The sequence below is a fragment of the Intestinimonas timonensis genome, from assembly GCF_900626145.1.
Lineage (GTDB): Bacteria > Bacillota > Clostridia > Oscillospirales > Oscillospiraceae > Intestinimonas > Intestinimonas aquisgranensis.
Map to the genome: position 1 here is coordinate 1,805,231 of NZ_LR130817.1, position 55,993 is coordinate 1,861,223.

Here is a 55,993-nt window from a genome sequence, read left to right on the forward strand (position 1 = left end):
CTCACGCTGTTGGTCATCATCTTTGCCAAAGTCATCACGGCTCAGTCGTTCGTACAGAGCTGTGATTTTCTCGTTTTTTCTCATAACTTGCGCTCCTTTCTTCGGTTTTAGGTTGTGTGTTCTAAGAGACTTCCCAACCGCTTGATTAAGAAGTCTTTTAGAGCATACAACACCGCTGGCTAACTTATATTTGGCATACTGGCGCACAGCGAAATGCTGGGGGTTGCGCTTGGCGAGGCCGTCAAACATATAGTCCACGGCGTTCTTGAAACTTTCATCATCCTCCCGTACTTCCATGCTGTTTATCATTTCAACCAGCGTATTCATGTTGCGTTCTTCCTCCGGCCCCTCAAAGACGATATAGGCCACAAGGGCACAGTACAGAAGCGTTTCCGCTTTCGTCCAGAACTCGTCCCCCTCTTTACCGTCCCCCTTGGTGTTGGCAATCAGGGCATTGACGAATTTCAGCACATCGCTTTCTGTCTTGATGTAGGCCATCGGGTTATAGTGCATAGACTTGGAAAAATCTATGCTGTTGAACACCTTGACCTTATAGCCCTTCTTTTTTTGCAGGAAGTAACCGCATTGGGCGAGGGTGCCGCCCTTGGGGTCTACCACCACATAGGACGAATGGGCTTGAAGGAGCTGGGGCGTGAGCCAGAACCTCGTCTTGCCCGAGCCGGACGAACCGATGACACAGGCGTTTAAGTTTCTGGCGTTGGCCGGATTTTTGGGACGGGTGTTCATGGTGAGAAATTCCGTCCCGGTCAAGATGATATTGTTTTCAAACTTGGGGTCTACAAACGGCTTTATGTCCGCCTCCGTACCCCATCGGGCGGAGCCGTATTCCATATCCCTGCGAAACTTCCGGGCCTTTTTGATTTTGGACTGTACCACAAAGTACAATATCACGGCTCCGGCCACGCCCACGGCGAGGTCGAAAAGCCCCAGCCCCGGCGCATAGGACTGAAACACCGAGCCGATGGTCTTGACCATGCCGAACAGCTTTTCCCCGAGGTTGGCCCCAGACGCCATACGGTAGGCGGTGCCGCACTTGGAGAAAAACCAAAAGGCTATGAGATACGGGAAATATGGAAGTACATATTTCTTGATTTTCTTGCTTACCGTTCTTCCTTCACCGCCTCTCTGGCCCGTTCCTTCTGCTTGGGCCTTGCCGCAATCTGTTCCACGAACTGCCGGAGCTGGCCGAGGATAGACGGCTTTTCCTGACTGCGGCCCATGACCTTTTCCGTGTATTTGGAGAAGGCCGCTGTGATAGCGTCCGCCTGATCTGCCTTGAAGAACAGCAGATAGTGGCCGGAGCTGGTCTTGTGAAAGGCGTAGTCCACATGGAACTCCTTGGCGATACGGTCAAAGTCCTTGGGGGCTCCCACCAGCGTCATGGCACTTTTGGTGCCGTAGTGGTTCATCAGCTTTTTTACGCTCTGCCTGCCGTGGGGCCGTTTTGCCGCCTCATGGTGCTTTTTCATTTCTGCCAGGACTTTTTTGCAGGCCGCCGCCAGCGCCCGCCCCGAGAGTTTGCCCGCTTTGACGGATATGGCAACTGTCCGTTCTTCTACATATTCCTGCATACTGCCTCCTTTCCTCCGGGCAATTTAGGGAAACCGGGAGGGCCCCGGGGAGCCACCCGGATAATGGAACCTCGGGCCAACTTGGCCCGAGGTCTACCGTTCCTCATGGGAAGGCCCCGTCTTGTCCTTGTGGGGAACAGGCGGAGCCTCCTTGAACTGCTTGATTATCTCCAAGATGGAGCGGGTTTCCTCCTTCTCGTCCCGGGTGTGGACACGGGAAATACGATATTCCTCGGGAATATCGTCCAGCCCGGTATAGTGTTCGATAAATTTGCTCTGATTGTCGAACACATAGCCGCCGGGGGCAAAATGCCCACCTTCGTTGATACGCACATCCCGCCCGTATGCCTCGTAGTCGATGTAGTCGATCAGATGCTCCGGCACCGTGAGAGCTTCAAACTCCAAGATATACATACGGCCCAGTTCTTCCTCGTCCTTCACTCCGGGATAAAACTCGAAGCAGTCAAGGTTTTGGGTCAGGTTGATTAAATCCTTGACGCTGCCTGTGTACTCCCCGGCGTCCATGACTGCTTCCAGCTTTTCCAGCTCGTCCGGGGTCATTTCTTCCAGAAGGTGCGCCAAGAAATTTAACTCGTCAAGGCTTTCGTATTCTCCGAGGTGGTCATACAGCCCCAGCACATCGCTCTGATAATCGGTTATGAAGTATTCCTCATAGCGTTTTCCGTCTATGCCAATCCGGGAGAACAGGGCCTGCACTTCCTCAATGGTAGTGGGAAATTTCAGGTATTCCCCGACTTCAACGCCCCGTTCCGGGTACATCCCCAGATTGGTCACATAGGCTTCAAACATCATGGCGGCCCTGCTGGTTGACGGTCAGGATACCGTCAAGGGTGGTGGCCGTGATATTAAGCCGCTTGGCAACGGCAATATCATTTTTCACATCCTCGTCCACCTCGCCGCCGCAGACCACAAGCACATGGGAGCGGCGCAGCATATCCCGGCGCATATCAATCCCGTTCTTGTGTTCCTCCGGGATAGCGTCGTTGATGAACAGCGGCAGATAGAGAATGGGGCAGATAGGAGAAAAGCCCGCTTCGTATGCCATCCGGCAGTAGCGGGCCGCAAGCTCCATATCCGTGTCGGGGTCGCCGCACCATGCGGCGGTAATGTATGCCAAAGGTCGTTTCAAGGTTTTTCCCTCCGTTCTTACTTATTTAATATGGTCAGGCGAAAGGAGCCCAACCCCTCCGCCCCTTCCCGTGGGAAGGGGGACGGCTCAAAGGAATATATATCCCCGTCGCTTGCCGCCTGAAAGCATCTCCGGGAGAAATCCGTCAAGGGTGCCTTTGGCACCGCCTGCGGCGGCTGTGGCCCTTGACTGATTTTCCCGGCTATGCTACCTGAAAACCCGGCGACGGGGAATATTTAATATCCTTTGAGCTTCGGGGCGCGGGGCAGAGCCCCGCATATCTCCTCGGGCCAACTTGTCCCGAAGTGGGTTTTACTTCTCTGCCTCGGGAGACTTCTTTTCCGGCTTGGCAACTTCCTTCTGCTGGCCCTTCCAGTCGTCCAGAAGTTTGATGATCTGGTCTTTCATTTCCCTCGGGGTGGTTTCCTTCCCGAAGTATTTGCTCAATTCCGCACCTGTCAAAATCACTTTGTCTACCTCCTTCTTATCCTCCATCATAATACCGTCGATCACATCACCATTCAGGACGCCCTTCTGGTCAAGCTCCCTCATGCGCTGGGCCTGCGAGAGAGAAGGGGCCGACTGCTGGCTTTCGATGGCAACGGCGATATACCGCTGGTTCTTGGGTTTGATGTAGGCCAGCTCCACCGCCGGAGTGAATTTGATCTGTCCAGCATCCATCATTTTCTGCAAATCCGGCACAAGGTCATTGAGTTTGATATACCGCTGTACCTGTTTGACGGTCATCTTGTTGCGCTCGGCCACGATCTCATTGGAGCGCCGCCCGGCGTCCTTCGGGTCAAGTTGGCCCGAAGTGGCCTCCCTGGCTCCTTGGTGCTTGATGGCCTCCAACTGCATTTTCAGAGCCTTGGCCCGCTCACTCGGCAGGATATTTTCACGCTGGTTTGTGTTGTCCTCCACCATCTGCGTGATGGCCTGCTCGTCCGTCAGGTTGCGGATGATACAGGGCATATCTGTAAAGCCCGCAAGCTCGCTGGCCTTCTGGCGGCGGTGGCCTGACACAATTTCATAGCCGCCGTCCTCACGAGGCCGGACAATAGCGGGCTGGGTCACGCCCTTGTCCCGGACGCTGGACACCATAGCCTTCATTTCCTCGTCGTTGCGGACTTGGAAAGGGTGGTTCTTGAAGGCATGGAGCTCGGACAGCTTGATATAGACGATCTGCTCGTCCTTGGCCGGACGGGGAGCCTCGGCGGGAGCCGCAGGCGTTTCAGCCTGAACGGGAGCCTTTTCCTCGGGCGCACTCTTGGCGGGCTTGGGCGCCTTGGGGGCTTTCTCTGTCTTGCCGGAGGGAGCGGCCTTTTCCGTTTTTCCCGGCTGTGTAGGTTTCTGTGCCGCCTTATCCTTCTTTCCGAGAGCTTCCTTCTGTGCGGAAGCGGCGGCCTTGTCCTTGTCGGCCTTGGGCGGTCGGCCCCGGCGCTTCGGTGCCTGTTCCTGCTCTTTGGGCTTTTCTTGCTTCGGCCCGTCCTCCTTGGTCGGCGTAGGAGGTGTCCCTTTGTCCGGGGCCTTTGCCTCCTGCTTGGCGGCGGCTTTTTCCGCCGCTTTCTTCTCGGCCATGATTTCAGAGAAGTTAAAGACGGACACGCTGGCCGCCTTCTGCTCCTTGGGAGCGTCAGCGCCTTTCTCCGGCTGGGCGGGTGTCGCCTGCTCGGGAGCCGTGGCCTTATCCAGGGAAACCGCTTCGGGAGCGGGCTGTTTCTGCTTGGGTGCCGGAGTGCCGCCACCCGCCTCGGGCTGTACCGGGGCAGGGCCAGCGTCCGGCCCGGTTGCGTCAGTCACAATTTGCGATTTTTCATCGGCCATTCGCATTACCTCCTTCTTATTTGATGGCATGAAAAAAGGGCCTGACCGTTTCCGGTCAAGCCCCACAGATAGGGATACCTCCTTTCCCTGCCCATGAAAAAACCGCCCTGTGTCTCGGTAGGGCGGTAAATTCAGTAGGTTGGCAGTCCATTTTTAGTTGTTTTTATATGTATCCCTTTGTAAACCGACGCAAAATATGTTTTCTTATCCTGCGGGATGTACTCTTCACAGCTAAAAATCCATGGCCTGGCGGCAGCTTTTCTCGCAGTTTCTTCTTTTTTGTTCTGATCTTTGATGGTAAGCCACACTCCTAAAAGAGTAAGTCCGCCCCCGAGTAGTGCAGAACATAATGGAACTACAATACCGGTTATAACAGATGTACAATTCATTGTTACACCTCCTTCTTTCCGGTCACAACCTCATAAATTAGAGATTTTTTGTAGGAACTTAGGGCTTGTTTGAAAAAAGGCGGAGATTGTGCTAAAGCAACAAAATAGCGATGGAGGCAAGATACACAAAGGCTAGGAAGGAAGCATCCGACTTGTCATATCTGGTGGCGATTCTGCGAAACCACTTGATTTTCTGGAAAAAACACTCCACCAGATGGCGTTCTTTATACAGATGCCAGTCAACCGGCCAGGGATCGGAAACGTTGCTTTGCGGCGGGATCACATAGCTGGCCCCGTGCGCTGAGATATATTCCCGAATCGTCCGGGCACCATAGGCCCGGTCTGCCAGCACGGCANTCTGTCAATGAGTTCTTGCTTTTTGTTTATAGAAAGTTCGACAGCTTCACATTTTCTGTCAAGATACTCTGCAATAGCTTTCTGCTCTGAAATCGGGGGAAACTGCACCATCAGATGCTCAAACGCCTTTCTTGACAGGTTGGCTTGAATTGTTCCTGTAGACAGATGGTTTAGCCGTTCTGCATTCGAGAGCATGAGGTAATACAAATAGTCCGAGTTGGTATTTGAATCTGGAATAATATTGATGAATCTCTGGTTGGAAACAAGCTCTCTGGTTACTATTGCACATTTACCCAAATCGCAACTTGAAGTACACAGAATAGAACCTACAGGATAAATCTTTAGATTCATCTCTTTTACAGTTTCCGTAGATACCCCCAAGCCTTCTTTTGATGCAGAAATATACTTTCCATCATAGTCTTCTATCCTCACCCACGGAATGTCGCCATCCAATTTTTCCGGTCTGTCACGCATAGGAGTGAGCATACGGGTATGAGCTTGTAGTTTCAAAATATCCCAATGCTCCGGTACCGCCCCAATCCACTCCACCCCGCTATCCTTCATGGGCACATCGGGATTCAGCCCTTTTGTGACGGCTTCGGTGATGACGGACAGCTTATAAGCTCTCAGCTTCTCGATCACTTCCTGCTGCCGAGCAATGATGGTGTCAATCTGGCTGCACTTGCGGTCGAGGTAGTCGGCAATGCGGCGCTGCGTTTCTTGATCCGGGCGCAAAATTCGCAAGCGCTTGAGATCTTCATAATTCATTCCCTGCCGCACACCGTCTCCCATTCCATAAAAAACTTTACACAAGTCATATGTGTGAAAAAGATAGTGCATATAGCGTGGAGAATCATTGCTTCGGATTTGAAGGGTCACATATGCCGATGTAATGATTCCCCGTTCTTGACAAAGGCCTGTTCTAAGACTTCTTTTGTCATTCTGTAAATCGGTAAGTCTGAAAACAATGTTTCCTGGTTCAATGATGTTGTATGTTTCAAATGAAGCAGGCAAAAGTCCCTCATTAGATTCAATATTTTTTCGCACAATATTTCCATAGCTGAGTGACAGAAGGTTATTCTCGGTCAGTCCACTATTTTTACATTTGCGTTCAGAAAAAAGGGCCGAAAGAATCGTAATAGTCCATGACTTTGGAATCTCCCCGATCCATTCAATCCCGCTGTCTTTCATCTTCCTCATGCTCCAAACACCTCCGCCAGAGCACCGTCCAACTCCGCTTCAATGGCCAGGATCTCCTGCATGATCTCCGCCGAGGGCTTTGGGGCTTCGTATTTGTAGAAATACCGGGTGAAGGGGATCTCGTAGCCCACCTTGGACTTTTTCTCATCGATCCAGGCGTCCGGCGCAAAGGGCAGCACTTCCCGCTCAAAGTAGGTCGGGATGTCCTCTTTCAGCGGCACATTCTCCGTATCCCGCAGGGCGGTATCCGGCTGGGGCTTACCCTTCTTGAGCACCGGCTGGCCGTTCTCATCCTTCAGCGGGCGCTCCACCGTGATTTTGGTGTAGCCAAAGTCGGCAGTATCAAAAATCTTGCTGATCTCGCTCTCCACAAAGTCGCCGTACAGCCGGGTGATCTCCTGGATGGCACTCTCCGGGATGTCGTTGCGCTTGTTGCCCAAAGCCTTGCGGCGCTTTTCATACAGGCCATTGGCATTGATGAGCTGCACCTTGCCCTCCCGGCGGGTTCCAGCCTTCTTGTTGGACAGCACCCAAATATAGGTGGCAATACCGGTGTTGTAGAAAATATCGTTGGGCAGAGCGATGATGGCCTCCAGCAGGTCATTCTCCAGAATGTACCTGCGAATTTCGGAGGGGCCGCTGCCGGCATCGCCGGTAAAGAGGGGCGAACCGTTGTGGATGATAGCAATGCGGCTGCCGCCGTCCTTGGGCTCCTTCATTTTGGAAATAGCGGTGAGTAGGAACAACATCTGTCCGTCGCTGGCCGCAGGCAGGCCGGGGCCGAACCGTCCGGCAAAGCCCCGCTTGGCCTCGGACTCCACCGCTGCTTTCTCGTTCTTCCACTCCCGGCCGAAGGGCGGATTGGACAGCACATAGTCGAAGGTCTGACTCTCAAACTGATCGTCGGACAGGGTGTTGCCGTCCTTGATGAAGTCGGCATTGTTGCCCTTGATGAGCATGTCCGCCTTGCAGATAGCAAAGGTCTGGTCGTTCAGCTCCTGGCCAAAGGCCATCAACTCGGTGGAGGCGTTCAGTTTGTGCAGGTACTCCTCTGCCACCGACAGCATACCGCCGGTACCGCAGGCCGGGTCATAGATGGTCTTGACCACATTGTTGCCAGACAGAATGTCGTTGTCATCGTAGAACAGGATGTTGACCATCAGCTGGATCACTTCTCTGGGGGTATAGTGCTGCCCGGCGTCCTCATTATGAGACTCAGAGAACCGGCGGATGATCTCCTCAAAGATGTAGCCCATCTCCAGATTGGAAATCACATCCGGATGCAGGTTGGCCTTAGGGGTGGTGAACTCCTTGATGACGATGTAGAGGATGCCCTTATTGGCCATAGTGGTGATCTGGCCGTCAAACTTGAAGTTTTCCAGGATGTCCTGGACATTCTCCGAGAAGCCGTTCAGATAGTCTCGGAAATTTGCCTCGATGTTGTCCGGGTCATCCAGTAGCCGCTCAAAGGTGAACTTGCTGGTGTTATAAAACGCCTTGCCGGAGGCTTTGCGCAGCAGCACATCCCGCATGGGCAGATTTTTCACAGATTCGAACTTCTCCAGCACCGCATCCTTGGTATCAGCCAGAATACAGTCGAAGCGGCGGATCACCGTGAGAGGCAGGATCACCTCACCGTATTCATGGGGCTTATACACACCGGTCAATTTATCTGCAATCGCCCAGATCAGGGCGGCTTTTTCACTTACATTGGTACTTAGGCTCATGATTGTAACCTCCGGGACCTTATTGTCAAAAATCATAAGAATATTATACCGGGATATGGAAGGTCCTGCAATGTAAATCTGTGCGTGATGTTGGTGTATGTATTTTGAAGCCAACAAAAAAGCGATGGCATAATTGGTTCCACACTTTTGTGTGCCGGCTTGGAAGGATCAACAGAACATTATAATAAGGTAGGGCAAGAAGAAGGAGAGTGCCGCGTGCGGCACTCTCCTTCCTTATTATATAAGTGTAAAAGAAAACAGTTGTTATCGTTTCCATTGAATGGTGGCAGTGCCTCCCCAAGAAAACGCCCAATCTGAAGGGTAAATCTGTAAATGATACGCACACTACCCTTTTGTTTACACGAAGAAAAAATTTTTAAATTCCGTGATAGTTTTTTTATGGTGTGCATATAATAATATGTGAGCATTAGAAGGTGCCGAAGAATTATCCTCCTTCAGACGATATGTGCAAATAATTTTTAGAGGATGTGCATATAATATAATAGAGGCTTTTAAGGAAGGGAGGAAAAGCGCAAAAAAGTGAATCTCATTTGCAATTTTGTCGAATAATTTTTTATAGATTTGCATATAATAATATATCAACGAAGAAAGGAGCAAACAATATGAACAATAACCCTCTGTCTTACAATCCCCAGGCCCCACTCCCTGGCCGTTATGTGGCAACTATCATGATGACATATCGTGATGATAGGGGTATCTACATCATCTATGACATTGCCACGGGTGAACACGCCGGGTGGGCCACAGTTACTTACATTAATACTGGTAGCTATCTCCTGCAGCAGCGTATCGACATCGCCCGTGGCCGCCAGGTGCAGGAGTGCCTGTGCCATGCTGCTGGTGCTAGATCTGTCAACGACTTAGCCGGCAAGCAAGTAGTGATCGATCTGCGATATGATGATCGACAGCCAGGCAATCCGGACAAGCATCACTATCATATCTACCGCACCTACCCAGTTACCACCGACCAGATCCATCCCGATAATACCCGAGTGGGAACCGAGCGATGGTCATCTGGATCTGCCGATGTGATCCGGGCTGCCATGATTGCGTACCGTTCTGGCCTACCAGTGCTGTTAGCGGACAAGCAGGAGCGCCGGTCTCCTATGGTTGATTGGTGTGCCGAGCATAATATCGCTGTCTTACCGGTGTCTTTTCCAGCCGGTGACTATACCATCCCATCAAGCAGCAGTATCGTCGATCGGAAGCAGGACATCAACGAATTATATAACAACTTTGCGGCCTCCGCCAACATGGCCTCCTACCATACAGCGGCGGCAATTGCAGGAGCAATGAGTAAACGCCTGATCTATGTAGTCGGGACAACGCCCGAGGATCGGGTGCAGTGTATCGATGATCTGGCAACCTGGCACGGCACTATTCCTGGCGTCGGCTCAGTGGACGGCAAGGCTATGCACCGGCATGTGGCTGCTTACCGGCAGATGTACCCTCACACTGCTTTTGTGTTTGTTGACAAAAATCAACAATGTGAAAAAATCTGGGAAATTCTGAACGAGAGGAGCGCTTAATATGAACATTAATGAAAAGAAGGCCTTGCTCGATCTGTATGTCCTGCAGCGTGCTCGGGCATCTACCTCGGATGCCGTGGCCATGCTTACCCCTGATCAGATGGCTCGGGTAGAGGAAAGCATCAGAACCGCCAGCCCCAACATGACCACCCTGGAACGAGCTGCCCTGCAGGGTAAGCTGGACGGTATGACCGTGGAGGCCATCGCCGAGCAGCTGGGTCGTGGTCGGGGGTATGTATACCAGGCAATCACTTCGGCGATCAAACAGATTCATCTGTAAGCACAAAGAATAAAGGAATCTTTACTAAGGAGGAAAATACTATGGCTAATAATAACACTACCACTAACATTGGCATCGGCGCTTTTCGACCCCAGACTCGTCCCGGTCGCCATCTCGTCGATCTTACCAACATCCCCGCTGAAAAGCGTGAGGGGTACGCTAATCAGGTGATCCACGACCTGGTTGAGCAGCATAAACTGGACAGGCCTGTTTGGTTTACAGTCATCACCGAGGACGCAAACGGCAAAAAGCAGTACAAAGTGCCTGCGGGTTTTGAGTTTGAGCGCACTGGTCTCCCCGTGCCTGGCTTTCGTGGCATTAATCCATATCATTTAAAAAAGTATCCCTGGGATGATTACGGCCTGGCTCAACTTTTTTACGATGTTGTGCTTCAGGGCAAGATTTTGTATAACCAGGAATCCGGAGTCACCTATTATTACGACGGTACCAAATGGGTACCTGACGACCAGGCTAGCACCCATTTTATGGCTTGTCTCCGGGCGTTCAAAAACCTTTTGTCGGACGCCATGCAGTACATCGATAACGAAAAATTTAGGGAGTCGTTCAAAAAAAGCCGCTACAATCGAGCCATCAGTGAGGGCGGTGGAAGGGTCCTTTTGAAGCTGGTCAAAACTCTCTGTGGTGTCAAGCAGTCTGATTTTGATGCAGATCCTTATAAGATTAATCTGCTGAACGGTGTCTATGACTTCCGCCTCCAGAGCTTCCAGCCCGGTCACCGCCCCGAAGACATGATGACCTGTGTAGCCGGCGTTGAGTACGATCCTGAGGCCCACTGCCCTCGTTTCAAACAGTTTTTGAATGAGATCTTTGAGGGAGATAAGAGCAAGATCGGCTTCCTGCTGCGCTGGTTGGCTTATTCGATGACTGGCTGCACCCATGAGGAAAATTTTGTCATGTGCTGGGGACCCAAAAGCCGCAATGGTAAAGGTACACTTGCTACTATCATGCGTGCCATCCTCGGCGACTACGGCACCGAGAGCAACCAAAATCTGATCCGCAAAGGTCACAATAGCGGAGGCAACAATGAGCTCTTGGCTATGCTGATTGGCAAGCGGAGCGTCTCCATCCCGGAAATCGAAAATGGAATGGAAGTAGACACCTCACTCGTTAAATCAATTACAGGTGAAGACGTTATTAATGTCGCTCGCAAATATGAGCATGCCGTTAGTATCCGTATGTGCGCCAAATTGACCATCTATCAAAACACCCGCCCCCGCATGAGGGACCACACCATTTTTACCTCTAATCGTATTTTGATTCTTGTATTCCCACATCACTTTGCTGAAAACGAACAGGACAAGCATTTGAAGCAGCAGCTCACCCAGCCTGAAGCCCTGTCTGGCATCCTGAACATGCTCCTGGCTGGATATAGCGACTATCTTGCCCACGGTTTGGCTATCCCCGATGTGGTGCGGCAGGACACCGCCGATTATCAGTCGATCGATGATGATCTTGGTGGCTTTATCGATGAGGTTTTGAATAAGACGGAAAATAAGAATGATGTGGTTACCAGTGGTGAAGCCTACGACGTCTATCATGATTGGTGTGACAGGGTTGGTATGAGCCCCCTGAGCCGCAACAACTTTTTGTCCCGGATGGATGACCGGGGAATGTGGAGTCGTCATGCCACTCGTGGCCGCCGCTGCCTGATTGGATACACGATCAAACAAGATGACGATTTTCCTTATCCGGATCCAGAGTTCAGCAATCAGGATAATACCATCAGTTACACCCAGGCCACTATCGTTGGCATGGACCATGCATCTTGAGACCCCTGTACTTATGACCCACAACGATTTTGAGACCTACCGCCTGGCCAAGCGCCGCACCTGGCGTTTGGCCCAGGCCATCCAGATGGGTGACAACTCTTCCCGCTTCTGGAGAACAAGTAAAATCGGAAATATATTACAGTTAAGGGATCTCATTAATAATTAAAGGAGGATACTTATGAACAATTTCATGTGTTTCAGCGTAGGAGAGCAGATTACGTCTCCCTCTGTGGATTCTGTACGGTTTGATTTGACATCCAGCGGTGCTGAGCTGGTCTTACAGCTGGGGAAGCCCACTGCAAAAGAAAAGAACGATTTTAAGAACGGCGTTCCCCAGTTCGCATTAAAAGTGGTGAATGATATTATTTTTATTCTGAGCCGATTTGGAACAGGCCCCTGGATGGACGCACCATACTACCGGTATCGCAGTAAACCATATGAGTTATCTATGCCAACCAGCCCCAATGAGGGTATCAATATGCATGCTATGCTGGTCGATGCAAGAACTGGCGTATTGGTGGCACAGAGGTTTATCGGACTGGAGCATGATTTATCGGTAAAGTTGATGGAAGCTGTGGCATCACAGCCGCAGATTCCAGACTATGATAAGAGATTAAAGCAAGTTTTTAACACTATGTCTACGCTGCAGCTCCTGGAGTTGCCAGACGATAATCAGGTAGACCTGTAAGACGCAGTTACTCTCAAAGAGACACTGGTAGGTCATATTAGACATACCAGTGTCCTTTTTTTAAGAAAATATATGGCAATTGACTCGTTACAACTCGACACAAAACATAAGACAATATACTTAACTACGAAAGGAATCTTAGTCTCCATGAAGTACAACAATCAAAAGAAAACAGTCGATGGGATCACATTTGACTCCATTTTAGAGGCCCGTCGTTATATCATTTTGAAGGCTCGCCTGGAAGCCGGCACGATCAGTGATTTGCGTCTCCAGCCCCACTACACCATCATGGAGGGATATAAGGATCTCTCCGGCACCTACATCCGCCCCGTACAATACATCGCAGATTTTTCATATATTATTAATGAAGATGGAAGGAGGATCGTGGAGGACGCCAAAGGAGTGCGGACCGAGGCGTACGCCATTAAACGCAAACTGGTCCGGGATCGTTTTGGGGTTGATGTCGTAGAGATTACGGCCAAAAATGTGGCGCAGTAACAGGAGATGGCTCAGTTACTGCTCTTTTTGCTCAGCGCAAGGAGCTGAAAATATTCTAGCAGCGCAGTTCTTTTTGCCGGCTTTTTTGGAGTTCGTCGAAGTAAACAAATTTATGGCATAAAAAAGACCGCCGAGAACAAGTCTCGGCGGTCGGTTGTGTTTAGGGTTTAGGCGGGATAGCGAGTGGTTACGAAAAAGTCGTTAGCCTCCAAAAAGTCTCTTGTGATCTCTCGACCCCAGTGAACCCTACCGGCATAGTTGCCCTCGGCTACAATAATGGAGTCACCTTTCTTTTCAAGGACAATAACCTCATGTCCGCCAGAAGAATTATCATAACGGACAATGTCGCCCACACGAATGTCATCAAAGACCTCGTGAGATCTGGACTTAAACTTCGTGCCATTTACCCAATCCGTGGGTCCAAAAGCGGCATCCTGACACATCAGTGTAAAGGCTGCACAGCCTCGACTGATGGTGTAGTGCAACTCTCCAGTGGAGAGCAGGCCAGGAATCTTGTAGACATTGTCGTTAGTCCATGTCATGCCCTCAGGGTAGTCAGCCTTGAGGGCGATAATAGCGTTGTAGACCTCATCCTCGGTAGGCACATCAGAGGGAGTAGCGGGCTTAGTGGGCTTAGTGGGCTCACTAGGCTGCTCAGGCTCGGTAGGCTTAGTGGGCTCGGTAGGCTGCTCGGGCGCATCGGGGATCTTACCACCGTTGTCAACCAGGTCAGCCATACGGCCAAGTACCACAGCGGCCTGGGCACGGTTCATCAGGCCATCGCCGTTGAACGTACCAGCCTTGTCCACTCCACCGATAATGCCCATAGCGTAGCAGCGCACAACCGCAGTATAGGCACTGGACGTAACGGGAATCTTATCCAGGTCCGGAATGGTATCGGCAACCGCATAGAACGTATCCTGTGGAACCTCAACCCCCATTTGATCCATGACTTCAGTTACAACGCAGGCCATCTCGGTACGGGTCATAGGACGCTCGGCAACAGCTGCGTCGATATCAGCCGCAAAGTAGGCATCGAACATGTTGTCCACACCCACCTGCATGTAGGGGCCATACCACTTGTCGCTGTACCACTTGCCGGCATCCGCCTTGTCAGGGATCTGATCGCCGTAGAATGCACGGGCCACCATCGTGTACCACTGAGCGCCAGTCACCTGGCCGTCGGGATTGAACTTCCCGCCGCCAACGCCAGCTACCCAGTCTTCGTCTGCTGCACGCTCCACATACTGATAGGCCCAGTGGCTCTGGGAGACGTCAAGAAAAGAGGGGCCGGCGGCAAAGGCCGGTACAGACAGGGACATGATCACAGTTAGCGATAGTAATAGCGATAGCAGTTTCTTCATTTTCCTTTTCCTCCTCCAGCGGATTAATGTGGCTACAGTATAGCACAAAGTTGGTGTATAGTACATATTAATTTGCGGTTAACACCCATGTAAAATTAAAAGTAACCCCGGGATAATAGTACCAAGTACATATTATCAGGGGGGATTACACCATGCCGAGATCGACACCAACCAACGAGTCCACTGCAATCGGAGTCCGAGTGCAGCAGGAGCGCACCCGTATGGGATTGACCCGAGAACAGCTGGCCGAAATGATGGATATGTCGGTATGGTATATTACGGACATCGAGCGTGGACGCTCCGGCCTGTCTGTCCCTGGACTAATCCAGCTCTGCGAGATTTTTGGGTGCTCGGCTGATTATCTGCTATTTGGCCGGCTGGATTCTGTCAGCATGGCCGCCCGGGTGGACCAGTTACCGCCCGAGCTGAAGAAGCTGGTAGACGATATGCTGGCCAAGCAGATAGAGATCATCGAGGCGGCAAGGGCTCTGGAGAAAGAGTAAGACTAACCAAAGCCGACACAGCAAATGGTGCGGGGCAAGGAATCATATGATTGGGCAAAAATATTTGGCACCCTGAAAAAATCTGCATATGATAAGATAGCCATAGTTGAGGATATCTATCCTATCTCCTTTTTGTGATTCCCAATTCCCCCTGCTGAACCCCCGGAGCGAGAAAGTCGCCCGGGGGATTTTTTTGTACCCATGTTTAGGGCTATGTTTAGCCCATTGTTTTATGCTGTGTTATATCTTTGGTTTTACCTGATGTTTCACCCCTTGTTTTGTGCTGTGTTATACCCACCACAACAATATGGGATTATATAGCTCCAGGTCGTTTAAAGCTCCCCAAATCCCGAACTATCCGTCTTTCTTGCCTTGATTTTTAAATCCCCAATATTGTATAGAGGTGGGCAAAAAACGGATATCAAACATACAAGATACGGTCTATTTTCCCTCCATTCACCCCTTTTTTCTCTTCCCCAAAAGCGTGCAGATGAAAAAATGTACATCGTCACATATCCAGATCCCGAACGTGGGGGCGGAAGAGCAGGGCCAGAGCCGGTACCAGGTCAGGAGGATTGTCGTAATCGATATCATGATCCCGAGTCTTATCATCCTCGTACCACTTGTCAATCACATACCGCCACCAGGACTGCCCATCGTCTACAGTTAGTGTTCCCCGGATTACATTGTCCGGGATCAGAAAGATGGGGTAACGGTTGTCGGCGTATTCCATGGCTCGCATGTCATTAATGGAGATGATCCGAAACGCTCTGAAGCACTGACCATACTCGGTCTCGCCATGCACGATCTCTATAGTGCAGCTTCCAATCCGGATATTCAATTCGTCGTAATTAATCTCGGTATCTATAAGCTCTCGGCGCTCAACCTCCCGGATGTAGACCTCCGGGGGATAGGGGTACTCCTCAGGTTGCCGCTCCACCGTCGTCAGGATCATAGCCGGTGGAAGGATACGATAGATGATGTCTCGCTCGGTCATATGGGCTCGCCCCCTCTGACGGCTTTCAGGCCCATAACCTGGGTGACCCAGTGTAGGTGCAGCGCCGCTACAATATCCGGCGGATCATTGCGAGTCGAGTCCTCAGTGGCCTCAAAGATGTCTTTATACCAGCGGTCGACTATATAACGGTACCGGCCAGCAATGGTATCTACGATCACACAGCCCATTAAGCTGGTGGCCGGAGGAACCAGCGGAGGAATGGGGACAGGGCCGATTTCAGCGGACAAGCCCTCAATTTTTGAAATGTGGTATGCCCGAATATAAGCGTCATCCTCCGTGGTAGCCCAAAGAGTATCAAGGTCACAAGAATCGATGGAGATGTTAGCTCCAAGGACAATGGAGCGGATATCATATATTTTATGGCTTTTAAATTCCAAATCATGAATCTGAATCTCTTCTCGTTCCCCTTGTTCCCCCCGGTAAAGGGTGGTGCGGAGAGCTGCAGGCGGGATCAGATGGGCCCGATAGGTCTCAATCATTTCTCTTGCCTCCTTTGCTGATCATTAATGAGATGAATGTACTTATAGGCTGTGGGACGGCTGACGCTGGCCAACCGAGCCAATTCGGTGAGAGAGAGGTGACCGCCCTGAAATAGAGTATGGTAGCGTAGAAATTGATCAGGAATCCGGTCAAATGTGGTTGCCGGTCGGCCAATCTGCTTGCCCTTGGCTTTGGCATTGGCCATGCCGGATTTGACTCTCTGCCGAATCATGGAGAGCTCCAATTGAGAAAAGACACCGGCAATTTGCAAAAATGCCTCCGTCATAGGATCAGGTGTATCCATCCGGCAATCCATGGTGATGGAGCCTAAGATGACCAAACGCAGATGCTTATCTCGGATGCAATCGATGATGGTGCACAATTGCTTAACTGATCTGGCCAAACGGGAGACTTCTGAAACAATGATGCTATCGCCAGAATTAGCAGCTTCCAGCATGGCCCCCTGCTGATTTTTAATGGCAGCGTCGCCATGCTCATACTCCAGCCAAATCCGTGTGGCACCTGCGGCCTTCAGCTCCCGGACCTGACGATCAATGTCCTGTTTGCTGTCGGAGGTGCTGCATCGAGCGTAGCCATGTATGGTCGCAAAAGTTTCATTATTCTCTGAAATAGGAGTAGATTTGACTTGATTTTCAAAGTGTTTCCCCATGTCTCAGCTCCACCTGCATGTTAAAAAACTCATGTATTATGGGTATTTTGTCTCCTTGATCTGCCTCTCGATTGCTCTCTGAATCTTTGCGCCTATCGTCCGACATGCCCATCTATAGCAAGGGCTGACACCCAGAGGCGAAGGGGTAGAGGTTAGAGCCATGAGCGCAGACATTGCCCACAGCATGGGTTCAAGATCAAGGTGCTCCTTCAAAGGCTCAATGACCTCGTCTACCCAATCAATCATATCGCTGTCCCGGCTTACCCAGCTGAGCGTGAGGGCATGGACCCGATAGTGGCTATCCATCCAGGTCATGGCCGATCCTCCTTAGCGGATATAGCCCTTAGGCGCTCCAGTGCATCGGCAATATCCCGCTCTGACTTACCCTCTGATGCAGCTTGAGCGGGTACCGGGTATATCTCCCGCATCTTGTCATACATATCATCCAGCAGATTATCGAGTCTCCCCCTGATTTCAAGATACGCCCCAATCGTATTGATCCCATCATCCAGGCACAACGTGTACAGAGCGGCCAGCATGGCTGCCCCATCTTCCATGGCAATCATGTGTGGGCTGTCATCGACGGACAGACACATCACCTCGACGATGGCCGCCGCCTCTTTTTCCTGCGCCTTTTTGTTACCCTTTGATCTGACTTGCTCCAAAATTCTTTTGTACTTGTCCATATTTAGCCCTCTTTCTTTTGGCAGAAATTCAGAACAATGGATCTGGCAAACACAGCCAGTTGCCCGCCCCCACTATTCTTATTGGATTCCCATACAGTTGCATACTCTTCAGCTGTTAATAACAACCGAATACACCGATTACGTTCCTGCTGGATCTGTCGCCAAAAGGGTTGTATATTATACTTTTGAGCAAGGGAGTCCAACTGTCCAGGCTGTATACCCATCTTTGCGGCCAGATCGGTTTTGCCGTATATCACACCTGCCTTCTTGTAGGACAAGAGCTTCTCCAGCAGTGGGTCGATTGGCTCAATAGCCGGACCAAACAGAGTTTCTGAATCCATTCCAACCATCACAGCAATCAGCGCATACCGCTCCGGCGAGGATAGATGCCAACTTATGAGCCGTGATAGTACGGCGGAAGACAAGCTGGCAAAGTACTGCTCATAGATTTGATTGCCATAATACGCCCTTGCCGCCTCCTGGATTTTTTCAACGCTCAGGGTTTGATACTTGCTGATCTTGTCCACCCCATATCCTGCGTTGATCAATGCGGCATGCAGATTGTTGTATCCAACCGTTGGGGCATAGTCTCTGCATAGCAACGCCGTCAGCATATCAGTCAGCGACTCCATCCACGGGGCTTTCTCCCGGGAAATAGACTTCTGGCAGTGAATAGATGTGAGCGGCAGAAAAACCTCGGACAACCGTGCGAATTTGATGGGCACAGCAATGAGTGGAGTTCTGTGCATCGGGCAAAGGGGGATAAGGGGGATCTGATGTACCCGGTGCCAAAATGGCTCCCCATATTTTTCTGTATCCAAGAGATAGCAGGTAGGGCAATACTTGAGTCCCTCGGTGCCGTCTGGCATCTGTGTTCGCACACTGGTGATCCCTGATCCACGGCCTACCCGTAATGCCTCCCATACCTGCCGTTTTTTGTCCGTTAGAAAAAATCTTGTATAGTACGGCAGTAGAGTATGGTTTTGAAGTACATCATCGATTGACAGCACCCCAGGCGGCAAGTTGGACAAGATGGCTGCGCAATCGCCTCCAGGGATAAGCCTGCCATGCACCATTTTCCGGCCGCTATATAACTCATTGATGGTAGTGGCGTACTTGTTATAGCCAGATCGTATATGATACCGACACAGGACCGAGTACCACCACTCACCCGGATATGGCGTTGGGAAATACGTCAGCATATCAGTACGGCAGCACTGCCTGATAATCAGCCTGCGGATCGCCGCACAGGTGCCGGATATCTGTCTCCACGCCGGCTTTTGCACTTTCCAGGGAATCATAGACACGAAGGAACAAGCCGGCATCAGAAGGATCGTGCATCAATGAGTCTTCGTCAGGAAGGTATTGCCGATCAAACGTGATGTAATACTGAATCTGCTGATCCTGCTGGGAACGCTGATAGACAATGGTGTACTTGTGCGTCTCCACTGCACCCCCAGGTCGCCGGAGCTGAACCAGTGCACAGTAGCCATCTTCTCTATTCAGAGGTGTTTCAGCGGCAAAAAATATAGGCAGCCAAATGAGGGGAGATTCTTCGAGGGAGGCAAAGATGTTAGTCTCGGCCAGGTTAATGATCTTCGGATCTTTATTCATTCGTTTCCCATCCTTTCGAGCATGTTGTGTATCTCCAAAAACTTGATCATCTCTTGTGCTCCACGGCTCTCTCTAAAAGCCACCAGCAAGTCAGCATCGTCCCGCTGCGTTGCCCGCCGTCCCCGCTTGTTGGCATATTGGCGAGGCACTTCCTGTGGCTCTGGTGGTACCTCTGGCAGTTCTTTCCCAATTTCAAAATCCGAAATATGAGTGCCGCCAGAGTAGGTCTTAGGGACCTTGATAGCCAGAATATCGATTGCCCGCTGCATGATTTTTTCATCAATCGAACTTCGGCCCTGGATCAGAGCCTGGGCCTGACTCTCCTGAAAAATTTTGATAATGTACGCTGGGATGCCGCCAGAAAAATCGTATAGCTTATTGGCGAGCTTATCCGTTAGCGCAGCGGACTGTGGTGTGTATTGGTAAGGCCAGATGGACTGTAAGAACTCACGGTAGGTTCCGTCCGGCCTGAGAGGGAGAAGGCGGATGCCACGGGTTCGGCGCTTTAGGTGCTCCTGAGAAGTGAAAAGCTCTTCAGCAAGTGGTGTACCGATAAAATAAACGGCAGTAGATGTGTCGTTGGTGAGTTCAACAAGAAACTTAATCAAAGGCTTGACCTGACGATTTTTTCTTGCTGTAACGACAGCATTTTGAATTTCGTCAACAACTATGAGTCCTACATGATGGGTCATGCATAAGATCTTGACCTGAGTGGCAATGGCGCTGGCCGAAGACGAGCGCAGTGCGCTGAGGGAGTCCATATAGCCTGATCCGATTGCCCGATCCAGGGCGGTGATGATGTTATAGCCCAGAGTTTTTACTGAACAATCCGAAGGACATTCCGCAAGAAGATAGAGCACCTGTTTGCAATAAAACGGCTGTCCTTGGTACTCCGTGTGTTCGATGGTCTGCGGCATCACCGATAGACACCGCCGAATAGTAGATGTCTTTCCGATACCAGGAACGCCTAAAATTGATCCGCTATCTGCCTGCGTGGCGTAACTTTGCAGTTCCCGGCCGGCAAATATGGCGTTGATCTGCCGGATACCATCTATCATGGTGCGTGTGGTGTAGGTGGTTGCGATAGCCCGGTACAGCGTGTCGTAGATGGCGTACATATAATCCAGGGGCACAAAGAGGGATGATAGCGTCGGGAGCAGCCGCCGGCGCTCCTCCAGGGTCATTACCGGCAACTCCTGCGGCAGTGGTGGTGAGCTGCCGATCTGCTGCAGGAAGCGGGCCGGCGGCAGCAGGTCTGGCATCGCCGCCAGGAACGGATTTCCCGCCGGTGCATTATCGTAGACGGCACCTACTGTCTGGTCTTTTACGTACTTGTCCACTGGTGTGTTCCTCCTTCCTTCTTTATATTCTTAAGCAAAAAGTGCTCAATTTTCAAAAACTCCTGTATTACTTTTTCCTTCAAACTTTTTCAAACACTTTTGCAGATTGAGCACAATCTGCTCAATCCTATCTTTTTAAGCCGACACAAAAAGTCATTGCCTTGGTTGGTCTTGGATTAGGGCACAAAGGTAAAATCTTAAGTAAAAAGTATTTCTTATTTATGAGTTCATATATCTATTTACTTTCCATATAATCTTACCTTTTTGCCCCATACAGAAAATAGATTATAAAAAGCAAGAAAATATAGGGTATACAAAACGATTTTGGCGATATAAGTTGCGTTTACACCAAGAGTCTTAATCCCCCAAATCTACCTTGATCATACCTTTCTACCCTGCAACTTTCTTGTGCTGGCTTAAAATGTCAGGCTTGACCCAAAGACTCCAAGATGTTTTCCTGTTGTAGGTGCCGGTGTCAAAGAAAAGAGGAGGGGGCGGCCCTCACTGGGTCAGGTGGGACATCTCGGCATCTCGGTTTTTCTGGATTTCCTGCCCATCTTGTTCCTTCGGTGCCGCCCCCAAAGCCTGTGCTGCAATGTCCCGGATGGCCTGCGTAGCAGCAATGCTGGCAGCCTGTGATGCCCGTCGGCGATGCCCAATCTGCTGTCGTAGTGCCTGCTGAGCCATCGCTGCTTCCACCGCACCTGCACCCTGGTAGTGCTGGTCAGCAGGGCCCAGGCGACACGGGTAATACTGACCATCCAGCACCACATAGATGCAGCTCACGTTGCTGGGGTCGTAGGCGATGGTGTAGGTCTCCCCGGGGTGCAGCAGGTCTCGGTCCGACGGCACATACCACATTTTCCTGTGTCGGATTCCTTTGCGTCCCATTTTCACCGTGGTGCGGGGGAGTCCCATGCAGGATAGTTCATGCTCATTCGCTTGAAGCAGCTCGTCATCGGATTCCAGCCACTGTTGTGCGGGGGTCAAACCATTGGAAAGCAGTCGACCAGAATTCAAAAACAGAATCGAATGAATTACAATCGCCGTGAATTCATCCAGCGTCAAAGATGCCTGTGCCCGGTAGTCCACTGCCCATCGCTCCTGCGCATCTTCCTCAATCACTCCCTTTCCTCGAAGCAATGGCTTGTATCGTTCCTGGATCAAATCAAAGGCCTTTTCCACCAGACCTTTACGATCCGGGCGATAGGGCGGCAGATTTTGAATGACTACGCCATATCGTAGGGATAGTTCTTCCACCCGATTTCCACAAAATTCCCGCCCCTTGTCCGTGATGATCTCCCGGGGGATCCCTGTGTTGGGCCACTGCGCTTCTGCGATATGAATGCCATAGCGTCGACAGAAATCTACCTTATTGCCCGCTGCCTGTGCAATACAGGCCATAACAGCGGTTTCTCCGGCATCCAGTCCCACATAGACGCCTGTAATCAGCTGTGTCATAGTGTCCACTGCCAGATAGATGTTAGGCCGCCCGATCACGGTGCTGCGGTCCAGGCGGGAGACCAAGTAGATATCGGCCAAAGTAGCGTCCATCTGGTAGCAGCCCAGTCGATCACGCCACCCTGGTCCGCTACCAAGGGTCAGCCGGTGGTCCCGCTGATAGGCCGATAGGCCTTCACGGGCAATGATCTTTTGGGGCAGCTGATGGAGTCGATGGTCATAGAAGTAGTGGCGGAACGTGTGGTAGCTCGGCGCATCCTCTTTGATTTGTCCTGTATCATCCGTATAGCGTTCCAAAATCATCATTTCATAGGCAGCTCTCAAGGAAAACTGACGAGAGGAATAGTAGTATTTCTGAATTGCTTGTTCAAACTCCGGATTCCGACGGCGTTCTCTTGGTTTATCAGCCAAGATTACTCCTGATGCAAGGTAGCGGAAATAGATCCGCAGCACCGTGCGCACTGTCACGCCATGCGCATTGGCAATCTCCTGTGCCCGCCTGCGTCGGGATCCAGGGTCGTAGATGTATTGATTGTCCGCAACCAACGGTTCAATCATTTGCAGACGTCTGATTTGCGCCTCGCTCATGGACTCATGGGCCGTACATGCCTTTACGAACCCATCAGGGGCCTGTATAGGTGTATAAGCTACAAAGTTGGCTGCTGAAACAAAGAAGGGGGGCTTTATCTGTGCATAGGCAATCAGCCATGCCCCGTCTGCCGTTTCCAGAAGCACCCGGTAGATATCGCCAGCGTACTCAACAAAGCGACTGATCATGGGTCTCCACCAGCTTTCCCTCGCCTCCATACACATACACCCGCCAGTCCGTCACCCCAGTAGCCAGCCAGTAACGGCGGGAGAATTCCAGCTTTTCAATAAAAGCTCTCTTTTGGAACTGCTCCAGAGTACAAATTTCCCGGATGCCCATGCTGCCGTCTGCCAAATGGAGCACAAAATCGCTGGCCCATTGGACGGTAAAATACTCCGCCCGGATGTCCACAGGGGACACATGGGGGTAGTGCTCCATCTGCAGTGGCACACAGGTGTCATAGGACGCCACCCAGGGCTGCTCCTCCAAGTACCGGGCGAACTCCTGAGCCACAGGCGTATGGACAGTCATCATAGCGTTGTTTTTGGGACTAAAAAACTTGATGTCCCTGGTTTTTGTGCCGGCTTTCTCCATGGGGATTAAAGACCTCCTTCATTCATTTTTAAGTTTTGTAGCAAACAGAGGCACAAATGGCCGAATCTCCTTGGCCACGTCAGAGCACCAACCGCCCCCAGATCGTATCCCCATCGATGGGGCCAAATGAACGGGAGTCCCGGGAATTGCCCCGGTTGTCCCCCAGCACATAGTACTCTCCGGGTCCCAAGGTAAGAGGAGTGCCCCAATGGTCTACTGTGTCCCCAGGCCCAGCCACGATCCGTTTGATATAGGAATTCTTCTGACTAGGCCGCCGGAATGCCACGATGTCTCCGATTTCCGGATCCTGAATAGGCACAAGGATATGGATACTGTACTCTGACAGCGTTGGCTGCATGGACGGACCGATCACCATAGCTACTCGCACACCACTAATTATGATGATGTAGGCGAAGGCAAGAGTGATGGCCAACTCCACATAATCACGTACTGTGCATCGATCATCGCCGATTCGCTTCATTTGATTTCACCTCCTCTTCATAAATTGCAGCCTCGCAGAAGGCTATCAACCAGGCAATCCAGCAAGCTACCGTCAGTATCCCGGCAACAGCCAGACCCCGCAGATCATAGCGGATGATGACATACAGCAGCGTCGTCATCCAAATTACGGCCATGGTTGGCTGCATCTCATATCCTGTCACATAGCGCATCAGCCACACAGGGCAGGGGACATAGGTCTCGTGGATAGGCAAGGGAAAAAAGAAATCTGCCAGTAAAGTAATCCCAAGGGCAAGAATAAGCGCCACAAGGTCATTAGAAGATATCGTTAGCATCCAAAACACCTCCAGGGAGACCCAAGAATTAATCCGAGAATTTGCGGAAAGACAAGGAAATTAATCCGAGTTTTTGCTGAGGACAAAGAATTAATCTGAATTTCTGTGGAGAGCCAAGGAATTAATCCGAGATTTTGCTGAAATTTCCCGCAAAAACTCCGATTAATTCAAAAACTCCCTGCAAAAACTCCGAATAATTCGATTTATCTTGAGTCTCCCTGATATTGTCCCCCTCAATCCTCGCCCACTTGTCCGCCCAATCCTGACCATCTGAGCGCTGCCTGAGAGGGGGTATCCTGAAGCTCCAAAGAACCCAAAAAATAAAAAAATGGAGACCAAAAGGGTTTTCTTGGTCCCTTTGTCTCCAAAAAAATAAGGAGCCCAGGGCAATCATTACGATTACCTTGGACTCCTTGCGAGTCATTATTGAGTGGACAATGAGGCTATGATGCGGGGGGATGGCCTCAACAATTACTTGCCGAGCTGCTTGGCGATCTCCTCAGCGAAGTTCTCCTGCTTCTTCTCGATGCCCTCGCCCTTCTCAAAGCGCACAGCATTCTTGAAGGTGATGGTGCCGCCCAGAGCCTTGGCGGAGGAAGCGATATACTGCTCCACGCTCATGCTGTTGTCCTTGACGAACTCCTGCTGCAGCAGGCAGTTCTCAGCGTAGAACTTGTTGAGCTTACCCATGACGATCTTCTCACGGACCTGCTCGGGCTTGGAAGCCATCTTGGGATCGTTGGACATCTGGACCATCATGATCTTCTTCTCCTCGTCCAGCACGTCCTGGGTGACCTGGGTCTTGTCCCAGAAACGGGGGTTCAGAGCGGCGATCTGCATGGCCACGTCCTTACCAACGGTCTCCACCTGCTCGGCGGAGAGGCTGGTCTCCAGGTTCACCAGCACGCCGATCTTGCCGCCGGCGTGGATGTAGGGCACGCACACGCCCTCGGTGAAGAAGGCAAAACGGCGGACCTTGATATTCTCGCCGATGACCAGGACCATCTCCTGCTGCTGCTGGGTGACGGTGAGGTCGGTGCCGGCGTACTTGCACTCCATGAGAGCGTCCAGGTCGGCGGGCTTGTTGGCCACGACGGTGGCAGCCACGCCCTTGACGAAGTCCACGAACTTCTCGTTCTTGGCCACGAAGTCGGTCTCGGCGTTGACCTCGACCACCACGCCCACGCCGTCGATGACGCCGGCGTAAGCCATACCCTCGGCGGCGATACGGCCAGCCTTCTTCTGGGAAGCAGCCAGGCCCTTCTCACGCAGCAGCTCCACAGCCTTGTCCATGTTGCCGTCGGCCTCGGTGAGGGCCTTCTTGCAGTCCATCATACCCACGCCGGTCATCTCGCGCAGAGCCTGCACGTCTTTTGCGGTAAAAGCCATATCAATAACCTCCATATATTCTTTTCTTCTGTAAAAAAGCGCCCGCCGCGCGCCGGCGGGCGCTAAAAGCCCAATGTCAGGGTCTCAAATCAGGCGTTGGTGGTCTCCTCAGCCTTGGCGGCCTCCTCGGCGGCATTGTCCTCGCCCTGCTTGCCCTCCATGATGGCGTTGGCCATGACGGAAGAGATCAGGCGGATGGCGCGGATGGCGTCGTCGTTGCCGGGAATCACGTAGTCGATCTCATCGGGATCGCAGTTGGTGTCGACGATGGCCACGATGGGAATGTTCAGCTTGCGGGCCTCGTTGATGGCGTTGCGCTCCTTGCGGGGGTCAACGACGAACAGGGCGCCGGGGAGCTTCTTCATCTCAGTGACGCCGCCCAGGTACTTCTCCAGCTTGGCGATCTCGCCCAGGTGCTTCATGACCTCCTTCTTGGGGAGCATGTCGAAGGTGCCGTCCTCCTGCATCTTCTTGAGCTGGTTCAGACGGTCCACACGGCCACGCATGGTCTTGAAGTTGGTGAGCATGCCGCCCAGCCAGCGGGCGTTCACATAGTAACCGCCGCAGCGGGCAGCCTCTTCCTTAATGGCCTCCTGAGCCTGCTTCTTGGTGCCCACGAAGAGCAGGGTCTGACCGCCAGCGGCCAGATCGCGGACGAAGTTGTAGGCCTCCTCCAGCTTCTTCACGGTCTTCTGCAGGTCGATGATGTAGATGCCGTTACGCTCGGTGTAGATATAGGTGGCCATCTTGGGGTTCCAGCGGCGGGTCTGGTGACCGAAGTGGACACCGGCCTCCAGGAGCTGCTTCATAGATACGACTGCCATAGTTTTGTTTCCTCCTTTAATTGTTATTACCTCCACCCCGTTCATCTGCGGCACGTCCACCCAAACGGGCACCGGACGCCGTATCCCGGACGGTGTGTGTAATACTGTGCTTTTCGCATAGCTAGGGTATTTTATCACAGTCGCGGTGGAAATGCAACTGTTTTTTCCTGTTTTTTACCATCTCTCTCAGTTCTCCGCCTTCTCTCCCAGCATAGCCGGTCCTTCGCCCTCCACCAGGATGATATCCTCCCCAAACCGGCGCACCGACGACCAGGGAAAGACGTGGTCCTTCTCCCGGCCCAGCAGGCCGAAAAACCGCAGGCGCCCCGGCACCACCAGGGCCTTTACCTGCCCGGTCTCCAGGTCCACCTCCACATCTCCCACATAGCCGAAGCGGCTGCCGCCGCTGATGTCGATGACCTCCTTGTCCCTCAGCTCTGAGATGGTGCTCTCCATCTCCGGCGCCCCCTTTCCTGTGGTGTGTTCCGCTCTCTGCCACCCTATGCGAAAAAAGACGCCGGTATGCCCTCCTTTACAGGTCCCGGCGGATCTGCTTGAGGGCACTCTTCTCCAGCCGGGAGACCTGTGCCTGGGAGATGCCTACCTCAGCGGAGACCTCCATCTGGGTCTTACCCTGAAAAAAGCGCAGGTCCAAAATGTGCCGTTCTCGTTCTGACAGTCTGGCAATGGCCTCCTTGAGGGCGATGTGCTCCAGCCAGCTCTCGTCGGTGTTCTTGGCGTCCTTCACCTGGTCCATGACGCAGATGGTATCTCCCTCGTGGTCATACACCGGCTCATAGAGGCTCACCGGGTCCACGATGGCATCCAGGGCAGCCACCACCTCCTCCCGCTTCACCCCCATGGCAGAGGCAATCTCCTCCACACTGGGTTCCCGCTGGTGCTCGGAGAGGAATTTTTCTTTGGTCTGGAGCACCTTATAGGCCGTGTCCCGCATGGACCGGGACACCCGCATGGCGCTGTTGTCCCGGAGGTAGCGGCGGATCTCCCCGATGATCATGGGCACACCGTAGGTGGAAAAACGCACGTCCAGATCCACGTTGAAGTTGTCGATGGCCTTGATGAGGCCGATGCAGCCCACCTGAAAGAGGTCGTCGGCGTTCTCTCCCCGGTTGTGGAACCGTTGGATCACCGAGAGGACCAGCCGCAGATTACCGGCGATGAGCTCCTCCCGGGCCGCCATATCTCCGGCCTTGGTCCGACGGAGCAGCTCCAACGTCTCCTCATTCTTCAATACCTTCAGCTTGGCGGTGTTGACGCCGCAGATCTCTACTTTCCCCTGCAATCCGGCTGACCTCCCCGCGCTTTACTGCTATCAGTATCTCCAGGCGGGGAGGGACCATACCTCGGGGAGGCGGCCTATATTTTTTATCGTTGGACGGTTTTCGATGGATTTTTGCCGTCCTGCGTCACAGCATTCTCAGGATCTCCTTCTTGAGTCGGGAGATGATCCGCTTCTCCAGGCGCGAGATGTAGGACTGGGAGATGCCCAGCAGATCGGCCACCTCCTTTTGGGTCCGCTCCGGCCTGCCATCCAGGCCGAAGCGGAGGGTAATGATCCGCCGCTCCCGGTCGGAGAGCTTTTCCAGGGCCAGAGAGAGGAGCTGCCGGTCCACGTCGTCCTCGATGGGCTTCATCACCAGGTCGTTATCAGTACCCAGAATGTCGGAGAGCAGCAACTCATTGCCATCCCAGTCGGTGTTCAGCGGCTCGTCGAAGGAGACCTCTGTCTTTTGATTGGCCGTTTTCCGCAGGTACATGAGGATCTCATTTTCGATGCACCGGCTGGCGTAGGTGGCCAGCTTGATGTTCTTGGCCGGCTTGTAGGTCCCCACCGCCTTGATGAGGCCGATGGTCCCAATGGAGATCAGGTCCTCGATATTGATGCCCGTGTTCTCGAACCGCCGGGCGATGTAGGCCACAAGCCGCAGATTGTGCTCGATGAGGATCTCCCGGGCACCCTCCTCCCCCCGCTCCAACCGCAGCAGGACATCGGCCTCCTCCTCCCGATCCAGTGGGGCGGGCAGCGTATCACTCCCACCGATATACATGATCTTCCCCGGCAGGCACAATCCCAACCGGGCCAACAGACGCCACAGGAGCGTCCGCCCCCGCACCATCGTCACCGTCATTTTACCCATCGTCCCTTCCCCCGTTCTGTCTATGACTCCATAGCACCCACCAGGGCACTATATGCACCGCCATCAGAGAGCCGGGTGGGCGAAAGGGCCGCCAGCACCCCACGGTACTCCCGCTCCCCCACCTTGGCCATATCCAGCCGCACCGCCAGCAACAGACCGCACTCCACTCCCACAGCCTGATAGGGCAGAAGCCGAAATCGCCTGCTTTCCTCCATCCGGGCCAGGGTACCCACCGGGTCCCGGAGCTGGGCCTCCCCCAATGGATGGTCCAGCAGAGGTGCCGCCTTCTCCCCTTCCACCACCATTACCCCTTGGCCGGTGGCCGGGTCGGTGAGGGTGTTGCCCGTGTCCAGCAGGGCGGTGACCGTTACCTGCCGCCCTTCCAGGGTGAGCACCGCCTCCACCAGCTCTCGGGTGCCGTGGCCGGCGCTGCGCCGGAAGACAAAGGAGGCCGCGGCATAGCACCCGGCGGAGGCCAGGAGGAGGACGCCCAGGTCCACATGGGGAGAGAGGACGCCCCGCTCCAGCCCCACGCCCCGGGCTCCCAGTAGGCTCAGGGCCAGCACACCGCCCCCCAGGGCGCAGGAAATGGCCAGAAAGGCCAGGAAGCTCCGCAGGAGCCGCTGTCCCCCGCCATAGGCGATGAGGGCCATGGCCACAGCTATGGAGAGTTCCACGGCCGGGTGGGTGAGAAAGCCCAGTCCTGGCAGGAAGACCGCGCAGGCGTAGGCCGCCCCCAAAACGGCCCCAAGCGCCATACGGGGACGGCAGAGCACCGCCCCGGACAGCCGGGCCGCCCCCAGCAGCAGCAGATAGTCTACGATCAAATTGAGCAGAAACAGAGAATCTATGTAGACGACTGTCATATCCAGCCCTCCCTTGGCCGACAGCGCTCAGCAGACATTATTTATAATGTGCACTGGGCAAAGCCAAGCTCCTTGAAAACTCAGGCTTTCAAGGCCAGTTGGCTTTGTTCAAGTGAAAAAACACATTGCAGCAATGTTTGCTGCGCGAATAAACCGCTCAGCGGTTTATTCAGCAGAGATTATTATAGGGCTTGCCCGCCACAAAAAAGGTCAAACCAGGGCTGTAAACAAGGGTCCCCCTGGCTTAGCCAGGGGGGCCTAAGAGGGGGAGAGATAAAAAAGGTCCTGCCCGCATATGACATGCGAGCAGGACCTTCCTTTTTACAATCAGAAAAATTTCTCCTGGTAGCCCAGCACAAAAATGGCCAGGACAATGAAGGGCAGGATAAAGGTGAAGTAAAACCACAGCTTGGCAGGGAACCGGACACCCTTGCCCTGATCTGCCTCCAGCAGGAAGTTCTCATAGCCCCAGGCGTATTTCTTGGAGACCACGCAGAACAGCAGGTAGAGAATGGAGCCCAGGGGCAGCAGGTTCTGAGTGACGATGAAGTCCTCCAGATCGAATATGCTCATCCCGATGAACTGGACACCGGAGAGGAGGTTGAAGCTCAGCAGGCAGGGCAGGCTCAGAACAAAAATCAGGATCAGATTGGCCCACACCGCCTTCCTCCGGGAGACCTGCCACTTGTCCATCCAGCAAGAGAGGATGTTCTCAAAGACGGCGGTGACAGTGCTCATGGCGGCGAAGGACATAAACACAAAGAAGAGGGCACCCCACAGCCGTCCGCCGGGCATCTCGTTGAAGACGTTGGGCAGGGTGACGAAGATCAGGTTGGCGCCGGAGTCGGGCTGGACCCCGAAGGCGAAGGCGGAGGGGAAGATGATGAGGCCGGAGACGAAGGCCACAAAGGTATCCAGGATGGTGATGTTGATGACCTCGCCCATAAGGCTGCGTTCCCGGCCAATATAGCTGCCAAAAATGGCCATGGCACCGATGCCCAGGCTCAAAGTAAAGAAGGCCTGGCCCATGGCGGCGTAGATGGCCTCGCCCAGACGGAAATTACCGTTAGAATCGAACATCAGGTTCTGGAAATTGGGCTTGAGGTAGAACTCCAGGCCGGCGGCGGCACCGGGCAGAGTGACCGCCCGGATGGCCAGCACCACCAGCAGCACCAGCAGGCAGACCATCATGGCCTTGTTGATCTTCTCCACGCCGTTTTTGAGGCCCCGGCTGCACACCAGCATGCCCAGGACCACCACCAGGCCCATGAAAACGGTCTGGAGCACCGGGTCAGCGGTGACAGCACCGAACTCAGCAGCCACGCCTGCGGTGTCCAGGCCCACGAAGTCACCCTTGAGCATTTTGATAAAGTACAGAATGAGCCAGCCGGCGATGGTGGTGTAGAGCATCATGAGCAGGTAATTGCCCGCCATGCCGATCCAGCCGTACCAGTGCCACTTGGTGCCCTTGGGCTCCAGGACCTGGAAGGAGCACAAAATACTCTTCTGGCTGGCCCGGCCCACGGAAAACTCCATGACCATGATGGGCAGGCCCAGGATGACCAGGAAAAACAGATACACCAGCACAAAGGCAGCGCCGCCGTACTGGCCCACGATATAAGGAAAGCGCCATACGTTGCCCAGGCCGATGGCACAGCCGGCTGAGATCAGGATGAAGCCCAGCCGGGACGAAAACTTTTCTCTCTCCAAAACGTTGTTCCTCCACTTTCTCAGATCCATGGGAATTGTTCCCAAACGTGAGACGACGGGGCGTCGAGAGCGCCGGTCAGAAGGGAGCTCCTCCCTGTCCGGCGTCCTCGACGGCCCGCCCGCCCTCACACTGCTGCTCAGCCCTCCGCCTTCAGCTTGGCCATGGCGGCCTTGGCGGCGTTCTGCTCAGCCTCTTTTTTACTGCGTCCCTCACCGGCACCGATGGGCCGTCCGTTCAGGTCCACCTCCACGGAGAAGACCTTGGCGTGGTCCGGTCCGCTCTCGCCCATGAGACGGTAGCTCAGCACCCGGCCGCTCTCCCGCTGCACCAGCTCCTGAAGAGCCGTCTTGAAGTCCCGGACTGCTCCCTCCTGCTCCCGCTCGTTGTTGGTCAGGATGAAGTTGGTGATGAGCTTCCGGGCAGAGCCGATACCGCCGTCCAGGTACACAGCGGCGATGACCGCCTCCACGGCGTCGGCCTGGATGGAGGGCCGCTTCCGGCCTCCGCCGGCGTCCTCGCCCCGGCCCAGCTTCAGGTACTGCCCCAGCTCCAGCTGGGCAGCCACCTCCACCAGGCTGTCCTCACACACCAGGGCCGCGCGGGTCCGTGTGAGCTCGCCCTCAGGCATGTCCGGATGGGTACGGTAGAGATGGTCTGCCACCACCATCCCCAGAACGGAGTCACCCAAAAACTCCAGCCGCTCGTTGCTGGTCTCACCCTTGCTTTTGTTCTCGTTGGCGTAGGAGCTGTGGGTCAGGGCATTCTCCAGCAGCCGACGGTCATGAAAGGTATATCCCAGCTTTTCTTCCAGTTTTTCCATGTCTGTTCCACCTCCCTATACGCAAAGAGAGGCCCCGCCGAAGCGGGGCCCTCCCAGTTATGTCTGCTCAGGCGTCCAGCTTGTTCTGGAGATAGGTCACCAGATCACCCACGGTGGCGATGCCGGCAATATCCTCCTCGCTCATCTCAGACACGCCGAACTCCTCCTCCAAGGCCATGGACAGCTCCACGATGTCCAGAGAATCAGCGCCCAGGTCGTCCGTGAAGGTAGTCTCCATGGTGATGGTGTCGGCCTCCACGCCGAACTGCTCAGAAATGAGGTCACACAGCTTCTCAAAAATCATTTACGATCGACTCCTTAGACAGGATTATTACACACACATAATAGGGATATTTTCCCGCACTGTCAATAGCTTATTTTAAATTTCCTCTTTGGTTCCGCCGTCAGGAGTCTTCTCCAGGCGCATATGGTCGATGTTCTCCACCACATCCTCAATGATGCCGGAGCCGGCGAAGGTGGCTGCCTGCCGGATGGCGTTCTTGATGGCGTAGTCGTTGGAGGAGCCGTGGGCCTTGATAACGGGCTTGGAGATCCCCACCAGGGCGGTGCCGCCCACCTCGCCGGCGTCCATGAGCTTTTTGAAGTTCATGAGGCCGCTTTTGACGCACAGTGCGCCCAGTTTGGTGATGAGGCTCTTCTTGAACATGGCCTTGAGCTCCTTGGCCATAAAGCCGCCGGTGCCCTCCATGGTCTTTAGGAAGATGTTGCCCGAATAGCCGTCGGCCACGATGACGTCCACCTCACCGTAGACGGCCTCCCGGGCCTCGATGTTACCCACGAAGTTGATGCGGCCCTCCTGCCCGGCCTTGGTGAGGAGGGCGTGGGCCTCCCGCTGGAGGTCGGTGCCCTTGGAGGGCTCCACACCGATGTTGAGGAGGCCCACCTTGGGCTCGGGACGGCCCAAAATCCGCTCGGCGTAGTAGGAGCCCATGAAGGCGAACTGGAGCAGGTACTCCGGGGTACATTCGGCGGTGGCGCCGGCATCGATGAGGATGGCGCCGCCCTTCCCGGTGGGCACCACGGGGGCCAGGGCCGCCCGGCGGATGCCCTTGATGCGCTTGACCATCAGGGTGGCAGCGGAGAGCAGGGCACCGGTGCTGCCGGCGGACACAAAGGCGTCCCCCTTCCCCTCCTTGAGCATATTGAGGCCCACGGTGAGGGAGGAGTCCTTCTTCTCCTTGAAGGCGGTGGCGGGGTTGTCGCACATCTCCACCACCTGATCGGCGTGGGCGATCTCCAGCCCGGCGGGCAGGTTGTCCATGCCGTCATCCTTCAGGCAGCGGAGGATCTCCTCTCCACGGCCCACCAGAATGACCTCTACCCCGTACTCCTTGATGGCCGCCACGGCGCCCCGGACGTTGCTCTGAGGGGCGTTGTCGCCGCCCATGGCGTCTACGATGATCTTCATGAGATCCCTCTTTTCGTATCGTTTTCTTCCTCCTTGCGTCCAAGGAGATAATCGGCGGAGACGTTATAATGCTCACAAATGGCGCAGAATCGCTCCAAAGTGGTGGTTTTTGTCCCCTTCTCCATCTCGCTCACCTGATTGGTGGAAACTCCGATGGCTTTGGCCAGCTGAGCCTGCGACTCGCCGCTTTTTTTCCTCAGCTCACGGAGCCGAGCACGAAACACATCCCGATCAAACATACGATCTCCTTGACAATTCATCTTTTAGATGATATCACGGATTCATCTAAAAGATGATTCACATAGAAGGTTATTCACCTGTTCCAATTGTTTCCTCCGTAAGTCCAAGGAGGTAGTCGGCAGACACCTCAAAAAACACGCAGAGGTCATACAGCCGGGCCATGGAGGTGGCCGAGTTTCCCTTTTCCATGTCGCCCACCTGCGTACTGGTAATGCCCATAACTTTGCCAAGCTGGGAGGCCGTCATACCTTTTTGCTCCCGCAGAGCGTGAAGCCGGGCGCCAAATATTTTTTTATCAAACACGGCACTCCCCCCTTGTATTTTCAGATTTAATCTGATATCCTAGATTCAGATTAAATCTCATATTTGTGAGGTGTCCTTCATGCTCGATTACATAAAAGAACTCTATCTATTGGAGAGCGAGACCAACCGCCTGCCTTTCCAGGAGGAGGCGGATTACCGTGCCGCCTCGCTGGAGCTGGACAGCTGCCACACCCAAATTCAAAAGGCCATGGGCAAAGACTTTTTTGAGCGCTATTACGACCTGCTGGCCCATCAGCGGGACCTGGAGTGGCTGACCTGCTTCCGCCACGGCTTTCATCTCGCAGTGCATCTGCTGACCGGCTGACTCCGCTCAGACCTCCAGCCCCGCTAAAATCTCCAGCGCCCGGCGGGAGAGTTCGGCGTTTTTGTTTCGCTTGCCCTTGACCTTGTAGCCCAGGGGCGGGATGATGCCGAAATTCACATTCATGGGCTGGAACTGCTCCACTGTCTCATTGGAGACATAGAGGGCCAGGGCACCCAGGGCCGTCTCCTGGGGGAAATCCACCGGGGGCTTGCCCTGGAGCCGGTTGGCCAGCTCCACCGCCGCCACGAAGCCGGAGGCGGTGGACTCCACATAGCCCTCCACCCCGGTGATCTGTCCGGCAAAGCAGATGCGGGGGTCCGCCTTCAGCCGGTAGTACCGGTCCAGCAGCTTGGGCGAGTTGAGATAGGTATTCCGGTGCATGACCCCGTAGCGGACGAACTCCGCCTCCCGCAGGGCCGGGATCATGGAAAAGACCCGCTTCTGCTCCGGCCACTTCAGGTGGGTCTGGAAACCCACCAGATTGTAGATGGAGCCCTGGGCGTTGTCCTTCCGGAGCTGCACCACGGCATAGGGCTCCTTCTCCGTTTTGGGGTCCTTCAGGCCCTTGGGCTTCAACGGCCCGTACCGCAGGGTGTCCACACCCCGCCGGGCCATGACCTCCACCGGCATGCAGCCCTCAAAGACGTTCTGGTCCTCAAAGCCGTGGACCTCCGCCGCCTGGGCCGTGGTGAGGGCCTGCCAGAAGGCGGCGTACTCCTCCTCACTGAGGGCGCAGTTCACATAGTCCGCTGTGCCCTTGTCGTATCGGGAGGCGAACCAGGCGTGGTCCATATCCAGGCTCTCAAAGGTCACCAGCGGCGCGGCGGCGTCATAAAAGCTCAGATAGTCGGCGTGGACCTTTTCCTGGATGGCCGCCGCCAGAGCGTCCGAGGTGAGGGGGCCGGAGGCCAGGATCACATTCCCCTCAGGGATGGCCGTGACCTCCCCCTCTACCACGGTGATGAGGGGGTGACCCTTCACCCGCTCGGTGATGGCCCGGCTGAAGCCGTGGCGGTCCACCGCCAGGGCGCCGCCCGCCTCCACCCGGTGCTCGTCGGCACAGGCGAGGATGAGAGAGCCGCACCGGCGCAGCTCCTCCTTCAGCAGCCCCACGGCGTTCTCCAGCTGGTCGGAGCGCAGGGAGTTGGAGCACACCAGCTCCCCGAACTCCGGGCTGTGGTGGGCAGGGGGCATTTTCTGGGGCTTCATCTCGTGGAGCTCCACGGGGATGCCCCGTTGGGCCAGCTGCCAGGCGGCCTCGCTTCCCGCCAGCCCGGCGCCGATGATCTTTACTGGTTCCATAATTCAACCTTTCCGCGTCCGGTCAAAAAGGCTCACGCCTCTTCTCCGGCGGTCTTTTTCGCCGCGGCCTTTTTGGTGGTGGGCTTCTTGGCCGTGGTCTTGGCGGCCGCTGTCTTCTTGGCGGCAGGCTTTTTCGTCGTTTTCTTCTCGGCGGGCGTCTTTTCCGCGGCGGTCTTTTTGGCGGTGGTCTTCTTGGCCGCCGCCTTTTTCACCGTCTTTTTCTCCGCCTTCTCAGCGGTCTCGGCGGCCTCCCCGCCCTCCTTGGTCTCGGCGGCGGGCTTTTTCTTGTAGCCGCCCCGCTTGTCCTCTGGGGTGAAGTTGCCGCAGTCGGGGTTGATGCAGAAGGGCTTTTTGAAGCCTCGGCCAGACTTCTTGAACATGGTCCAGCCGCACTCGGGGCAGTTGTCCTTCACCGGCACGTCCCAGGTCATGAAGTCGCACTGCTTGGCCTTGCTGCCCTCCTTGACCACATTGAACTCGCAGCCGTAATAGGTGTAACCCCGCCTGGAGGTCTTTTTCAGGATACGTCCGCCGCACTTGGGGCACTTGCCCGGCATCTCCACCACGATGGGCTGGGTGAAGGTGCACTCCGGGTAGCCGGGGCAGGCCAGGAACCGTCCGAACCGGCCCGACTTCACCACCAGCTGCCGGCCGCATACCGGGCAGATCTCGTCGCTGACCTCGTCGGGGATCTTGATGCGCTCCCCGTCCAGGTCCTGCTCCGCCTGGTGGAGCTCCTGCTCGAAGTCACCGTAGAAGCTGCCGAGGAGGTTCTTCCAGTTCTCCTTCCCCTCCTCCACCTGGTCCAGCCGCTCTTCCATCTTGGCGGTGAAGGTGGTGTCCACGATGTCTGGGAACTTGTCCTTCATAAGACCCGTGACCACCTCACCCAGAGGGGTGGTCCGCAGGTACTTGCCCTCTTTCACCACGTACTCCCGGTCCAGAATGGTGGAGATGGTGGGGGCGTAGGTGGAGGGACGGCCGATGCCCTTCTCCTCCAGGGCCTTGATGAGGGTGGCCTCAGTGTACCGGCTGGGGGGCTGGGTAAAGTGCTGCTCCGGCTTGGTGCCGGTGAGCTTCAGGCCCTCCCCCTCCTTCAGGTCGGGCAGGGGAGACTGCTTCACCTCGTCCTCCTCGTCCTTCCCCTCCACGTAGACGGCGGTAAAGCCGGAGAACTTCAGGGAGGAGTGGTTGGCCCGGAACCGGTAGCCTGCCGACCCCACCTCAATGGAAACGCTGTCATAGACGGCGTTGGCCATCTGGCAGGCCAAAAAGCGGCTCCAGATCAGCTTGTAGAGCCGGTACTGCTCACTGGTCAGGTCCTTTTTGATGTCCTCCGGAGTGAGGCGTACGTCGGAGGGCCGGATGGCCTCGTGGGCGTCCTGGGCATTGGACTTGGCCTTGAAGTGCCGGGTCTTTTCGGGATAATACTCCTTGCCGTAGCGGCTGACGATCATATCCTTGGCCGCCGCCAGAGCCTCCTCGGAGAGGCGCAGGGAGTCGGTACGCATATAGGTGATGAGACCCACGGTACCCTCGCCCTGGATGTCCACGCCCTCATAGAGCTGCTGGGCCACCGCCATGGTCCGGCGGGGGGTCATGTTCAGCTTCCGGCTGGCCTCCTGCTGGAGGGTGGAGGTGATGAAGGGGGGCGCCGGGGAGCGGGTCTTGTCCTGCCGCTTCATGCCGGTAACCGTGAAGGGAGATGCCTTTACGGCGTCCACCACGGCCTGGACCTCGTCCTCGCTGTGGAGCTCCTGCTTCTTCTCCCGACCGTAGAAGGCGGCGGTGAAGGCGCCCATGTTGGGGGCGATGCGGGAGAGGTCCACGTCCAGGGACCAGTACTCCTGGGGCTGGAAGGCACGGATCTCCTCCTCCCGCTCGCACACCAGGCGGGTGGCAACCGACTGGACACGGCCGGCAGACAGACCCCGGCGGATCTTCTTCCACAGCAGCGGAGAGAGCTCATAGCCCACAATACGGTCCAGGATGCGCCGGGCCTGCTGGGCGTCCACCAGATCCTGGTCGATGGCCCGGGGGGCGGCGATGGACTCATTGACCACCTTCTTGGTGATCTCGTTGAAGGTCACGCGGTAGGTCTTGTCGTCGGGGATGTTCAAAAGCTCCTTCAGGTGCCAGGAGATGGCCTCCCCCTCGCGGTCGGGGTCGGTGGCCAGGAACACTTTCTCGCTGCCCTTGGCCGCCTTCTTGAGGTCGGAGATGACCTCCTCCTTACCCTTGATGGGCTGGTAGTCCGGCTCAAAGCCGTGCTCCACGTCCACGCCCAGCTTGCTCTTGGGCAGATCCCGGACGTGGCCCATGGACGCTTTGACCTCATAGCCGGGACCCAGGTACTTTCCGATGGTCTTGGCTTTGGCCGGGGACTCTACGATCACTAAATTCGTTTTTGCCACATTATACCTCCAATGGAGTTTCTATCCTTTGAAAGAGCGCGGCCTCCCAGCCGCGCCTCACGCTTCTTCACCCGTCCGCAGTCGGACGGTGGACTCAAAACGCCTGCCCGGGTGCTCCACCACATGGCCCTGGATCTGGAGCATGGTCAGGGCGGAAAGGATGCGTCGGGCCGGGATCTGGGTCAGATCCACCAGCTCCTCCGCGGTGCGCTTTCCATCCTCCAGAGCCAGGATCAGATCAATCTGGTCATCGGTCAGGCCGCTCCTGTCAATATATGCCTGCTGCGGTCCTTTGTCAATGACTTTTTCCCGCAGCTCCTCCTCCCGGGAGGGTGATTCAGCGGTGTCAGAGTACCCTTCCGGCGCCTTTGGCGCCTCCTCCATGGCCCATGCCGAGTCGGGGAAACGGACCCGTCCCGGGTAGAGCCCTGCGTACTCCCGGACGATGTCCAGACCGCCGGTGACCAGTTTGGCCCCCTGCTGGATGAGGCGGTTCGGGCCCTCACTGAGCAGCGCCCCCACACAGCCGGGCACGGCGAACACATCCCGGTCCTGGTCCAGGGCCTGCTTTACGGTGGACATGGTACCGCTCTTGAGGCCGCACTCCACCGCCACCACTCCAAGGCTCAGACCGCTGATGATCCGGTTGCGGATGGGAAAATGCCAGCCCTCCGGCTCGGTCCCCGGCGGATACTCGCTGATGAGGGCACCGGAGGCAGCCACATCGGCGTAAAGCCAGCGGTTTTCCCTGGGGTAGCACACATCCACCCCGCAGCCCAGCACCGACACCACGGCGCCGCCGCCACGGAGGGCGCCCTTCAGGGCTTCCGTGTCCAGGCCCTGGGCGATGCCGGAGACCACCAGAGCGCCGTGCTCGGCCAGCTCCAGGCCCAGCTTGCCCGCCATCCACCGGCCGTAGGCCGAGGGCTTCCGGCTGCCTACCACCGCCACGGCGATCTCCTCATCAAAGGCGGGAAGCCGCCCTTTCACATAAAGGACGGCGGGCGGGTCGTAAATGTTTTTGAGGCGGTCGGGGTAATCGGCGTCCCCTAGAGTCAGGATGCGCACACCCAGGCGGTCACATTCTCCCAAAATGGCGTCGGTCCGCTCCAGAGATTTATCCAGCAGATCGGTCCGGGCGGCGGGTGTCAGGCCCTCCACCAGGTCGTACTCCTCCGGGTCGGCGTAGTAGGCCCGCTCCGGAGCGCCGAAGTGCTCCAGCAGCTTCCCGATCTGCTCCGGGCGCAGGCCCTTTCTGGTGGAGAGCCAAAGCCAATATTTCAGCGTCGCCATCGCGGACCTCCTTTCACCCGTTACCCTTTCCGCTCACAGCAGGGGCCGTGCCATCTCCCACAGCACCACTGAGGCTGCCACCGCCGCGTTGAGGGATTCACACCGCTGACGCATGGGGATCTTCAGGGTACCGGCGCAGGCGTCCAGAACGGCCTGGGAAACTCCCCTGCCCTCGCTGCCGATGACCACGGCGCAACGGCTCAGGTCGGCCCGGCGCACGTCGTCGGTGTCCTCCCGCAGGGCGGTGGCATACAAGGGCAGGCTCGCCTTCTCCAAAGCGTGGGTTAGTCCCTCCAGGCTTGTCTCCCACACCGGCAGCCGGAAGCATGCTCCCATGGTGGCCCGGACGGTCTTTGGAGAGAAAGGATCGGCGCAGCCGGGCAGCAGAATGAGACCGTCGGCGCCGAAGGCATCCGCGGTGCGCCAGATGGTGCCCACGTTCCCCGGGTCCTGGACCCCGTCCAGCACCAGGAAACGGGTACCGGGCAAAGTCTCCGGCAAGACGAGGTCGGGCTGCCGGCAGAGGAAGAGGACCCCCTGGGGCGTCTCGGTGGTGGAGAGGCTCTTCAAGAGGTCGGCGGGCACCTGGACCTCCCGGACGCCGTTGGGCACCGAACAGGGGCGGCTGCCGTCATGGACCACAGTGGCGAGCACCGCCCCGGCCCTGAGGGCCTCCTCCAGCAGCTTGGGTCCGTCACAGACGAAGAGTTCCTGGTCCCGGCGGGCGGACCGTGCGCTATTCAATTTTCGGATCTGCCCCACCAGCGGGTTGGAGCGGCTGGTGATCTGTTCCACGGGACCTTCCCCCCTACCTTAATATTATGGTATCACAGATCGTGGAGCCGGTCGATATACTCGTTCCGGCCCAGCGTGACCACCACGTCCCCGGCAGCGAGGACATAGTCGGCGCCGGGCGCCACCTCCAAGTCGTGCTCATCGCCGCCGCGGCGGATGGCGATGATGTTGACCCGATACTTGGCACGCACATCCAGGGTGCGCAGAGATTTCCCCACCCAGGGCTTGGGGGCGGCCAGCTCCACGATGCCGAAGTCATCGGAGAGTTCGATGAAGTTGAGAATGTTGGAGCTGGACAGATTCTGAGCCAGCTTGACTCCCGTCTCATGCTCGGGGAAGACCACCCGGTCGGCGCCGATCTTTTGGAGCACCTTCTGGTGAACATGGCTCTGGGCTTTGGCAATGACCTGCCGGACACCGATCTCTTTCAGATTCATGGTGATAAGCGCGCTGTTGCCCACGTCATCGGCCACCGCCACGATGGCACAGTTATAGTTGCGTACACCCAGAGCCCGGAGCACACCGGGGTCCCGGGCGTCGCCGGCCACAGCGTGGGTCACCTGGCTGGAGATGCTCTGGACACGGTCCTCCGAGTCGTCGATGGCCAGCACCTCATGGCCCAGGCGGCACAGCTCGGTGGCCACGGCGGTGCCGAAACGGCCCAGCCCGATCACTACATATGTCCTCACGATTTACAGCTCCTTTTTCGTTTGGGCGGTCCTGGACTCACCCGATCATGATGTCCACCATGGGATAGCGGATCTTGGCCGCGTTCCTGCCTCTGGCCAGGAAGGCCACCGAGAAGGACATGATGCCCACCCGGCCCAGGAACATGGCAATGATGAGTATGATATGACTGAAGGGCGTCAATGTGGGGGTGATGCCTACAGTTACACCCACCGTAGCCAGAGCAGAGGCCGCCTCGAAGGCCGCCGAGAGGAAGTGCACGTCGTCAGTCAAAGAGATGGTCATGGCGATACCAAGGAAGAGGACCACCACAATCAGCGTCAATGTGAGGGCAGTCATAACCCGGCGCTGGGAGATGGTCCGCCTGCGGATGGTGACCTCTTCCCGACCGGCCAGTCCGGCCCGCATGGTGAGCAGCAAAATACCCACCGTGCTCGTCTTCAGGCCGCCGGCGGTGGAGCCGCTGGAGCCGCCGATGAGCATCAGGATGCAGGACATGGCAAGAGAGCTGTCCCGCAGCCCTCCCTGACCAATGGAGTCAAATCCTGCGGTGCGGAGAGTCACCGACTGGAAGAACGAGTTGAGGATCTTCTTCCACCAGGACATCCCCCCCAGGGTATTGGGGTTATCCCACTCCACGCCCAGGAAGAACACCGCCCCACCCAGGATGAGCGCTCCCGTCATCAGGATGACCAGCTTGCTGTACAGGGAGAGCCGCCGGGGCGTCCGCCAGTTCCGGATCAGATCCTCCCAGACGAAAAAGCCCAGGCCGCCAATGACGATGAGACACAATATAGTAAGGAGAATCACCGGATTTCCATTATAGGTGATGAGGCTGGTGAACTCACCCTTGCTGCCCAGCAGGTCGAAGCCGGCGTTGCAGAAGGCCGAAACAGCGTGGAAGATACCCCGCCACAGTCCGCCCGCCAGGCCGAACTCCGGCAGGAAGCACAGGGTCAGGATCACAGCGCCCGTCCCCTCAATGACTAGGGTCCCCATCAGAGTGTGACGCACCATGCGGACCACGCCGTCCATGTCGTTGAGGTTCAGGGTGGAGACCATGATAAGCCGTTCTGAGAGGCCGATCCGCCGCCGGAGCGCAAAGGATACCGTGGTAATGACCGTCATGAAACCCAGTCCGCCCAGTTGGATCATGGCCAGAATCACGACCTGTCCGAAAAGCGTCCAGTGTGTCCAGGTGTCCACCAGGATCAGTCCGGTAACACAGGAGGCCGAGGTAGCGGTAAAGAGACAGGTAATGAGATCGGTAGACTGTCCGTCTCGGCTGGCCCAGGGCAGCATGAGCAATAGGGTCCCGGTGAGGATGATGATCCCAAAGGAGACCACCACGATCCGGGCGGGATTGAGGTTACGCATACTCCGCAGCCGTCTGAGCAGCGCCTGCAGGGGATAAAACACCAAGATATGACCCTCCTTCTCGCTCCGCACCTTCGGGTGAAGCGAAAGCAAGTATAGCATACGCTGTCGTTCCGCACAAGTCAACGGTTTTTTCGAGCCCGCACAAACAGACAAAGGCCCGCCCCGGGACCATTTCCCGGGACGGGCACATGCTCACAGAAATGGATGAAAATCCTTGTCCAGGACCTGCTTGCGGTGGTAGCTCACATAGTCGGGCGCAGCCTCAGGGCACTGGTTCTGGATGGTCTCCACCAGCAGAGTCGGATTGAGGCCGGGATTCTGGGCGCGGAGGACCACATCCAGGACGATGGCGTCCCGGCGCCCCTCATAATCCACCTTGTGGATGAGGGGGATGAGGTCCACCTGGACCTGGCCGCTCTTGGCCTTCTTGGACTTCTTGGTTACCACCAGGCTCTCCCGGCTCAGCAGAGCCCGGATGGCATTCTCAGCGCCCACCGGGGCGCCGGCGTCATACTCCAGGGTGATGATATAGTTCACCCAGCACAGCTCCCGGACGGGGCGCCCGCCCTCGTAGCAGCGGGTGACGGTAACTCCCTCAGGCAGGGCCTGGGTAAGGCGCCGGGGCACCTCACTTAAATCCATCCCCTCAGGCAGGCCGAACTCCAGGATCTCACACTGGCTGGAAAAGCCCACCGACAGGGGCAGGGCAATGGACACATAGGCATGGGGATTAAAGCCCTCCGTGTGCTTCACATGGAGCCCGGAGCGCAGAAAGGCCCGCTGGAAGGTCCGCATCAGATCCAGGTGGGAGATATACCGGGCCCGGCCCGTTTTGATGAACTGGATGCGCTGGTCACTCATCGCACACCCTCCCCTTCTCCAGCAGATGGTTGGCCCCGCAGCCGGTACACTGCTTCCGGCAGTCGGGGGTGATGACCGCCTCATAGGCCCGCTCCCGCTCCCGCCACAGGAAGTCGGTGGTCACGCCGGTGGAGATCCGGCACCAGGGCAGGACCTCCTCCCGGCTCCGGGTCCGGTTGGCGTAGAAGGCCGGGTCCAGACCACAGGCCTCAAAGGCCCGCAGCCAGCGGTCCAGGTCAAAATATTCGCTCCAGGAGTCGAACTTGGCGCCCTCTCGCCAGGCCAGCTCGATGGCGTCGGCCAGCCGGCGGTCTCCACGGGCGAAGACGGCCTCCAGATAAGAGGTATCCGGATCGTGCCAGTGGTAGACGATGGACTTTTCCCGCATATTGTCCCGCAGCAGCTTCACCCGGCGGAGATACTCTTCCCGGGTGACCTGGGGCTCCCACTGGAAGGCGGTATGGGGCTTGGGCACAAAGCAGGCCGTGGACACGGTGATCCGGCAGCCCCGGCGCTTGTCGGGGGCGGTCTCCCGCCAGAGCTGGAGCACCTTCTTGGCCAGATCGGCAATGCCCAGCACATCCTCATCGGTCTCAGTGGGCAGGCCCAGCATGAAGTAGAGCTTCACCGTGTTCCACCCGCCCATAAAGGCGGTGCGGCAGGAGTTCATCAGGTCTTCCTCGGTGACGTTCTTGTTGATGGCGTCCCGGAGGCGCTGGGTACCCGCCTCAGGAGCAAAGGTAAGGCCGCTCTTACGGACGTGCTGGAGCCGCTGCATAAGGCCCATGGAGAAGTTGTCCGCCCGCAGGGACGGGAGGGACAGCGACACCTTGTTGGGCTCACACCACTCCAGCAGACCGTCGCACAGCCCCTCCAGGGGACGGTAATCACTGGTGGACAGGCTGGAGAGGGTCATCTCCTGATAGCCGGAATCCTTGCAGGCGGCGATGCCCTGCTCCACCAGGAGCTTGGGGCTGCGGGTGCGGACGGGCCGGTAGGCGTAGCCCGCCTGGCAGAAGCGGCAGCCCCGGATGCAGCCCCGGAAGACCTCCAGCATGACCCGGTCATGGACGATCTCAGTGGAGGGCACAATGGTCTTTACCGGGAAGTAGGACTTGTCCAGATCCTGTACGATCCGCTTGGTCACCAGCTCGGGCGCGCCCTCCTGCGGGGTGACAGACGCCACGGTGCCATCCTCGTGGTAGGTGACGGTATAGAGGGAGGGCACATAAAGCCCCGGCACCTTGGCCGCAGCCACCAGCAGATCCTGACGGGACCACCCCTCCCGGCGGGCGCGCTGATAGAGCCGGATGAGCTCCACGGTCACATCCTCGCCCTCGCCCAGGGAGAAGATGTCCACGAAGGGCGCCAGAGGCTCCGGGTCGTAGGCACAGGTGCCGCCGGCGATGATCAGGGGGGCGTCCTCGTCCCGGTCGGCGGAGCGCAGGGGCAGCCCGGCCAGATCCAGCATGTTGAGCACGTTGGAGTAGGCCATCTCATAACCCAGGGAGAAACCGATGATGTCGAAATCAGAGATGGGATCTCCGCTCTCCAGACCATAGAGGGGAAGGCCTTCCCGGCGCATCTCCTCCTCCATGTCTCCCCAGGGGGCGAACACCCGCTCGCACCACACCCCGGGCAGCTCATTCATCAGCCCGTAGAGGATCCGCACCCCCAAATTGGACATGCCGATCTCATAGGTATCGGGAAAGCACATGGCGATCCGCGTATCTACCTGCTTGGGGTCCTTCACCACTGCGTTGTACTCTCCACCGGTATACCGGGCAGGCTTCTGCACCCTGGAGAGGATCGTTTCCATCGTCCGGTCCATTCCTAACCTCCGCTCGCGCGCGCTTACTCATCATACATATGGCAAGGTATTATTTTAACCGCTGCGCGTAGGAATGGCAAGTACAATTTCGCGGATTTATTGGTTTTCTCCCCAGGAATGGCAAAAATCTTCGATGATGTCCCTGAAGTGCACCGGGGAAAGCCGGTTCCGATTGAGTGCGCGCACCAGGCGCTCCACCTCTGCGTAGTCGCTGGACAGCCGCGGTGCCCGCTGGCCGTCACAGCAGAGCACTCCAAACCAGACGGGTATCTCTCCCTCCTCCGTGCAGACCTCAAAACACGGCCGGATCTCTTCCATGCTGTTTCCTCTCCTCTTCCTCACTCAATTTCCTCACACGTTCCGGGCGGTCCGGCACCTCACGTCGCCGTCTGGGCCCACACCCCTCCCTCTCTCAATGAAGGGTGCCGGACCCGTGTCTCCTCTCCGACCTACCACGCAGCAGGCCTCTTATGATATAATAAAGAGAAGACCGGACGAGCCACAGCTCACGCGATCGCCCCTTGACCCCCGGGCCGGATACACATATCTTGTGCCCGCCCTGTTGTCCCTAACAATATGGTGTATTTCCCCTTTTTTGTCAATAGTACGGCGCCGAACTCACCATTTGGAACATGAAAGTTTTCCAAATTTGGATAACTATTGTCGAATTTTGAAGGGAGGTCTCCAATGATGTCCATGACCAACAAGCTGGCATTGGCCAAACGCCGCAGTGGTCTGACCAGCGCGGCCCTCGCCAGCCGCTCCGGCGTGCCTCTGAGCACAGTCAACAAGATCCTCTCCGGCCAGACTGCCCATCCCGCGCCTCAGTCTCTGGAGCGTCTGTGCCGGGCGCTGGACATCTCCATGGGCTATCTGCTGGATGACGGCATCCCGGACGAACTCTTCCTCAGTGCCCAGTGCGAGGGAGACGGACTGCACTACCTCTCACAGCAGGAGTGGGAGCTGGTCCGGGATTACGGCGTGCTCACCGTTCAGGGCCGTCAGATGGTGGATGCCCTGTTGGAAATGCTCCTGGCACTGTCTCCCCTCCCCCTGCCCACCGGGCGCCGGCGCCTCCTTCTCTATCTCCAGCCCGTCGCCCAGGGTCAGCGGGGCGCTCTTATGGACAGCTTCGAGTTCGGTGTGCTGGACGTGCCTGCTGACTCCGTCACTGAGGCCGCCGACTTCGCTGTCCTCCTCACCGACGGCTCCATGGCGCCGGTATACACCCCAGGCACCATGCTGGCCGTAAAGCGGGGCGCGGTGGCCGCCAACCAGCTGGGCCTTTTCCTCCTCAACCGGGAGCTTTTCCCCCGCAAGCTCTCCCGCTCCCCCGGCCGCACCAAACTGGTGGCCATCAACATCTCCTATAAAGATGTCATTGTCCGGCCGGAAGACGAGCTCTCCTGCATGGGCGCCATTCTGGGTGCCGTCCGGGACTACACCCGTCTCCCCAAAGGCGGCACCCCCTCCCCCGGCGGGGCGGATTTTCTGTACCCACAACGGCTCAAACTGTGATATACTGCTCTCGAACCTCTTTTCAGAAAGGAGGGGTATCCCTTGCCCCAGCTTCCAACCGGACTTCAGGATCTGGTGGGCGGTCTGGCCGCCTTTTTGGGGGATCACGCCGCCGTCATGGCGTGGTACACCGCCGTGGTGCGGTTTCTCTTCCCCGTCCTGGCCATTCTCATCCTCATCCGCAGCATCCGGTCCCTCCTCACCGTACCCCATGTGCCGGAGGTGTGGGCCTATCTCACCCTACCCAACGGCCTCTCTGAGCCCCTTACCCACTGGGAAAACTTCCTGGGCCGGTCCAACGCCTGCGACGTGATTTTGGGCTATCCCACCGTCTCCCGGCAGCATGCCGCCCTCATCCGGGCGGAAAACGACAGCTGGACGATCTACGACCTGGGCTCCAAGGGCGGCGTCACCATCAACGGCAAGCCGGTGGCTGAGGCCGCCCCGGTGGCTTACGGTGATGTAGTGGCCCTGGGCGGTGTGGAGACCGTTCTTCTCCCTGTTCCACCCGAGGAGCGGGAAAAGCGCCGTCAGAAGCGGCGGTCCGAGGAACGTCCCGTCTCCCCCTGGGTAGGACTCTTCTTCCTCACGATCTTTCAGATTCTAACCGCCGTACAGCTTATGGCCGCTGCCGGAGATGAACTCCCTGCCACGGTGCCCGGCGCTTTTCTCTGCCTGATCGCCGTTATGTGGGGCTACTTTCTGGCCATGCGGGCCACACACAGGGTGGGCTTTGAGATGGAGACCATCGCCTTCTTCCTCTCCACCCTCTCCCTCGCCGTCACAGCCTCCTCCGCCCCCTCCTCCCTCTTCAAGCAGCTTCTGGCCCTGCTGCTGGGGCTGGTACTCTTCGTGGTGCTGGGGCTCTTCCTCCGGGATCTGGACCGGGTCAAGTCCATCCGCTGGCTCATGGCCGGCGGCGCCATCGGCCTTCTGGGTCTCACCCTGGTGCTGGGCATGCTGGGTCTGAGCCAGGCCAAATACGGTGCCCTCAACTGGGTCGTCATCGGCCCCCTCTCCTTCCAGCCATCGGAGCTGGCCAAGATCTGCTACATCTTCGCCGGCTCCGCCACCCTGGAGCGGCTCTTCCGCAAGCGGAACCTGGGCCTCTTCATGGTCCTCACCGCCGTATGCCTGGGCTGCCTGGCCCTGATGAGTGACTTCGGCACTGCCGCCATCTTCTTTATCACCTTCCTGGTCATCGCCTACCTCCGCTCCGGAGACTGGGCCACCCTGGCCCTCATCTGCGGCGGCGCCGTCTTCGGCGTGGTCATCCTTCTCTCCTTCAAGCCCTACATCCTCAAACGTTTCGCCACCTGGGGCCACGCCTGGGAGCAGGCCTCCTCCGGCGGCTTCCAGCAGGTGCGCACCATGTCGGCCGCCGCCTCCGGCGGCCTGGTGGGCGTGGGCGCCGGGGAGGGCTGGCTCCACAACGTGGCCGCCGGCGACACCGACCTGGTCTTCGGCATGCTCTGCGAGGAGTGGGGGCTCATCATCGCCGCCCTGGCCGTACTGAGCATCGTCACTCTGGCCGTCTTTGCCGTTCGGGCCTGCCGTTCTGGCCGGTCCAGCTTCTACACCATCGCCGCCTGCGCCGCCACCTCCCTGCTGGTCTTCCAGACCTGTCTCAACGTCTTCGGCGCTGTGGACCTGCTCCCCCTCACCGGCGTCACCTTCCCCTTTGTCTCCAACGGCGGCTCCGCCATGCTCTCCTCCTGGGGACTGCTGGCCTTCCTGAAAGCCACCGACACCCGTCAGAACGCCAGCTTCGCCATCCGCCTTCCCTCCCGTCAGGAGAAGGAGTCCGTTTACTTTCCCAGCGAGGACAGCAAGGAGGTGAGCGGCGATGCGTAAGATCGAACGGCGGGCCATGGTCTGCCTCCTCCTTGCAGCCGCACTGGTGCTTGGACTGGTGATCTTCGGCTTCCGCTTTTTCCTCAACGGCGGGAAGTGGGTCTCCTTTGCCGCCAACCGCCACCTATACAACAGCCAGGGTCAGCTCTCGGTGGGCCGGGTGCTGGACCGGGACGGCGACGTGCTCTCCTGGGTGGACAAGGACGGAAACCGTGCCTACTACGACAACGCCACCGTCCGAAAGGCCACCCTCCACGTGGTGGGAGACGCTCAGGGCAAGATCGGCACCGGGGCTCTGGTGGCCTTCGCTGACAAGCTCTCAGGCTACAACCTCCTCACCGGAGCGTACAGCCCCATGGGGGCGGGCAACGACCTCTACCTCACCATTGACGCCCGGCTCAACTACGAGGCCTACACCGCCATGAACGGCAAAAAGGGCGCGGTGGCCGTCTACAACTACGAGACGGGGGAGATCCTGTGCCTCTTCTCCTCCCCCACCTTTGACCCGGTCGCTCCCCCCGATATTCAGGAGGGAGACACCACCTACGACGGCGTCTACCTCAACCGGGCCCTCTCCTCCACCTTCGTCCCCGGCTCGGTCTTCAAGACCGTCACCCTGGCCGCCGCCATTGAAAATATCCCCGATCTCTTCAGCCGCACCTTCACCTGCACCGGCTCCTGCCAGGTGGGGGATGACGTGGTGACCTGCCCCTCCGCCCACGGTGAAATGGACATTTACAGCGCCTTCTCAAAATCCTGCAACGGCGTCTTTGCTCAGCTGGCTGTGGAGCTGGGGCCGGAGATCATGGCCGCCTATACCGAGAAAGCGGGGCTCACCGACCGGTACAGCATCAGCGGTCTCAAGACCGCCGCCGGCAGCTTCCAGTTCTCCGGGGCAACCACGAACCAGCTGGGCTGGGCCGGTGTTGGCCAGTTCAATGATCTGGTGAACCCCATGTCCATGATGATCTACATGGGAGCCGTCGCAGGCGGCGGCAAGGCCGCTGTCCCCCAGCTGGTCCTCAAAACAGTAACTCCCCTGCACTTTCCCCCTTCCTTCTATTTCAGTCACAAAACGGGCAAGCTCATCGAAGCCGACACGGCGGCCACCCTGGCCGATATGATGGCCCGGAACGTCACTGAGACCTACGGTGCCGGGCGCTTCCCCAACATGGACATCTGCGCCAAGTCCGGTACCGCTGAAGTCGGCGGCGGCAAGGCTCCCAACTCCTGGTTCACCGGCTTCCTCCGCAACGAGGATGCCCCCTACGCCTTTGTGGTCGTCGTGGAAGAGGGCGGCAGCGGCGCTCAAACCGCCGGCAATGTGGCCGCAGCTGTATTGGACCTGCTGGTCAACGGGTATTAAAATCCTAGAAACAAAAATTTCCGGCGGATGACCGCCGGAAATTTTTATTTTCCCCGCAACCCTTTCCCGGGAAATGCGTATATCCAGTCAGAGTTGACCGCGCGGGAGACTTGATATGGAACTTTAGGAGGGATGCCCATGGAAGACACGCGCCTGATCGAGCGGCTGCGCAGACACAGCCGTGCTGCTCTGGAGGACGCCATCCGGCGGTATACCTTCTATGTAAGCGTCACGGTGTGGCGGACCCTGTCCGCCGGGGGCAGCGCTCCCCGGGAGGACGTGGAAGAGGTGGTCTCCGACGTGTTCTTATCCCTGTGGGAGCACGCCGGGGAGCTGCACGCCGACAAGGATCTCCGCCCCTGGCTGGGGGCGGTGGCCCGAAACAAGGCCATCGACCGTCTCCGCCGCACCCCTGTACCGGTCCTCCCCCTCTCCGAATCCGACGCCGTCCCCCAGCCCGGCCCACAGGAGACGGCCGAGCAGCGAGAGTGGGCAGAGCGGCTGTGGCAGGCCGTGGACGCTATGGACGAGCCCGACCGCACCCTTTTCCTCCGTTACTACTGGTACTGGGATAAGCTGAAGGATGTGGCCCGGGACCTGAAGCTGAACCTCTCCACAGCCAAGAGCCGGCTCCTCCGGGGCCGGAAGGCCCTGCGGGAGGAACTAACGAAAGGAGGGGAATGTCCGTGAAGGAAAATCACTTTGCAGAGCTTTGGGCCGACACCGTACCGCCCGAGGTGCCCTGCCCCCAACCGTTGGACCCCGAGAACATGGTCCGTCGGGTGAACACCGCTTTAGACGTTCTCCCCTCGGAAAGGAGACAGCATATGCGGCAAAAAACTCGTTTTGCGGCGGTATTCATTGCCGCCGTAGTGGCCCTGGTGGGCACTACCCTGGCCGTAACCGTCCACTGGGATGTTCTGAATACCTATTTCAAGGGGGATACCTCCTCCGCCAAGCCCTTGGTGGACCATGAGGTCCGGTCAATCAGTGACAAGGACTATACCTTAATAGTCGAGAGCTCTGTCTCAGACAGCACCACTGCTCTGCTGCTGGTGAGGGTGGATGCTCTGACGGAGGAATCCAGGGCATTCATGTTCTCCGACGACTTCAACGGCATGGACACCTGGTCCATCTATCCGCTTCTCCCGGAAGAAAACGACGGTGATGATGCCTCTACGCCGAGCAGTTGGGGTGTTGGTTACAGCGAACTGGGGGAGCTGCGGACGGAGTCTTCCACCTTCTGGCGTTTTGACGTGGATCTGGCCGGCGCCACCGCACTCCGGGTCCGTCTGGGGTATATGGAGGAAGGGGCCGCCCTGGAGTTTGACCTTAACCCCGCGGAGTCGGTTACCGTGGATATCGGTGCCACAGGACCAGGTGCCCCCACCCTGGACAACGCCCGGGGCGGCGATATCACGGTGCATTCGGTGACTTTGAGTCCCCTCACCTGTCAGATTGAGGCCACCATAGTGGACCCGGACCGGGAGGCCGATCCGCTGCTCTTCTTCCTCATGGAGGACGGGACCCTTATCACTAGCGGGCAGTCCCTCACCTCCGTCTCCGCCCTGCGCATCCGGGGAGAGACGTGGTCCTTCCACTACCGCTTCCAGTCCGTCATGGACCTGTCCCAGCTTGCTGCCGTGGTCTTTGACGGCACCGCCTATCCCCTGGACGGCGGAGAGCCCTATGCCGTGGAGATCGATCCCAAGCTCTACCCCTTCCAGATCCCTCTGATGGACCTCATTACGGAGGAGGGCGGCTTCACCCTCCCCGTGGAGGACCTGTGCCGGGCCCTAGTGGCCTCCTATGAGTGGGACGAGGACAGCCAGACCGCCACCTGCACTTATCGGGACACCACCATCGTCCTCACTGTGGGCAGCTCCACCGCCCTGGTGGACGGTGAGCCGGTGGACCTGGGTGAACCCGTCGTCCTTCAGGACGGTACACTGGCCGCCGGTTGGAGACTGGCTGAACACTGGGGGCTGGATGTCACAGCCGCCTACAACGAAACTCAAACCGAACGGACGTACTGGGTAGTCATCCCTTGACGCACCACAAAAAGAACGGCGTCCCCTTCGTGAGAAGGGGACGCCGTTTTTCTGTTTTCTTATTCCAGACCCAGGGGGATGATGGCGCAGTAGTCCTCGATGCTGCCGTTGTTCTGGAAGCACTTGAGAATCTCTTTTCCGATGGGATGAAGCTCCGGCACATCAAAGGCGGCAAGCTCCTGAGCGAAGAAATCGTAGAGGATCTTGGCGCCCTTGTCGTAGCCCTCGTCACCCAGGGTCTCCTGGCGCTCGGGGCGGAGGAACCGGGAACTGATCTGCTGACCGTCCACCTTCATCTCCTTAAGGGCGTAGCCCAGGAGGGGGCAGCGGGCGGGGACCAGACGGTCCATCTTCATGTTGACGCCGCCGCGGCGGGCCAGGTACTCACGGGAGATCCACTCGGCGGCGAAACCAATCTTATAGGCGCCGATGTGCTGGTTGGGGATGAGCACATACTTGGTGTTCTTGCACCGCAAAATCTGCTCCAGCAGCAGGTTGGCCTGCTTCACCCGGAGGCCGGTGGCGAAAGGCCAGTAAGAGCCCACACCCTCGCTGGCCAGCTTGGCGCTGCCATTGATGCTGGGGTTATTGAAGCCGCGGGGGGCCACCAGCCGCCACAGCCAGGCCAGGGCGGGGGGAATGATGCCCATGAGACCCAGGATGCCATAGCTGGGGTTCTCGTTGGTGGCAGGGGGCATACGGACGCCGAAGCTGCGCACGTCCACCTCCACCGGCTTGTCGGCGATGTGGGGGATCAGGCGGCGGGGGATGATGACACGGGGGTTGGGGCAGGGCTTGCCGTCAGAGTCCAGGGTGTGCTCCCACAGCAGGCAGGTGGAACGGGGCACACCGTCGATGTTGAAGAACATGAGGGGCTCCTTGGTGTGGATGGAGATGCGCTCGTACAGGGGGTCTGCGCCGTACTCGGTGATGCCGTCCACCCGGATGAACCAGCCGTCCTCGCCGTCGGTGAGGGCCAGCTTGCCGTTTCGGGGCTGGTAGCTGGGCTGACACATGGCCATGTCGTCGGTGACAGGCTGAATGGTACAGGTATCGCTCATGCTGATATAGGTCTTCTCATTGGTCTCGATGTTGACACCCAGCAGCACACGGCCGTCGGCCACACGGGGTACATCCTGGAGCAGCTCACTCTTGCCGCCGCCGGAGGCACCCTCGTGCATCATGACCATCTCATTTTCATAGGGGGTGATGACCCGGGCAGCCGAAGCGTGGGCGGTGATCCAGCCCTCCCGCTCACCGATGTCCAGCAGCACACTGTAAATGCCCTTCTTGGCGGAGGGACCGGGATAGAGGTTGTAGGAAAAGACCTCATGGAGGTCGCTGTGGCGGCTGTGGACCACCACCTGCTTGCCGTTGAAGTGGGTGTGACGGAAGGGGGGCGCCACATAGACGATGGAGCGGGGCTTGAAGTGCTCCACCTTGCGGGCGTTCACAAAGGCCTGGAGCTCTGCCAGAGCAAAGGCAAAGAAGGCGGCGTTCCGGGGACAGACCAGGATGGAGTCATAGCCGTACTGGTAACCGCCAGCCTTGAAGGGAACAATGATGAGCTCCTGCCGGGCCAGCCACCGGTAGGTCTCCTCCCGGAGCTGGTCGAAGTCGTAGCCATACACATCCTCGAACCGGGGCTTGTCGGTGGGCTGGTCGTCGGCGATGCGCATGCAGTCGGGGTCCCGGCGGCGCATGTAGTCCTCCACATAGTTGACCACGGCACCGTTTTTGCAGCGGACCACTGTGGCCTCTTTCACAGGCTTCCCGTTCACATCGTAGAGGACCTCGATCTTGTCCGTGTGCTCATTGCCAAAGATGAGCTCGTAGAGGGTCTCCTTGCTGTCAGGCACGATCACACTGGGGCTATTGTTGATGATTTCGGTCAGTTCAGGCGTAAATGTGAATTTTTCCAGCAGTACATTCATGGGAACGGTGCCTCACTTTCTTTTCGTCCCGGGCTTTCTATCGAAACGGAGAATACTTCTATGTGTAACTTTACAGGAGAATCCCGCATTTGTCAAGGGGAGGACGGTCTTCCGCCCCGCCCCTGCTCACTGCGGTCTGACCGTTCTCTTTTTGCAACTTGTCCGTGCTCAGGCTTCATATACGTGCTCAAACCTCAGCAGGCCCCCGCATGGTGAGCCATCCTCCTGAAACAAAAAGCCGTAAGCCCGGCGGGCTTACGGCTTTTTGGGTTCCGGCGGAATCTTACTTTACGGCAATGGCCTCGATCTCCAGCTTGGCGCTCTTGGGCAGGGCAGCCACGGCGAAGCAGCTGCGGGCAGGGCAGGGCTGGGGGAAAGCAGCGGCATAGACCTCGTTCACCGCGGCAAAGTCGGCGATGTCAGCCAGGAAGATGGTGGTCTTGACCACCTTTTCCATGGAGCTGCCGGCAGCCTCCAGCACGGCCTTCACGTTGGCCAGGGACTGCTTGGCCTGGGCGGCCACATCCTCGGGCATGACACCGGTAGCAGGGTCAATGGGCAGCTGGCCGGACACGAAGACCAGGTTCTCGGTGGAGATACCCTGGGAATAGGGGCCGATGGCGGCGGGTGCCTGATTCGTTACGATAGGAGTTTTCATAGTAGATCGCCTCCGATAAATTTTTGTTACATTGATTATAATTTCTTATTTCTTGTTTGTCAACCCGCTTTTCATATTGTGCTTTTGCTTATTCCGGTATAAAATAAGGTCCACGAAGCAAATTGCGGTCTTTGACTGCCGGAAAGGGTGACTGAAACCCATGAGCAACCAAAGCAGGCTGGAGCGTTACCTCCCCATTGCGGCCTTCTTAAGCGCCGTATGCGGCGACCACTACGAGGTCATCCTCCACGACGTCTCCGATCCGGAGACGTCGGTTGTGGCCATCTTCAACGGCCACCTCAGCGGTCGCAAGGTGGGAGATCCCATGACAGAGCTGGCCCGCCGTCTGGTGAGGGACGAGGTCTATCGGGACCGGGACTTCGTGTCCAACTACGAAGGGCGTACCCGCAGCGGCAAACGCTTCGTTTCCTCCACCTACTTTATCAAGGAAGATGGCGAGCTGCTGGGGCTCATCTGCGTCAATCACGACGTCTCCGACCTCACCGCAATGGCAAGCCACCTTCAAAGTCTTCTCGCCGCCTTCTCTGTCCCCGGCCAGGTACCCCCTCAGGCCCCCTATACCGAAGAGCTGGATGATTCCATCCCAGAGCTCTCCACCACCCTCATCCACAATACAGTGCTCCGCCAGGGCGTTCCCGCCGGACGCATGACGACCCAGGAAAAGGAGTCCCTTATTGAAGCCCTGGAGCGGCAGGGGGTTTTCTCCACCAAGGGATCGGTGGGGCAGGTCGCCCGGGAGCTGGACATCTCCGAACCCACCGTCTACCGCTACCTCCGCCGCATTCGAAATCGCTGACAGAATACCAAAAACCGCCGTTTTGCCGCCCGAGCATGGGCGGCAAAGCGGCGGTTTTTCATTTTTGTCGGTCAGTTTTTACTCGATTTACCAATGAGGCGACCCAGAGTACAGCACAGCGCGGCAAAGTCAATGGGTTTGGAGATATGGGCATCCATTCCCGCCGCTGTGGTAGCCGCCATGTCCTCGGCGAAGGCATTGGCCGTCACGGCGATGATGGGGACCGTGGCAGCATCCGACCGCGAGAGGGCACGGATCTGCCGGGCGGCGGTGCAGCCGTCCAGTTTGGGCATCTGCATATCCATCAGGATGGCATCAAAGGTATAGGGCAGAGACGTGGCAAAACACTCCACCGCCTCCTGCCCATCCCACGCCTGGGTGACCTTCATGCCGTTCATGGTAAGGAACTCCGTGGCGATCTCCATATTCACTGCGTTGTCTTCCGCCAGAAGGATGTGCTTTCCCTCCAGAGAGACGGGATTGTCCAGCGTGCCACCGCAGGGGTGCTCCTCCTGCTCGGCTGACTGGAAGGGCAGCTCCACGGTAAATGTGGTCCCCTTCCCCAGCTGGCTCTCCACCTGGATCTGGCCGCTCATCTGGGTGACCAGGTTCTTGACGATGGGCATCCCCAGACCCGTCCCATCACTTGACCGGCACTGAACCGTGTCTCTCTGGCATAGGGTTCAAAGATCTTGGGCAGGAACTCCTTGGACATGCCCAGCCCGGTGTCCCGTACCACGATCTGATACTTGATCTGCTCCTGGAAGGAGAGTTGTTTCACCTCCACCGCCACGGTATCACCCTTTTGGGTAAACTTGAACGCGTTGGAGAGCAGGTTATTCATGATCTGGCTGATCCGGAAGGGATCGCCCAACACCATGGCGCTGTGGATCTCAAAGCTGGTAACGAAGTGTTTTCCCTCCTCCTCCGCCTGGACACGGAAGGGTGCGGCGCAGGACTCAATGCACACCTGGAGATCGAACTGGCGGTCATCCAGAACCACCTTGC

The 55,993-nt window shown here is 56.9% G+C and carries 60 protein-coding genes and 1 pseudogene (1 of these 61 only partly in view); 13 read left to right on the forward strand and 48 right to left on the reverse strand.

Annotated elements, in window-relative coordinates; translation table 11 throughout:
• The 9 genes from E0E29_RS15715 to E0E29_RS15755 form a co-directional block, all read right to left on the reverse strand.
• A partial coding sequence (locus E0E29_RS15715) for a type IV secretory system conjugative DNA transfer family protein (RefSeq protein ID WP_130850909.1) occupies positions 1-1,113 on the reverse strand: 1,113 nt, incomplete at its 3' end.
• Between the two features lie 8 nt (positions 1,114-1,121).
• The gene (locus tag E0E29_RS15720; RefSeq protein WP_130850603.1) at positions 1,122-1,592 is read right to left on the reverse strand and encodes a PcfB family protein; all 471 of its coding nucleotides are present in this window, start codon (positions 1,590-1,592) and stop codon (positions 1,122-1,124) included.
• A 93-nt stretch (positions 1,593-1,685) separates the two neighbouring features.
• Positions 1,686-2,402 (reverse strand): antirestriction protein ArdA, encoded by a 717-nt coding sequence (locus E0E29_RS15725; RefSeq protein WP_130850910.1) that lies wholly within the window; start codon positions 2,400-2,402, stop codon positions 1,686-1,688.
• Positions 2,395-2,742, reverse strand: coding sequence for a DUF7768 domain-containing protein (locus E0E29_RS15730; RefSeq protein ID WP_118572189.1), 348 nt, complete (start codon positions 2,740-2,742; stop codon positions 2,395-2,397). Before E0E29_RS15730 ends, E0E29_RS15725 begins: the two co-directional genes overlap by 8 nt.
• Positions 2,743-3,054: 312 nt before the next feature.
• Positions 3,055-4,572: a ParB/RepB/Spo0J family partition protein gene (locus E0E29_RS15735; RefSeq protein WP_423202450.1), complete on the reverse strand. Its 1,518-nt coding sequence runs from the start codon at positions 4,570-4,572 to the stop codon at positions 3,055-3,057.
• Positions 4,573-4,697: 125 nt separating this feature from the next.
• The gene (locus E0E29_RS15740) at positions 4,698-4,955 is read right to left on the reverse strand and encodes a hypothetical protein (protein ID WP_130850605.1); all 258 of its coding nucleotides are present in this window, start codon (positions 4,953-4,955) and stop codon (positions 4,698-4,700) included.
• A gap of 91 nt (positions 4,956-5,046) precedes the next feature.
• Positions 5,047-5,238, reverse strand: a complete 192-nt coding sequence (locus tag E0E29_RS19150) for a hypothetical protein (RefSeq protein ID WP_423202451.1) — start codon at positions 5,236-5,238, stop codon at positions 5,047-5,049.
• Positions 5,235-6,512 carry a restriction endonuclease subunit S gene (locus E0E29_RS15750; RefSeq protein ID WP_130850607.1) on the reverse strand — a complete coding sequence of 426 codons (1,278 nt, stop codon included), beginning with the start codon at positions 6,510-6,512 and terminating at the stop codon, positions 5,235-5,237. The genes E0E29_RS19150 and E0E29_RS15750 overlap by 4 nt, the downstream gene beginning before the upstream one ends.
• Positions 6,509-8,239 (reverse strand): type I restriction-modification system subunit M, encoded by a 1,731-nt coding sequence (locus E0E29_RS15755; protein WP_130850608.1) that lies wholly within the window; start codon positions 8,237-8,239, stop codon positions 6,509-6,511. The genes E0E29_RS15750 and E0E29_RS15755 overlap by 4 nt, the downstream gene beginning before the upstream one ends.
• A 623-nt stretch (positions 8,240-8,862) precedes the next feature.
• On the opposite strand from E0E29_RS15755, the gene E0E29_RS15760 reads away from it, so the two are divergent.
• The 5 genes from E0E29_RS15760 to E0E29_RS15780 all read left to right on the forward strand — a co-directional run bounded on the left by E0E29_RS15760 (position 8,863) and on the right by E0E29_RS15780 (position 13,045).
• A complete protein-coding gene (locus tag E0E29_RS15760; protein WP_130850609.1) occupies positions 8,863-9,789 on the forward strand; it encodes a PDDEXK family nuclease in 927 nt (308 codons plus the stop codon).
• Between the two features lies 1 nt (position 9,790).
• Positions 9,791-10,069: a hypothetical protein gene (locus tag E0E29_RS15765; protein ID WP_130850610.1), complete on the forward strand. Its 279-nt coding sequence runs from the start codon at positions 9,791-9,793 to the stop codon at positions 10,067-10,069.
• Positions 10,070-10,110: 41 nt separating this feature from the next.
• Entirely contained in the window at positions 10,111-11,859 is a 1,749-nt protein-coding gene (locus E0E29_RS15770) for a DNA primase family protein (protein ID WP_130850611.1), read from the forward strand.
• A gap of 178 nt (positions 11,860-12,037) precedes the next feature.
• A complete protein-coding gene (locus tag E0E29_RS15775) occupies positions 12,038-12,547 on the forward strand; it encodes a hypothetical protein (RefSeq protein WP_130850612.1) in 510 nt (169 codons plus the stop codon).
• 147 nt (positions 12,548-12,694) lie between these two features.
• On the forward strand, positions 12,695-13,045 hold the full coding sequence (locus E0E29_RS15780) for a DUF1064 domain-containing protein (RefSeq protein ID WP_165449930.1): 351 nt from the start codon (positions 12,695-12,697) through the stop codon (positions 13,043-13,045).
• Between the two features lie 167 nt (positions 13,046-13,212).
• Here the strand turns inward: E0E29_RS15780 and E0E29_RS15785 are convergent, their stop codons facing one another.
• On the reverse strand, positions 13,213-14,409 hold the full coding sequence (locus tag E0E29_RS15785) for an S-layer homology domain-containing protein (protein ID WP_165449931.1): 1,197 nt from the start codon (positions 14,407-14,409) through the stop codon (positions 13,213-13,215).
• A 152-nt stretch (positions 14,410-14,561) separates the two neighbouring features.
• Between E0E29_RS15785 and E0E29_RS15790 the strand changes: the two genes are divergently transcribed.
• Positions 14,562-14,912, forward strand: coding sequence for a helix-turn-helix domain-containing protein (locus tag E0E29_RS15790; RefSeq protein WP_130850615.1), 351 nt, complete (start codon positions 14,562-14,564; stop codon positions 14,910-14,912).
• Positions 14,913-15,420: 508 nt separating this feature from the next.
• Here the strand turns inward: E0E29_RS15790 and E0E29_RS15795 are convergent.
• From E0E29_RS15795 to E0E29_RS15905, 25 genes and pseudogenes are all read right to left on the reverse strand, one after another.
• Positions 15,421-15,909: a hypothetical protein gene (locus E0E29_RS15795; protein ID WP_130850616.1), complete on the reverse strand. Its 489-nt coding sequence runs from the start codon at positions 15,907-15,909 to the stop codon at positions 15,421-15,423.
• Positions 15,906-16,409: a hypothetical protein gene (locus E0E29_RS15800; protein ID WP_130850617.1), complete on the reverse strand. Its 504-nt coding sequence runs from the start codon at positions 16,407-16,409 to the stop codon at positions 15,906-15,908. Before E0E29_RS15800 ends, E0E29_RS15795 begins: the two co-directional genes overlap by 4 nt.
• Positions 16,406-17,080: a recombinase family protein gene (locus tag E0E29_RS15805; protein ID WP_130850618.1), complete on the reverse strand. Its 675-nt coding sequence runs from the start codon at positions 17,078-17,080 to the stop codon at positions 16,406-16,408. The genes E0E29_RS15800 and E0E29_RS15805 overlap by 4 nt, the downstream gene beginning before the upstream one ends.
• A gap of 36 nt (positions 17,081-17,116) precedes the next feature.
• Positions 17,117-17,395: a hypothetical protein gene (locus tag E0E29_RS15810; protein WP_130850619.1), complete on the reverse strand. Its 279-nt coding sequence runs from the start codon at positions 17,393-17,395 to the stop codon at positions 17,117-17,119.
• Complete coding sequence (locus E0E29_RS15815) at positions 17,392-17,766, reverse strand: hypothetical protein (RefSeq protein WP_130850620.1); 375 nt, start codon at positions 17,764-17,766, stop codon at positions 17,392-17,394. Before E0E29_RS15815 ends, E0E29_RS15810 begins: the two co-directional genes overlap by 4 nt.
• Before the next feature lie 2 nt (positions 17,767-17,768).
• On the reverse strand, positions 17,769-18,398 hold the full coding sequence (locus tag E0E29_RS18885; protein WP_242622528.1) for a hypothetical protein: 630 nt from the start codon (positions 18,396-18,398) through the stop codon (positions 17,769-17,771).
• Positions 18,399-18,509: 111 nt separating this feature from the next.
• Positions 18,510-19,067: pseudogene (locus tag E0E29_RS19320) on the reverse strand (TniQ family protein); the annotation flags it as partial.
• Entirely contained in the window at positions 18,970-19,380 is a 411-nt protein-coding gene (locus E0E29_RS18320; RefSeq protein WP_165449934.1) for a hypothetical protein, read from the reverse strand. The pseudogene E0E29_RS19320 and the gene E0E29_RS18320, both read right to left, overlap by 98 nt.
• A complete protein-coding gene (locus E0E29_RS15825; protein WP_242622529.1) occupies positions 19,377-20,720 on the reverse strand; it encodes an AAA family ATPase in 1,344 nt (447 codons plus the stop codon). The genes E0E29_RS18320 and E0E29_RS15825 overlap by 4 nt, the downstream gene beginning before the upstream one ends.
• A gap of 501 nt (positions 20,721-21,221) precedes the next feature.
• A complete protein-coding gene (locus E0E29_RS15830) occupies positions 21,222-22,958 on the reverse strand; it encodes a Mu transposase C-terminal domain-containing protein (protein WP_165449935.1) in 1,737 nt (578 codons plus the stop codon).
• Entirely contained in the window at positions 22,939-23,364 is a 426-nt protein-coding gene (locus E0E29_RS15835; protein WP_130850623.1) for a hypothetical protein, read from the reverse strand. The genes E0E29_RS15830 and E0E29_RS15835 overlap by 20 nt, the downstream gene beginning before the upstream one ends.
• 79 nt (positions 23,365-23,443) lie before the next feature.
• Entirely contained in the window at positions 23,444-23,845 is a 402-nt protein-coding gene (gene lepB / locus E0E29_RS15840; protein WP_130850624.1) for a signal peptidase I, read from the reverse strand.
• Positions 23,826-24,158 carry a hypothetical protein gene (locus E0E29_RS15845; protein WP_130850625.1) on the reverse strand — a complete coding sequence of 111 codons (333 nt, stop codon included), beginning with the start codon at positions 24,156-24,158 and terminating at the stop codon, positions 23,826-23,828. Before E0E29_RS15845 ends, lepB begins: the two co-directional genes overlap by 20 nt.
• 471 nt (positions 24,159-24,629) lie before the next feature.
• Positions 24,630-25,547: a translation elongation factor Ts gene (gene tsf / locus E0E29_RS15850; RefSeq protein ID WP_130850626.1), complete on the reverse strand. Its 918-nt coding sequence runs from the start codon at positions 25,545-25,547 to the stop codon at positions 24,630-24,632.
• A gap of 89 nt (positions 25,548-25,636) precedes the next feature.
• The gene (rpsB, locus tag E0E29_RS15855; RefSeq protein ID WP_130850627.1) at positions 25,637-26,371 is read right to left on the reverse strand and encodes a 30S ribosomal protein S2; all 735 of its coding nucleotides are present in this window, start codon (positions 26,369-26,371) and stop codon (positions 25,637-25,639) included.
• A 186-nt stretch (positions 26,372-26,557) separates the two neighbouring features.
• Positions 26,558-26,827: a YlmC/YmxH family sporulation protein gene (locus tag E0E29_RS15860; protein ID WP_130850628.1), complete on the reverse strand. Its 270-nt coding sequence runs from the start codon at positions 26,825-26,827 to the stop codon at positions 26,558-26,560.
• A 76-nt stretch (positions 26,828-26,903) separates the two neighbouring features.
• The gene (gene sigG / locus E0E29_RS15865) at positions 26,904-27,674 is read right to left on the reverse strand and encodes an RNA polymerase sporulation sigma factor SigG (RefSeq protein WP_130850629.1); all 771 of its coding nucleotides are present in this window, start codon (positions 27,672-27,674) and stop codon (positions 26,904-26,906) included.
• 124 nt (positions 27,675-27,798) lie between these two features.
• Entirely contained in the window at positions 27,799-28,521 is a 723-nt protein-coding gene (gene sigE / locus E0E29_RS15870) for an RNA polymerase sporulation sigma factor SigE (RefSeq protein WP_423202457.1), read from the reverse strand.
• Between the two features lie 29 nt (positions 28,522-28,550).
• The gene (locus E0E29_RS15875) at positions 28,551-29,396 is read right to left on the reverse strand and encodes a sigma-E processing peptidase SpoIIGA (protein WP_130850630.1); all 846 of its coding nucleotides are present in this window, start codon (positions 29,394-29,396) and stop codon (positions 28,551-28,553) included.
• Between the two features lie 327 nt (positions 29,397-29,723).
• Positions 29,724-31,136 (reverse strand): sodium-dependent transporter, encoded by a 1,413-nt coding sequence (locus E0E29_RS15880; protein ID WP_207303617.1) that lies wholly within the window; start codon positions 31,134-31,136, stop codon positions 29,724-29,726.
• 107 nt (positions 31,137-31,243) lie between these two features.
• Positions 31,244-31,927, reverse strand: a complete 684-nt coding sequence (gene rnc / locus E0E29_RS15885) for a ribonuclease III (RefSeq protein ID WP_130850632.1) — start codon at positions 31,925-31,927, stop codon at positions 31,244-31,246.
• Positions 31,928-31,994: 67 nt separating this feature from the next.
• Positions 31,995-32,231 (reverse strand): acyl carrier protein, encoded by a 237-nt coding sequence (acpP, locus tag E0E29_RS15890; RefSeq protein WP_130850633.1) that lies wholly within the window; start codon positions 32,229-32,231, stop codon positions 31,995-31,997.
• Positions 32,232-32,306: 75 nt separating this feature from the next.
• Positions 32,307-33,356, reverse strand: coding sequence for a phosphate acyltransferase PlsX (gene plsX / locus E0E29_RS15895; protein WP_130850634.1), 1,050 nt, complete (start codon positions 33,354-33,356; stop codon positions 32,307-32,309).
• Positions 33,353-33,595, reverse strand: a complete 243-nt coding sequence (locus tag E0E29_RS15900) for a helix-turn-helix domain-containing protein (protein WP_130850635.1) — start codon at positions 33,593-33,595, stop codon at positions 33,353-33,355. Before E0E29_RS15900 ends, plsX begins: the two co-directional genes overlap by 4 nt.
• 70 nt (positions 33,596-33,665) lie before the next feature.
• Positions 33,666-33,899, reverse strand: coding sequence for a helix-turn-helix domain-containing protein (locus tag E0E29_RS15905; RefSeq protein ID WP_130850636.1), 234 nt, complete (start codon positions 33,897-33,899; stop codon positions 33,666-33,668).
• A 79-nt stretch (positions 33,900-33,978) separates the two neighbouring features.
• Here E0E29_RS15905 and E0E29_RS15910 point away from each other — a divergent pair, with 79 nt between their 5' ends.
• Positions 33,979-34,224, forward strand: coding sequence for a DUF6809 family protein (locus E0E29_RS15910; RefSeq protein ID WP_130850637.1), 246 nt, complete (start codon positions 33,979-33,981; stop codon positions 34,222-34,224).
• A 6-nt stretch (positions 34,225-34,230) separates the two neighbouring features.
• On the opposite strand, the gene trmFO is transcribed toward E0E29_RS15910, so the two are convergent.
• The 9 genes from trmFO to E0E29_RS15955 all read right to left on the reverse strand — a co-directional run bounded on the left by trmFO (position 34,231) and on the right by E0E29_RS15955 (position 45,105).
• Positions 34,231-35,526, reverse strand: coding sequence for a methylenetetrahydrofolate--tRNA-(uracil(54)-C(5))-methyltransferase (FADH(2)-oxidizing) TrmFO (gene trmFO / locus E0E29_RS15915; protein ID WP_130850638.1), 1,296 nt, complete (start codon positions 35,524-35,526; stop codon positions 34,231-34,233).
• 32 nt (positions 35,527-35,558) lie between these two features.
• Positions 35,559-37,940, reverse strand: a complete 2,382-nt coding sequence (gene topA, locus E0E29_RS15920; RefSeq protein ID WP_130850639.1) for a type I DNA topoisomerase — start codon at positions 37,938-37,940, stop codon at positions 35,559-35,561.
• A gap of 57 nt (positions 37,941-37,997) precedes the next feature.
• A complete protein-coding gene (gene dprA / locus E0E29_RS15925; protein ID WP_130850640.1) occupies positions 37,998-39,233 on the reverse strand; it encodes a DNA-processing protein DprA in 1,236 nt (411 codons plus the stop codon).
• A 33-nt stretch (positions 39,234-39,266) separates the two neighbouring features.
• On the reverse strand, positions 39,267-40,028 hold the full coding sequence (locus E0E29_RS15930; protein ID WP_130850641.1) for a TrmH family RNA methyltransferase: 762 nt from the start codon (positions 40,026-40,028) through the stop codon (positions 39,267-39,269).
• 32 nt (positions 40,029-40,060) lie between these two features.
• Positions 40,061-40,717 carry a potassium channel family protein gene (locus tag E0E29_RS15935; RefSeq protein WP_130850642.1) on the reverse strand — a complete coding sequence of 219 codons (657 nt, stop codon included), beginning with the start codon at positions 40,715-40,717 and terminating at the stop codon, positions 40,061-40,063.
• Between the two features lie 37 nt (positions 40,718-40,754).
• Positions 40,755-42,134: a TrkH family potassium uptake protein gene (locus tag E0E29_RS15940; protein WP_242622564.1), complete on the reverse strand. Its 1,380-nt coding sequence runs from the start codon at positions 42,132-42,134 to the stop codon at positions 40,755-40,757.
• Positions 42,135-42,287: 153 nt separating this feature from the next.
• Positions 42,288-42,956 carry a TIGR03936 family radical SAM-associated protein gene (locus tag E0E29_RS15945; protein ID WP_130850644.1) on the reverse strand — a complete coding sequence of 223 codons (669 nt, stop codon included), beginning with the start codon at positions 42,954-42,956 and terminating at the stop codon, positions 42,288-42,290.
• Positions 42,949-44,787 carry a TIGR03960 family B12-binding radical SAM protein gene (locus E0E29_RS15950; RefSeq protein ID WP_130850645.1) on the reverse strand — a complete coding sequence of 613 codons (1,839 nt, stop codon included), beginning with the start codon at positions 44,785-44,787 and terminating at the stop codon, positions 42,949-42,951. Before E0E29_RS15950 ends, E0E29_RS15945 begins: the two co-directional genes overlap by 8 nt.
• 96 nt (positions 44,788-44,883) lie before the next feature.
• A complete protein-coding gene (locus E0E29_RS15955; RefSeq protein WP_130850646.1) occupies positions 44,884-45,105 on the reverse strand; it encodes a DUF6514 family protein in 222 nt (73 codons plus the stop codon).
• 372 nt (positions 45,106-45,477) lie between these two features.
• Here E0E29_RS15955 and E0E29_RS15960 point away from each other — a divergent pair, with 372 nt between their 5' ends.
• From E0E29_RS15960 to E0E29_RS15980, 5 genes are all read left to right on the forward strand, one after another.
• Positions 45,478-46,305 carry a helix-turn-helix domain-containing protein gene (locus tag E0E29_RS15960; RefSeq protein ID WP_165449936.1) on the forward strand — a complete coding sequence of 276 codons (828 nt, stop codon included), beginning with the start codon at positions 45,478-45,480 and terminating at the stop codon, positions 46,303-46,305.
• A 42-nt stretch (positions 46,306-46,347) separates the two neighbouring features.
• Positions 46,348-48,159: an FtsW/RodA/SpoVE family cell cycle protein gene (locus tag E0E29_RS15965; protein WP_341273116.1), complete on the forward strand. Its 1,812-nt coding sequence runs from the start codon at positions 46,348-46,350 to the stop codon at positions 48,157-48,159.
• Entirely contained in the window at positions 48,152-49,525 is a 1,374-nt protein-coding gene (locus tag E0E29_RS15970) for a penicillin-binding transpeptidase domain-containing protein (protein ID WP_130850648.1), read from the forward strand. The genes E0E29_RS15965 and E0E29_RS15970 overlap by 8 nt, the downstream gene beginning before the upstream one ends.
• Positions 49,526-49,663: 138 nt before the next feature.
• Positions 49,664-50,215: an RNA polymerase sigma factor gene (locus tag E0E29_RS15975; RefSeq protein ID WP_130850649.1), complete on the forward strand. Its 552-nt coding sequence runs from the start codon at positions 49,664-49,666 to the stop codon at positions 50,213-50,215.
• Positions 50,212-51,576 carry a copper amine oxidase N-terminal domain-containing protein gene (locus E0E29_RS15980; protein ID WP_165449937.1) on the forward strand — a complete coding sequence of 455 codons (1,365 nt, stop codon included), beginning with the start codon at positions 50,212-50,214 and terminating at the stop codon, positions 51,574-51,576. The genes E0E29_RS15975 and E0E29_RS15980 overlap by 4 nt, the downstream gene beginning before the upstream one ends.
• A gap of 59 nt (positions 51,577-51,635) precedes the next feature.
• Here E0E29_RS15980 and E0E29_RS15985 read toward each other — a convergent pair whose 3' ends face one another.
• Positions 51,636-53,510 (reverse strand): DUF4914 family protein, encoded by a 1,875-nt coding sequence (locus E0E29_RS15985; protein ID WP_130850651.1) that lies wholly within the window; start codon positions 53,508-53,510, stop codon positions 51,636-51,638.
• Between the two features lie 283 nt (positions 53,511-53,793).
• Entirely contained in the window at positions 53,794-54,168 is a 375-nt protein-coding gene (locus E0E29_RS15990; RefSeq protein ID WP_130850652.1) for a RidA family protein, read from the reverse strand.
• Between the two features lie 160 nt (positions 54,169-54,328).
• On the opposite strand from E0E29_RS15990, the gene E0E29_RS15995 reads away from it, so the two are divergent.
• Positions 54,329-54,985, forward strand: coding sequence for a helix-turn-helix transcriptional regulator (locus E0E29_RS15995; RefSeq protein WP_130850653.1), 657 nt, complete (start codon positions 54,329-54,331; stop codon positions 54,983-54,985).
• 71 nt (positions 54,986-55,056) lie between these two features.
• Here E0E29_RS15995 and E0E29_RS19065 read toward each other — a convergent pair whose 3' ends face one another.
• Complete coding sequence (locus E0E29_RS19065; RefSeq protein ID WP_130850654.1) at positions 55,057-55,611, reverse strand: response regulator; 555 nt, start codon at positions 55,609-55,611, stop codon at positions 55,057-55,059.
• Positions 55,578-55,993: the end of a sensor histidine kinase gene (locus E0E29_RS16005; RefSeq protein WP_130850655.1), read on the reverse strand. It continues 1,546 nt past the right edge of the window; only the last 416 of its 1,962 coding nucleotides appear in the window; its start codon lies beyond the right edge, outside the window; the stop codon is at positions 55,578-55,580. Before E0E29_RS16005 ends, E0E29_RS19065 begins: the two co-directional genes overlap by 34 nt.

What these genes read in the sequence shown, in the direction of transcription:
- E0E29_RS15720 (WP_130850603.1), bottom strand. Translation starts at nt 1,592, where the DNA reads ATGCAGGAATATGTAGAAGAACGGACAGTTGCCATATCCGTCAAAGCG.
- E0E29_RS15725 (WP_130850910.1), bottom strand. Translation starts at nt 2,402, where the DNA reads ATGTTTGAAGCCTATGTGACCAATCTGGGGATGTACCCGGAACGGGGC.
- E0E29_RS15735 (WP_423202450.1), bottom strand. Translation starts at nt 4,572, where the DNA reads ATGCGAATGGCCGATGAAAAATCGCAAATTGTGACTGACGCAACCGGG.
- E0E29_RS15740 (WP_130850605.1), bottom strand. Translation starts at nt 4,955, where the DNA reads ATGAATTGTACATCTGTTATAACCGGTATTGTAGTTCCATTATGTTCT.
- E0E29_RS15755 (WP_130850608.1), bottom strand. Translation starts at nt 8,239, where the DNA reads ATGAGCCTAAGTACCAATGTAAGTGAAAAAGCCGCCCTGATCTGGGCG.
- E0E29_RS15760 (WP_130850609.1), top strand. Translation starts at nt 8,863, where the DNA reads ATGAACAATAACCCTCTGTCTTACAATCCCCAGGCCCCACTCCCTGGC.
- E0E29_RS15765 (WP_130850610.1), top strand. Translation starts at nt 9,791, where the DNA reads ATGAACATTAATGAAAAGAAGGCCTTGCTCGATCTGTATGTCCTGCAG.
- E0E29_RS15770 (WP_130850611.1), top strand. Translation starts at nt 10,111, where the DNA reads ATGGCTAATAATAACACTACCACTAACATTGGCATCGGCGCTTTTCGA.
- E0E29_RS15775 (WP_130850612.1), top strand. Translation starts at nt 12,038, where the DNA reads ATGAACAATTTCATGTGTTTCAGCGTAGGAGAGCAGATTACGTCTCCC.
- E0E29_RS15780 (WP_165449930.1), top strand. Translation starts at nt 12,695, where the DNA reads ATGAAGTACAACAATCAAAAGAAAACAGTCGATGGGATCACATTTGAC.
- E0E29_RS15785 (WP_165449931.1), bottom strand. Translation starts at nt 14,409, where the DNA reads ATGAAGAAACTGCTATCGCTATTACTATCGCTAACTGTGATCATGTCC.
- E0E29_RS15790 (WP_130850615.1), top strand. Translation starts at nt 14,562, where the DNA reads ATGCCGAGATCGACACCAACCAACGAGTCCACTGCAATCGGAGTCCGA.
- E0E29_RS15795 (WP_130850616.1), bottom strand. Translation starts at nt 15,909, where the DNA reads ATGACCGAGCGAGACATCATCTATCGTATCCTTCCACCGGCTATGATC.
- E0E29_RS15800 (WP_130850617.1), bottom strand. Translation starts at nt 16,409, where the DNA reads ATGATTGAGACCTATCGGGCCCATCTGATCCCGCCTGCAGCTCTCCGC.
- E0E29_RS15805 (WP_130850618.1), bottom strand. Translation starts at nt 17,080, where the DNA reads ATGGGGAAACACTTTGAAAATCAAGTCAAATCTACTCCTATTTCAGAG.
- E0E29_RS15810 (WP_130850619.1), bottom strand. Translation starts at nt 17,395, where the DNA reads ATGACCTGGATGGATAGCCACTATCGGGTCCATGCCCTCACGCTCAGC.
- E0E29_RS15815 (WP_130850620.1), bottom strand. Translation starts at nt 17,766, where the DNA reads ATGGACAAGTACAAAAGAATTTTGGAGCAAGTCAGATCAAAGGGTAAC.
- E0E29_RS18885 (WP_242622528.1), bottom strand. Translation starts at nt 18,398, where the DNA reads ATGGAGTCGCTGACTGATATGCTGACGGCGTTGCTATGCAGAGACTAT.
- E0E29_RS18320 (WP_165449934.1), bottom strand. Translation starts at nt 19,380, where the DNA reads ATGAATAAAGATCCGAAGATCATTAACCTGGCCGAGACTAACATCTTT.
- E0E29_RS15830 (WP_165449935.1), bottom strand. Translation starts at nt 22,958, where the DNA reads ATGATCAGTCGCTTTGTTGAGTACGCTGGCGATATCTACCGGGTGCTT.
- E0E29_RS15835 (WP_130850623.1), bottom strand. Translation starts at nt 23,364, where the DNA reads ATGGAGAAAGCCGGCACAAAAACCAGGGACATCAAGTTTTTTAGTCCC.
- lepB (WP_130850624.1), bottom strand. Translation starts at nt 23,845, where the DNA reads ATGAAGCGAATCGGCGATGATCGATGCACAGTACGTGATTATGTGGAG.
- E0E29_RS15845 (WP_130850625.1), bottom strand. Translation starts at nt 24,158, where the DNA reads ATGCTAACGATATCTTCTAATGACCTTGTGGCGCTTATTCTTGCCCTT.
- tsf (WP_130850626.1), bottom strand. Translation starts at nt 25,547, where the DNA reads ATGGCTTTTACCGCAAAAGACGTGCAGGCTCTGCGCGAGATGACCGGC.
- rpsB (WP_130850627.1), bottom strand. Translation starts at nt 26,371, where the DNA reads ATGGCAGTCGTATCTATGAAGCAGCTCCTGGAGGCCGGTGTCCACTTC.
- E0E29_RS15860 (WP_130850628.1), bottom strand. Translation starts at nt 26,827, where the DNA reads ATGGAGAGCACCATCTCAGAGCTGAGGGACAAGGAGGTCATCGACATC.
- sigE (WP_423202457.1), bottom strand. Translation starts at nt 28,521, where the DNA reads ATGACGGTGACGATGGTGCGGGGGCGGACGCTCCTGTGGCGTCTGTTG.
- E0E29_RS15875 (WP_130850630.1), bottom strand. Translation starts at nt 29,396, where the DNA reads ATGACAGTCGTCTACATAGATTCTCTGTTTCTGCTCAATTTGATCGTA.
- E0E29_RS15880 (WP_207303617.1), bottom strand. Translation starts at nt 31,136, where the DNA reads ATGGATCTGAGAAAGTGGAGGAACAACGTTTTGGAGAGAGAAAAGTTT.
- rnc (WP_130850632.1), bottom strand. Translation starts at nt 31,927, where the DNA reads ATGGAAAAACTGGAAGAAAAGCTGGGATATACCTTTCATGACCGTCGG.
- acpP (WP_130850633.1), bottom strand. Translation starts at nt 32,231, where the DNA reads ATGATTTTTGAGAAGCTGTGTGACCTCATTTCTGAGCAGTTCGGCGTG.
- plsX (WP_130850634.1), bottom strand. Translation starts at nt 33,356, where the DNA reads ATGAAGATCATCGTAGACGCCATGGGCGGCGACAACGCCCCTCAGAGC.
- E0E29_RS15900 (WP_130850635.1), bottom strand. Translation starts at nt 33,595, where the DNA reads ATGTTTGATCGGGATGTGTTTCGTGCTCGGCTCCGTGAGCTGAGGAAA.
- E0E29_RS15910 (WP_130850637.1), top strand. Translation starts at nt 33,979, where the DNA reads ATGCTCGATTACATAAAAGAACTCTATCTATTGGAGAGCGAGACCAAC.
- trmFO (WP_130850638.1), bottom strand. Translation starts at nt 35,526, where the DNA reads ATGGAACCAGTAAAGATCATCGGCGCCGGGCTGGCGGGAAGCGAGGCC.
- dprA (WP_130850640.1), bottom strand. Translation starts at nt 39,233, where the DNA reads ATGGCGACGCTGAAATATTGGCTTTGGCTCTCCACCAGAAAGGGCCTG.
- E0E29_RS15945 (WP_130850644.1), bottom strand. Translation starts at nt 42,956, where the DNA reads ATGAGTGACCAGCGCATCCAGTTCATCAAAACGGGCCGGGCCCGGTAT.
- E0E29_RS15950 (WP_130850645.1), bottom strand. Translation starts at nt 44,787, where the DNA reads ATGGACCGGACGATGGAAACGATCCTCTCCAGGGTGCAGAAGCCTGCC.
- E0E29_RS15955 (WP_130850646.1), bottom strand. Translation starts at nt 45,105, where the DNA reads ATGGAAGAGATCCGGCCGTGTTTTGAGGTCTGCACGGAGGAGGGAGAG.
- E0E29_RS15960 (WP_165449936.1), top strand. Translation starts at nt 45,478, where the DNA reads ATGTCCATGACCAACAAGCTGGCATTGGCCAAACGCCGCAGTGGTCTG.
- E0E29_RS15970 (WP_130850648.1), top strand. Translation starts at nt 48,152, where the DNA reads ATGCGTAAGATCGAACGGCGGGCCATGGTCTGCCTCCTCCTTGCAGCC.
- E0E29_RS15975 (WP_130850649.1), top strand. Translation starts at nt 49,664, where the DNA reads ATGGAAGACACGCGCCTGATCGAGCGGCTGCGCAGACACAGCCGTGCT.
- E0E29_RS15985 (WP_130850651.1), bottom strand. Translation starts at nt 53,510, where the DNA reads ATGAATGTACTGCTGGAAAAATTCACATTTACGCCTGAACTGACCGAA.
- E0E29_RS15990 (WP_130850652.1), bottom strand. Translation starts at nt 54,168, where the DNA reads ATGAAAACTCCTATCGTAACGAATCAGGCACCCGCCGCCATCGGCCCC.
- E0E29_RS15995 (WP_130850653.1), top strand. Translation starts at nt 54,329, where the DNA reads ATGAGCAACCAAAGCAGGCTGGAGCGTTACCTCCCCATTGCGGCCTTC.
- E0E29_RS19065 (WP_130850654.1), bottom strand. Translation starts at nt 55,611, where the DNA reads ATGCCCATCGTCAAGAACCTGGTCACCCAGATGAGCGGCCAGATCCAG.